We start from the raw sequence: 54,258 nt of genomic DNA, 5'->3' as shown, positions 1-54,258 counted from the left end.
CAACTCACCAACCTGCGATCGCTCCACCTCGGTAGTAATCAACTGAGCAGTCTGCCACCAGAAATTGTCCAACTCACCAACCTGCGATCGCTCCACCTCGGTAGTAATCAACTGAGCAGTCTGCCACCAGAAATTGTCCAACTCACCCACCTGCAAACCCTCGACCTTGACAATAATCAATTAAGTAGTCTGGCACCAGAAATTGTCCAACTCACCCACCTGCAAACGCTCTACCTCGACAACAATCAATTAAGTAGTCTGGCACCAGAAATTGTCCAACTCACCCACCTGCAAACGCTCTACCTCGACAACAATCAACTGAGCAGTCTGCCAGGGGAAATAAGACAACTGCCAAACCTGGAAAAATTGGATCTTCGTAGAAATCCAGTCCCCATTCCACCTGAGATTTTAGGGCCGAAGGATTCAAGCTTATTACCAGGCGATTTGAATGAAATTCTCGATTTCTATTTCCGGGTGCAAGACCCAGCTGAAACAGAACCTATTTACGAAGTTAAGTTCTTAATTGTTGGTGAAGGGGGAGCAGGTAAAACCTCTTTAGCCAAGAAAATCAAAGATGAATCGTACCAACTTCAATCGGATGAAAAATCAACCGAGGGTATTGAGGTTATCCGTTGGCACTTTACACAACCTAATGGCGAAGACTTTCGTGTGAATATCTGGGATTTCGGCGGACAGGAAATCTATCATCAAACCCATCAATTTTTTCTGAGTAAGCGTTCCCTTTATGTCTTGGTCGCTGATACCCGCAAAGAAAACACTGATTTTTACTGGTGGCTGAATGTTGTTGGACTCCTCAGTGATAATAGCCCGGTGATCATCATCAAAAATGAAAAACAAGACCGTCAGTGTGAAGTCAATGAACGCCAGTTGCGCGGCGAGTTTACCAATCTCAAAGAAGTTCTGGCTACTAACTTAGACACCAATCGCGGTTTAGCAGAAATTAAAGACGCGATTCAACTTTACATTAGTAATCTTCCTCACGTTGGCACACCGCTACCAAAACTCTGGGTGAGAGTCAGAGCCGCATTAGAAAACTATTCCCGCAATTACATCAGCCTAGATGAATATTGCCATCTTTGCCGAGTGAATAATTTAACAGACCGCACAGATATGCTGCGTTTAAGTAGTTATTTACACGACCTCGGTGTTTTTCTTCACTTCCAAGATGATGCCACACTCAAACACTACGTCATCCTCAAACCCGAATGGGGAACTACTGCGGTTTACAAAGTTTTAGATAATGATACTGTCAAGCAAAACCTTGGTTGTTTTACACGGGATGACCTCGAAAATATTTGGCAAGATGGCGAATATGCCCAAATGCGAGATGAACTGCTGCAATTAATGATGCGGTTCAAATTATGCTACGAAATTCCTAGTCGTCCTGGTACTTACATCGCGCCGCAATTGCTTTCCATTGAACAACCTGATTATAACTGGGACGATACCAACAATCTGATTTTGCGCTACAGCTATGACTTCATGCCTAAAGGTATCCTCACCCGTTTTATTGTTGAAACACACCCTTGGATTGAACAGCAAAAACTCGTTTGGAAAACAGGTGTTATTCTCCACAAAAACCAAACCCGTGCTGAAGTTATAGAAAACTACAATCAACGAGAAATCAAAATTCGTGTTACTGGTAGCCGTAAAAAAGAACTAATGGCAGTCGTTACCCATGAGCTAGAGAAAATTCACAGTTCTTATGAACGTTTGCAATATCAAACTTTTGTTCCTTGTAACTGCGATATTTGTAAAAACTTGCTGATTCCTCATTTTTATTCTCTGGAATCACTCAACAGACGCTTCAATGCTCGTCGTTATCAAATTGAATGTGAAAACAGCTATGAAATGGTAGATGTCCGCAGATTAATTGATGATGTTTTGTATTCATCTGAGCGAGAATATAGAGAAGATAGCCCTCAAGTAACAAAGTTACAAAGCGAATTAGAACAAGAGAGAAATAAATCTTTTTCACCTCAGCAAAAAGATAACCATCAAAAAGAGGTTTTCATCTCCTATACCCTACGGGATAATCATAGCGAAACCGTGGTAGAACAAATAGAGAAAGCATTTAAAGTACAAAATATTAAAATTATTCGTGATAAAAACGTTGTTGGTTACAAAGAAAAATTTAAAGCATTTATGCAGCGATTAAGCCAGGGTAAATGCGTGATTATAGTCATCAGCGATCAGTATTTAAAATCAGAAAATTGTATGTATGAATTAGTCGAAATTGCCAAGAATGGTAATTTCTATGACCGCATTTTTCCGATTGTGTTATCTGATGCAAAAATTTATGTTGGGGAAGAAAGAGTTGAATATATTAAGTATTGGGAAAAACGAAGAGACAAATTAGATGCAGCCATGAAAGAAGTGAGTGCAGCTAATATGCAAGGATTTCGAGAAGAAATAGATTTATATACTGAAATTCGCAACGCGATCGCAGAACTTACAAACCTGTTAAAAGACATGAATACCTTGACTCCAGAAATTCACAGCGAATCAGAATTTGAGGTATTGGTGCAGGCGATCGCCCAGCGTTTAGCTGACTGAAATTAACTGAAAATTAAACTTAATCGTAGGTTGGTGTTGAGGAACGAAACCCAACATTATGGTTTGTTTCGTTGGGTTGCGCTGCGCTTAACCCAACCTACGAGTAATAGTACAAGGTGTGTAGCAGTTTTGCAGATGGCATTAAGCCAATTGATTTACTTATTCATTCTCAGGAAAGGTTTGGACTTTACCATCGGGACTGAGAACAACTCGAATACGCATATTTTGTCCAGATTTATTGGCAGAGACAAAAGATTGACCAATTGTTGGCATTCCGGCACTCTCGATATATTCTCTTGCTGCCCGATTCAGGGGTAAAATCCGTTCGACTGTACCATCAACACCCACCAGCACACTGTATTCTAATGTTTGGGCAAATCCATTAGGTGGCTGCCAACGTTTGGTGAGTTGTTCTCTAGCTTCTGCTACTTGAACTGTGTCAAATAAGGTACCATCAGGAACGGCTTCTGGAGATGGGGGAGTTATGGGTTGACTATTCAATCTATCGAATGAATTAGTATCAACTGCCGCAGTAGGAGTATTTATAGATGAATTAATTGCCTCTTCTAGTTGCTGTGGGTTGACTGGTGAGGCTGATGGGGTAAGGGTATTGTTAGAACCATTATCGGTGACATTGGGCAGAGATGGGGGAATTGCAACGACACTGGGTGATGTATTTCTGTCAGGAGATAGACTAGGTGGTAAACTTCGTCTTTGGGGAATTGTAGTTTCAACTTGAGAATTTGGCTGTGTAATGTCTGGTATTAGATTTGGTTGAATCGCCGCACTTTGCTGATCGGGAATTGTTTTAGATGCTGCACGTGGGGAATTGCTAGCTCTACCCTCAAAGATAGATAGTTGATCTTGTGCAGATGGTAGAGAAGAGGTTGGAGAAAAACCAGAACTAAAAGATGGTGAGGAAGGTGCTATTGGTTGTGAAGGTAAACTAGCTGTGGGCAATGGTGCGTCTGCGCCAAACAGCGGTGGCGATGCCAAATCATCGGGAATTTTGATGTCAGATGATGTTGGGGGAATGTCGAGTGAAGGGGAGGATTCCAGGGCAATTTCCGTTTCTTGGGGATTTCCTGATTGTGCTATTTGTGGCTGTTTTTGCCGATTGTTATTAGCATATTGCAAAGTCATCGGTAGTAAACCTACGCCCAGTACCATGACGGCGGCGATAGGTGCCCAGGCTGGCAATCGCAAAGTTAATGTATTGTTATTGAGATTTGGTAACGCCATGACATCAGCAGAGTATTCGTCTAAGGCAGTTGCTAAATCAAATATTTGCAGCAGACTCAGTTGAATTACAGAACCAGATGACTGGTTGGCGAGGGAACCAAGATACAGATTATGAGTTAAATAGTTGCCTGGTTCTAAGTAGATTCTGCCTCCTGGTATTTGGGAGGTCAAAGATGGAAATGTTTTAGTAATTGGTAATGGAGTTTGGCGAAAATCTGTAAACTCCGAGTCCTGAGAAACTTTACTAGAATCTTGGGGTTCAGAAAGACTCAACCAAAAGCTATCGGGAGGTTGCTGTAAAAATCCTTGTACGTAATTAGTAACAGCGTCACACAAAATTTCTAGTTGGTCACGATCGCCTCGAATGGGGATTCGGCGTTCTTCTGGTAGTTGCGGATCATCAAAGTGCAGCTCGAAGGTTAGCTGCTTAATTACAGTTTTCCCCATCCAACGGGACAAAGGCGAACTTTGCGCCAGGATTTCTAGGGTGCAAGTCGGGGGTGTGTAGCGACGAATGACAGAATTTGATGGTGGCATGGCAGGAACGGCGAGGAAGACTATTATCTAAAGTTTTGCAGAACGGTCTATGAGTGCTAACCAAAGACGGCGGTGACCACCAGGCGCACTGTAAAACAGTAAATCTACAAGCAGTTTGAGCGCCAAGTTGGTCAGTAGATCCGTGGATATTTGGTCGTCCTCTTCCATCCGTTCTTGGTAGGTGTTGCAGAAAGCATCGATGTAATCTCCAAGTAAGGCAGCCTGATGAGGTTCCCGTTTGTTTTCCGCCATTTGTTCTAGTAGACCAACAGCACGGCGAATTAATTCTTGGTGCTGTTTGGCGAGGTAGCAGATGATCAAAACAAGCGATCGCGCTTCTTCTACATCTAGCTTTTTTCGCCCACCTTGACCTTTACGTAGGGGATTGGACTGACGCAATCGCCATAAAGCTACCCGGTCTGGCACTCTCGACTCTAAATTCAGATTGATTGCCGCAGAGAGCATAGCCTCGGAACCAATACCAGTTAAAGTTTCTAGCGCCAACAGCACCAAGTCTAACTGGGTTTTGATATTGTCCCATTGAACTGTGTTTGGGGCTGGAAGCTTAATTAAATCCTCCCACTGGGGATTTGGTGTGGCTGAATCGGCGGCCGAGTGCATAACTTTTAGCATAGGTGATCAGGCTGTAGGGGCTTGTGCTGTTACCCATTTTGAAACCAGACTCTGAAAGTTCAAGGTTGGTTTCCCATCGCTATTAGCTATTAGCTGCTGCTAGCTTTGCTCAATTTGGTAAACAGCAGTAGTCTTTGTCTTACTCTACTAGATGAAAATTTATTTTCAACAAATTTTATCGATCAAACCGATGAAACTCTTTCTAGCCGCACCTACTAGCTCAGTGTCAATGTATAAATAAACATTACTTAACCTAGTTAATATCTAATTGCTAATAGCTAATAATAGAGAGGATATTATTAATTAGCAATTAAAAATTATTAACTTATATAAGTGATTTTTGTTGCCAGTTTATTTAACATAAGCAATGGTGACACCACTACCGCCATCTGCCTGTTCGGCTGGTTCAAAATTACTAACCCTGGGGTGCTGTTGCAAAAATATGTGAACTCCTTGCCGCAATTTTCCCGTACCGTGTCCGTGAATAATCCATATCTGGCCAGAAGCTTCCGAAATTGCCTTGTCTAAAATAATTTCTGCATCACTGACTCGTTTACCGCGCAAATCCACTGTATTTTGAGAAGTACGAATTGCTGGGGCTGCTGGAGGTGGTGGAGTCACTACTTCTGGCGCTGGTTTCTTTTTCGCCACTGGTTCGGCTTTTTGACCATCCAAAGACTCGATATCTTCTAGCTTGACGGTCATCTTCATAATGCCAAAACGGACACTAAATTCGCCATCCTCATCGGGAGTGGTTAACACTTCTGCTGTTTGCCCAAATTGCGAAATTCGCACGCGATCGCCTACTTTGGGCATAAACCCAACTTTCGGTTTTGGTGGTACTTTCGGCTGATATTTTTGGGAAATTTGATTTAACGCATCGGTAGCTTGCTGGGCATCTTGGGCTTTGGGTGTACCTTTTTGCAAGCGGCGAATCACTTGGGCAATTTCACCTTTGGCTTGGGCGATCGCTTGTTGTACCGCGACTTCTTGATCAGCCCGCAAAGCTTTTTCCCGCTCCTGTAAAGTTTCGGCTTTGGCGGATACTTCTTTGTATAAACGTTCCGCTTGCTGCAATAACTTCTGCGCTTCCTCGGCTTTAGTTTCTTGACGGCGGCGTTGTGCTTCTAACCCAGCAATTACTTGGTTAACTTCGTCTGTCGCCTCGCCTACTTGATTTTTGGCTTGTGCCACAACTTCGGGTTTTAACCCTAAACGTTGGGCAATTGTCAAGGCATTAGAACGCCCAGGAATCCCCCAAAGTAGACGATATGTGGGTGAAAGTGTACTTTCATCAAATTCCACCGAAGCATTTTCAAACCGCGCATCTTCGTATTTCAGCGCTTTTAATTCACCAAAGTGGGTTGTGGCAATAGTTAGCTGGGCATGATTAGCCAGATATTGCAGCAAGGCGATTGCTAAAGCACTACCTTCTACGGGATCAGTTCCCGCGCCCACTTCATCTAGGAGGACGAGGGATGAGGAAGAATAAAACTCACCGTCCCCTGCTTCCCCTGCTCCCTGCTCCCCTGCTTCCCCATTCCCCAAAGCATCTAAAATGCGGCTAATGCGACGAATATGTCCAGAAAATGTCGATAAACTTTGTTGTAGGGATTGTTCATCACCGATATCAGCTAACACTTGGTCGAACCACGGCATTTCTACTGGTTCACGGGCGGGGACAAATAAACCTACTTTGGCCATTAATGCGGCTAAAGCTAGGGTTTTTAAGGTGACTGTTTTACCCCCTGTATTGGGTCCGGTAATTGTCACGACTCGAATATGCGGACTAATAAGTAAATCTACGGGAACTACAGCTTGTCCATGTTCGTGCTGCTGCTGCCACACTAGTAGAGGATGCCGTAATTGTCGCAGGGTAGTAATTTCTTGTTCCTCACGGTTAATAAATCTGGGGGGATTGGCTCCTAACCAAAAACTATACCTGGCTCTGGCGGTGGCTAAATCCAAGGTGGTGACAATTGCTAGCAACCGTTCTAAATCGGGTTTAACTGCGGCGACTTGCTCTGTTAAGGTGCGACGAATTGCTTCTTCTTCGGCTTGTTCTCTTCTAATGATCTGCCGTAGTTGGTTACCCAAAGGCACTACGGAATTAGGTTCTACGTAGAGCGTGGCACCACTGGTAGAAGTATCATGCACAATGCCGGGGATCGCGTCCTTTTGGGGCGCTTTTACGGGGATCACAAAGCGATCGCTTCGTTGGGTAATTAGTTGTTCTTGGACTGCTCCAGATTTAGCTTGTAAAATATTTTGCAGTTTTTGCGTGATTTGAGTGCGTGTTTTCCGCAAATCTGTGCGAATTTCTCCCAGTTTTAAGCTAGCCCGATCAGTTACTTGGCCGCGTTCATCAATACAACGGTGAATTTCCTGTTCTAGTTCAGGATAAGTCCGCAAATCGGCTACCAATGCGGCTAAAATAGGCACGTCTTCTTGGTTGTCAATGACACGCCGTAAGTTTCTCGCCCCCGCCAAGGTAGTAGCGATAGCTAGCAGTTCATCTCCGGCCAAAATCCCACTGCGTTCGGCTCGTTCTAGGGAATCGTCAATATCTTGGATACCCTCAAACGACAATCCCGTGGTTAAACGAGTTTCTAGTTGATAAATTTCTTTAGTTTGTTTTAATAACTGCTCACTTGCTGACTGAGACGCAGGTATTGTTAAATGCAGTGATGCGATCGCCCCGAGTTTAGTAGCCGCAAATGTGGAAAGATGCTGGCAAAGGCGATGCCATTCTAGTAGTTCTAAGGTTTCCGATTGGATCAAGGCTTCACTATCTAATCTGAAAGTATGGTAGCAATTCTCGCCCCTATAAGGTTAAAACCTAAAAGCAGAAAATTTGGCTTGTTCTCTATCTCCAGAGTCACCTCTGTTTCTACCCAGGGATGAAACCTACTTCATCACTGAATATTGCTGTTAATATCTTAAGGCAAATTTAAGATTTTCGGGAATCTGGGAAAATTTCAATTTTATTTGCTGCAAATATTTTGTATTTATTTAACTTTTACTATTTTTCACTACAAATTTTAAATAAATATATTTTTTTCATTTTGTTATTAACAACAGATTTGAGTTTGTGGGGTATTTTGGGCTGGATGTTAAATTTCTTCTTGGGCTTTACAGGAAATTTCACTAATTTTTTCGGCAGTATTATATTATTTAGCTCACTGATTATCAGCTTATTGCTGGGAAGATTAATAACGCCACCAATTGGCAAAAATTTTGCAGAATTTGGTGAAGATACAAGTAGCGATCGCTTGGTTGGTTGTGTGGGTACTGTTACTTCTTTTGACGTTCCCATTGAAAATCAGGAAAAAATTGGCTAAGTAGATGTGCTAGATCCCAAACGTAATCTTTTAACCATTAGTGCAGTTTTACCAGCATGGGCAACTGTAGCACCCCAACGTGGTGAAAAAGTCATCAATATTGAATGCCAACCTCAAAAATATATCGTAATTGCTAAAGATAGTTCTGATGAAGAACGTTGGTTAGCCAACTCGACTTTGAAAAATGCTTTAGAAAAACGTGCAGATGATGCTATTAGGGGGCCACAAGTTCTCCAATCCCCAAAAAAAATCGCTCCAAATTCCCCCACAATTTGATACCCTAGCTTAAACAGATTTGAGAAAAGTTAAAGCGTGGAAATTCAACTTGGGCGGGGAAAAACAGCTCGTAGAGCATATGGAATTGATGAAATTGCTCTAGTTCCCGGTAACAGAACACTAGATCCGAGTTTGGCAGATACTAAGTGGCGGATTGGCAATCTTGAGCGAGAAATCCCCATTATTGCCAGCGCTATGGATGGCGTAGTAGATGTAGAAATGGCTGTACGTTTGTCACAGTTAGGAGCCTTAGGCGTTATTAACTTAGAGGGTATCCAAACTCGCTATGCTGACCCAGAACCGATTTTAGATCGCATTGCCTCTGTCGGTAAACATGAATTTGTTGCCCTCATGCAAGAACTGTATGCTGAACCCATCAAGCCGGAATTAATTGAACAACGTATTCAGGAAATTAAACAACAAGGTGGTGTAGCAGCCGTCAGTGCTACCCCAGCCGCAGCTAGTAAATACGGTGAGGTGGTGGCAAAAGCTGGGGCAGATTTATTTTTTGTGCAAGCTACAGTAGTCTCTACAGCACATCTATCTCCTGAATCCATAGTTCCCCTCGATTTGGCAGAATTTTGCCGTTCCATGCCTATTCCTGTAGCCTTAGGGAACTGTGTGACATACGAAGTCACATTGAATTTATTGAAAGCTGGGGCGGCGGCTGTCATGGTAGGAATTGGCCCTGGTGCAGCTTGTACCTCTCGTGGTGTATTAGGTGTAGGTATCCCCCAAGCTACTGCGATCGCCGATTGTGCCGCAGCCAGAGAAGATTATTACCAGGAAACTGGTAACTATATTCCCATCATTGCCGATGGCGGTTTAATTACTGGCGGTGATATTTGTAAATGCATCGCTTGTGGTGCTGATGCTGTCATGATTGGTTCACCCTTTGCTAGAGCCGCTGAAGCCCCAGGAAGAGGCTATCACTGGGGAATGGCAACTCCTAGCCCAGTATTGCCCCGTGGTACCCGCATTAGTGTAGGCACAACTGGTAGCCTAGAGCAAATTCTCATTGGCCCGGCGGGATTAGATGACGGTACTCATAATCTTGTGGGAGCCTTAAAGACGAGCATGGGGACATTAGGAGCTAAAAACATTAAAGAAATGCAGCAAGTTGAAGTAGTGATTGCTCCTTCTCTGTTAACCGAAGGTAAAGTCTACCAAAAAGCGCAACAATTAGGGATGGGTAAATAATAGCGAGTAGGGATGAGGAAATAATTAATAATAAATAAATTTTTTCCCATACCCCATGTTCCATGCTCTATACCCCATGCCCTAATTTAAATTCTTAAGAAAATTTTTCCAGACTCTCAAAACAATCTCTGGAAAAATCACATATGTCGCCTACAATAGAGATAGCGGAGACGCATGTTTCCGTTCACTCCTCACACCACACTCCGCCCGGACTACTGTTCGGGCGGTTCCTTATGTATATACATATTTTCTTTAGTTTCGTTGCAAATGTACATTCTTCACTTCGTAGCTCCTGTTTTTGCTATGGTAGAATTTTCACGAAACTCAGAAATATAATCGGCAAAGGTTTTTAGGCATGTCAGCAGCCGCACAAGTTACGGATTCTAGTTTTAAGCAAGAAGTACTCGATAGCGATGTACCCGTTTTAGTTGACTTTTGGGCCCCCTGGTGTGGCCCTTGTCGGATGGTAGCTCCTGTTGTTGAGGAAATAGCTTCTCAGTATGAAGGTCAAATCAAAGTTGTTAAAGTCAACACTGATGAGAATCCTAATGTTGCCAGTCAGTACGGTATCCGCAGCATCCCCACTTTGATGATTTTTAAAGATGGGCAAAAAGTTGATATGGTGGTCGGTGCCGTGCCTAAAACTACATTAGCTAACACGTTGGAAAAATATCTTTGAAACTCAATTGGCCACAAAATCCTGTTGAGTTCTTCCTGGTTTTTAGGTTTAGGTAAACATTTGTTAACAAGTTTGCGAGACGCGAAACTTCGCGTCTCAATACAACTTTCTCCTGTGGTCAACAGTATGAGATTGTCACTGCTAAATTAATACGTTATGGGCTAGTACCGCAAGACGGAAGTCAAAAGTCAAAATGTTCTCTTTTACCACTAGCACCTTGGTTAATTTTTTCCTGAAGGTGCTTTTTAGTGTCAACGAGCATCAACAGTCCTGACTCAAGACTGGATACAGAGGTTGTAAATTACAGCCCAAAATTAGGTAGAATGTAATGCCATTGTAGCCAAAGTTCTCATGACCTCATCTGCGTCGTTTGACACATTAGAGACTCTCCAGGCGGATATCGCTGAACTATTTGATCGCTTACCGACGTTAAAAAATCGGCAACTAATTCAGCAGGCACTGGCTACTATAGTGCGTCTAGCTGAGAGCGAGATTGAACGTCTTGACTGGAAAATTTTATCGGCTGCTTTAGCAGATATGGAGCTGGGTTTCCAGCTATTTTATGACTACCGACACGTCCGCAAAGTAACTATCTTTGGTTCGGCTCGTCTATCGCCAGAAACGCCAGAGTATAATATGGCTTTGGAATTTGCCCGCTGTGTTTGTCAAATGGGATTCATGGTGATGACAGGCGGCGGTGGTGGCATTATGCAAGCGGGCCACGAAGGTGCTGGTCGGGAAAATTCCTTTGGACTCAATATTCAGTTGCCATTTGAGCAGCAAGCGAACCCATTTATTGAAGGTGATCCCAAGCTGATTCACTTCAAGTATTTTTTCACCCGGAAGCTATTCCTCCTGAAAGAAAGTGATGCTGTGGCTTTGTTTCCTGGCGGTTTTGGCACTCAAGATGAAGCATTTGAGTGTATGACCTTAAGCCAAACAGGTAAATTTGGCCCTGTTCCCTTAGTCTTAATTGATCATCCTGGTGGAGATTACTGGCGGTCTTGGAGCGAATATGTTGACCAACAATTAGTCCAAAAAGGTCTTGTGAGTCCTGAAGACCCTAGCCTTTACACAGTTACAGATAACTTGGAAGTAGCTTGTAATGCCATTACGGGTTTTTACCAGGTTTATCATTCTAGCCGCTATGTCGGTGACCAGTTGGTAATCCGCTTGAAAACAGATTTATCTGATGTTGAAGTGGAGAAATTAAATGCTAACTTCAGCGACATTCTAGTTAAAGGAAAAATTGAAAAGAGTCAAGCATTGCCTCAAGAAAACCAAGACGAAACAGCAGATTTGCCCCGGATTGTGTTGTATTTTAATCAACGTGACTTGGGTCGTCTGTATCAGATGATTGCGGCAATTAACCAGATGGGTACACCTTCAATAGAAGATAAAAAACATCCAGAAAGGAAGTAAATTTAATTACCGCTACCTGCGGTAACAACTGTGGGTAAAGCGGAAATATAACTGGGCGATCGCTTATACTAAATTAGACAAATAATCACAATTGCATTGCCATTTTTTTAATTTATTTACCTTAATTTAATCAAAAAATAAACCTGCGTGTGCAACCCAGTCCACAAGAGGTATTGTATACCAAGATGGCAGATTATTTAGGGTTGCGGTATGAGTAATTTCAGCACTAAAGTGCTGACTACGAATTAATGATTTCCCGAAAGCTTCTATCGTCGGCAATTTCATCAAAATCAATGTCTGATGCGGCATCTTCTTTATATCGGGGATTCAGTTGAATTGCTTGCTGGAGACTTGCTAAGGCTAATTTTAGTTGTCTTTGTAGAGCATAACAGGCGGCTTTATTGTAGTAGGCACTAGCATAATCGGGATTAATTGCCAGTGCTTTGTTAAAACTCACTATCGCTTCATCATCTTCTCCCAGTCTCACCAAAGCATAACCGCGTTTATCCCAGACTTTGGGAGAATTGGGGTTAATATTTATGGCTTGATCAAAACTAGCGATCGCATCTTCATATTGTTCTAACTCTATCAAGGACAGACCGCGATTTAACCAGACCACAGGATCATCTGGTTTAACTTGGGTTGCTTTATCGAAAGAGGCAAAAGCTTGTTGATGCTGTCGTAGTTTACCAAAAGCCACACCGCGATCGCACCAAGCTTGGTGATAATCTGGCTGAATTTCGATAGCTTTTTCATAAGAAGCGATCGCATCTTGGTAGCGTTGTAGTCTACCTAAGGTTAAACCACGTTTTAACCAAGTTACCGGGTCATTGGGCTGAATTTCTACGGCTTGATTATAAACTGCGATCGCATCTACATACTGTTTTTCAGCAAAAAGTTTATCTGCTTCTTGAATATAATTTTCGGCTGATAATTCTAGTTGTGGTGGCTGTATTTGTTCTGTTTCAGCCACAGTTGGTGGCTCCATGTCAGCCAATTCTTGTAATATCAGATCCTTACGTTGTTGCGCGTCTACTTGTAACTCTGAAAGTTGAGAGACAAAATCTGTTTCTAACTTTTCTAATTTTTCTAAAATCAGCAGTTTTTGTTGTTGAGCATTGGATTGTAATTCAGAAAATTGTGAAACAAACTCTGAGCCTGATTTTTCTAAATTTTCTAAAATTTGCTGTTTGCGGTTTTGTGCGTCTATTTGTAATTCTGATAATTGAGATTGAAACTCTGATTGTAATTGTGTCAAACTCTCTAGAATGTTTTCTTTTTGTTGTTGGGCATTAGACTGTAATAAAGCTATTTCCGCCTTAAATAAACTTTCTAATTCCTTGATGTTTTCAATAGTGATATCTTTTTGTTGATTAGCATCTGTTTGTAAACTGCCTAAGCTTTCAAATATTGTATTTTTTTGCTGCTCAGTCTCAGACTTCAACGAACTTTCTAATTCCTTGATATTTTCAATAGTGATATCTTTTTGTTGATTAGCATCTGTTTGTAAATTACCTAAACTTTCAAATATTGTATTTTTTTGCTCCTGAATTTCCGACTGTAAATTAGATACTTCTGATTTCAATAAATTTTCTAATTCCCTGAGATTATTTAAAACGCTATATTTTTCTTGTTGAGCATCTATTTGTAAGCTTGATAAACTTTCTACAATGTTATTTTTGTGTTGTTCAGTTTCAGAATGTAAGCCTGAAAGTTGAACTATAAATTCATGTCGAGATGTTGCTAAATCTTCTAGATTTATATTCTTTTGTTGTGTGACTTCTCCCTGTAACTCAGATAATCTTTCAGCAGTCTCATCTGCTAATTTGGCTAAATTTGCCAACGTTGTCTCTTTTCTTTGTTGCGCCTCTAATTGCAACTCAGATAGCTGGACACCAAATTCAGATTCTAAGCTTTCTTGAATTTGTTTAACTTTTATTTCTAATTCTGCCAATATATTATTTTTTGACTGCAATAACTCCGATGATAAATTAGCTAAATTTTCTTGCTCTCTGGTGATATTCTGTTGTAGCGTATCAACTTCTTTTTCTAATTGTCGATTAACTTTTTTAGATTCTTGAATCAAATTTTCGGCATCTTGTTTAACAATATTTAGCTGATTTTGTAAATTTTCCATTCCCTGTAGCTGCGCCATTGCTCTAGCCACAATTTCTCGAATAGCTACTCGTCGTAATAGCCAAAATAAAGCAATCACGGCTACAGGAAACAAACTCAAGATGACTAACCAGACATTGAACAGGATAGTTGTGCTAGTAACCGGACGCTCCAATTCAGTTTGAACTTGTGCTTGAGTGGGAACTTGCGCTAACTCTACCCGTTGCTGATGCGATTTAATCTCAGCCGTATTCGTCTCTGTAGAAACGGATGTTCTAGTTTGTCCGCTAACAATATCAGCAGACAGCAACAACGGCGAAAAGATAATGGCACTTTTCAACGCTAAGGTGAGGATAACTTGGTTTTTGCGCTTCATGAAAATTATCCTGATGTTCTGGTCAGTTTGGGAAGTGGCAAGCCTATCTCCAATCTATACCAAAATCCCATTTTGACAGGTAGCGACAAGAAAATGATCATTACCTGGCGGTCAAGTTGGTTTTTTTCCGTAATTCGTAGTTCATCAATTGTGGTCAGGATAACTCTATTGCTAAGGAATGTGGATTTAATAAACCTCACCCCCAACCCCTCTCCTTGGTAAGGAGAAGGGAGACTTTGACGCAAGTCAAAGGCGGGGTGAGGTCAAAAACTAGACTTGCATGTTATTTAATTTATATTCCTCAGGGAACAACAAAAATCACTCTATGTCTAAATAGTTATCTTTGCTTCCCCGTAAAAACACCCCTTAGTATTGTGATAGAGATTAGATAATTTATTGCTCGGCAAACCCTAAGTATACCTATCCCAGGAGGGTTATGATATTTGATAATTTTCGTCGCCAATTGCGTAAAGAAGCGCAACTATGGCAAGAGGAAGGACTTATTGATAACAATTTATACCAACAACTTGCCCAAAAGTATCAATTTAATAGTTTAGAAACTGCTGCACGCGATCGCTTCGTATTTATTTTGATCGCAGTGGGTGCCATATTACTAGGATTGGGTGTAATTACTTTCGTTGCTGCCAACTGGCAAGCTTGGAGCCGAGAAGTTAAAGCAACACTATTGTTAAGTATATTCTTGGGCACTAATATTACAGGTTTTACCCTGTGGAACTCATCCAGCAATCTCCCCTCTAGAGATAGAAAACGCCGCCGACGTGTCTTAGGAGAAGGTTTGTTACTATTAGGTGCGTTAAGCATAGGGGCAAATATGGCACTGTTAGCGCAGATGTTCCATATTGGCGGTTCTAGTTATCAACTTTACTTAGGCTGGGGGTTGGCTGTGTTATTCATGGCCTACGGTTTGCGCTTAACTTCCTTAAGCATTCTTTCCCTAATTTTGTTCCTCATTGGGTATTGGGTGGGAATATTTGATGGGAATATTTCTCGCAGCGAGTGGTCATGGGGGCGACTCATCATCGAACATATGCCCCTAGTAATCACTGGGTTATTTGTTCCTCTAGCTTACTGGTGTCGTTCTTTAGGAATTTTTAGAGTTACAGCGATCGCCTTTGTGATAGCCTGGCAATTTCATCTCCGGTCATTGCAAGTTCTCACCTACATTAATGTGTCACCTTGGTTTGCTATAGCTGCCTTTGTCCTGCCACCAGCATTATTGTGGAGTTATAATGACCGACTATTTAGACCAATCAATTCTCTAAAATTTCAGCCTTTTGCACAGGCGCTTGGCTTAGTCTTTTTGAGCGTCATGTTTTACATGCTTTCCTTCCGGTGGGTGTGGGAAGCACGTACAGTTGCTTCCGCAAACGACCTCATAAATACACTTTTAAGTAATTGGCTACCCTTAATAGATGTGGCGATTTTTACATTAATAGCATTATGGCAATGGTGGGAATTACTCCGTCCCAACAACCGCGATTGCGCGGAGCGCAGCACCAGAGGCGATACGCGTAGCGTCAAGCCTTTGGCTTATCGCCAACAAACAGATATTAAGACTATAGTCATTGGTGGCTTACTTATCGTTACCGCTTCAATTATTTTCATACATCAAGCCATCAACCCCATTCCTGTACTTGCCATCTTTGCTTTTAACGTCCTCTTAGCAGTCTTTGCGTGTGGACTCATTCGGGATGGACTGGAATTAGGACAAAGACGCGCCTTTTGGGGTGGCATAGTCTTACTAGCACTGCAAATCATCAGCCGGATGTTAGAGTACGAAACCGCCTTACTTTTCAAATCTCTAGTCTTTCTTGTGTGCGGTGCAGCAGTAATTATCGCCGGACTGTGGTTTGAACGCTATTTATCTTCTCTCCCAGATGCATCTTCTGAAACTCATCACTCATAAAACCTTTGCGTTTAAATTCAACCTATGACAACATTACCTTCCCCAACCCCAGAAAAGCCCTTGCTTTGGCGGTTTGTAATTCCTTTGTTAATTCAAGCAGGGTTCATCTTAGCAGTACCAGCCCAAGCCGTTTACACCCTCATGACTGGGAGAACAGCCGTTTTACAAACAGTACCAGTAGATCCTTATGATTTGCTGCGTGGTTACTCAGTTATCCTTAATTATGAAATTTCCCTTACCAGCAATTTAAAACAACTTCCCGGCTGGACAGAACTAGTCAAACAACATCCGAGTTCTCATCAACAATTTGACTTAGAATCAGGAACTAATTTATACGTGATTCTGGAAGAGCAAAAATCTACTGGTGAAGTTCCCCAGGCTTGGAAACCTGTAAGAGTAAGTGGAGAATTACCAACTTCTCTCAATGACAATCAAATCGCCTTGAAAGGTATTAGTGGCTATAACTCAATTTCCTACGGCTTGGAAACTTACTACATCCCAGAAGACCAACGCAACGACATTAATAATGATATCTCCACAGCTAGACCCCTCAAACCAGGACAACCGCAACCCATAGTCGTAGAGGTAAAAATTAATCCTCAAGGTAACGCTGTGCCTTTAAGTATGTGGGTACGCGATCGCAGATATAATTTTTAGCTTGCTAAAAATTGGAACACTGTTCGGACATCATCTCAGCCCCTATACCCTTCCCAACTCTTGGAACATGGGCGTACTGAGGTAACGTTCGCCAAAAGAAGGCTGAATCATCACGATTAACTTACCGACATTTTCTGGACGTTTACCTACCTGAAGCGCAGCACATAAAGCAGCACCGGAGGAGATTCCAGATAATAAGCCTTCTTCTTTTGCTAAACGCCGTCCATAGGTCATGGCTTGTTCATCGCTGACTCTAATTACTTCGTCAATCAATTCCAGACGTAATACATCTGGGACAAAACCAGCACCGATACCTTGAATTTTATGAGGCCCGGCTTCACCACCTGAGAGGATAGGACTATTGCTGGGTTCTACTGCTACAACTTGTACACTAGGCTTACGTTGTTTGAGGATCTCTGCAATACCAGTAATTGTCCCACCAGTACCTACTCCGGCAATGATAATATCTACTTCCCCGTCGGTATCTGCCCAAATTTCCTCGGCGGTGGTTTCTCGGTGAACTTTGGGGTTAGCTGGGTTACGGAATTGTTGCAGCATCAAAGCATTGGGAGTATTAGCCACGATTTTTTCCGCTTGACGAATAGCTCCCCGCATTCCTTCTGCACCTGGTGTTAATTCTAAATTTGCACCGTAGGCTTTGAGCATCGAGCGTCGTTCTTGGCTCATTGTCTCTGGCATAGTTAAAATCAACCGATAGCCACGGGCTGCTGCTACCATCGCTAAAGCAATACCTGTATTCCCAGAAGTGGGTTCTACTAAAATTGTTTTTCCTGGCTCAATTAAACCTTCGGCTTCTGCGGCCAGAACCATGCTGATTCCTATCCGGTCTTTCACGGAAGCTGCTGGGTTCATACCTTCGAGTTTGACAACTATTCGAGCCGCTACTTCTTCAGATTGAGGGATTTTATTTAGCTGAACTAAAGGAGTTCTACCAATAAGTTCTGTGACATCTTTAGCAATTTTCATAAATTAACTCCTACAATTTTTCATCTATTGCCAATTCTTTACCGATAACAATCAACTTGTATGTATTTAATTTATATTCGCGCCTAAATGTAGGTTTAGTCTATCTACTCAAAAAACAAAATTTATGATCTCAACAATCAATTTGCTGCAATTCTCTCATTCATTCTGCTCACATTATGTTTTTTAGTTACTATATTGCCCTTGAATAAGTTTAAATTGATAATTTTTGCTACTTTTGGCTAGACTGGATTTTTTGATTTTTCGCTTACCCTGTAAGCATTTGAGAGAAAATGTCCTTATTTATGAAACAGTGCGATTTTGATTTTTATAAATTATATTTAGTATAGTAAGCTGCATTTTATTAAAATAATTAATGGTTTTTTTAGTAGTTTAGTGTACACTCACCACATAATCTATTTGCTTGAGTACAAGTTTAAAAAGCCAAAAATTAGCATAAAACCTGTCATTAACTACCGCCCCATATAGCTTTGAGCTTGAGTGCATAAACGCCAGAACCCCACCTCATCAATACTAGTACCCCACCTCAAAAATACTAGTACCCATACCCCTAATAATTTGTTGAAGCCTGATGAAATAACAGTTGTAGGCTTTGAGTACAACTTTAATGAATTTAATAATCTTAATCTAGCTAGGCTAAACTCTGATAGAGAGAGGCGGCTGATATAAATTTTGTAGGATTTACGCAGAGATTCCCCTCTACCCCCCGAAATTCACTGGGTTTTACCCAAAGAATGAGGGGGGACTTCTTAACTCCTCTTTTCCTCTTTTTATCAGGTTCCCAAAATTGCCGAGTTAGAAGGTGTTATTCCTAAGTTGATAATTATAGCGTTTGTGGAAAATTGAGTAATTTTCTAGTAATCAGTGAATATGCTAGTAACTGATAGATGTTTAGTATCAAAACTGTTTGAGCAGTGGAAATAAAAATCTGCTTAGGTAAACAGCAACAGAGATTTTTCTGGGTGCATAGTACCTAAAGAGGGAGAGCAAATATGAAATTAAAACTTCTAAATGTTCTCACAGTTTGCCTAATTACTTTAGTAGTATTTTCTCCAGGACTAGTAGTATTTAGCATTGTTTGGGGACGACACGTAGAGTTTGTTAGGATGCAGAGTTTAGCCTGTAATCTCAACAAAAAAACTACAGGTGATACTGACTTCGTTTCTCCAACAACAGGCAAAGATTTATCTCAATGTCAGACTAATATTACAATTTCTGACCGCAACGTCGTGAACCCAATATCAGCTGCTGCCGAGCAATATAAACTGGTTACCATCCTGCAATGGTTTGTCTTAATTACCCCTATTTTTGTGGGATTAGGAATTATTGTTTACGACAGGTATCTTGTTTATCGTGCTGCTATCTTAAAAGAACAAGTTGAAATGTTGGAAAGGCTTTGGCAGCAAAGTATCGAGTAATCATCAATTCTTAGTTTGTTTCTGAAAAAAATCAAAACATCATGACAGAAGAACGCCAAATCCAATATTTCGATTTGATTGACCAGTTGCTCAAATGTCCCAACGGTCAAGAACCAGAAATTTTAGAAGCTCAACCGGAATTGATTGATGCTGGCTTTGTGGAGACAATGCTGCAAGTAGCGAGTACATTTGCACATCAAGGTAATCAAGATGGTGCCCAGTTTTTATTTTTTGTTGCTCGTGAATTAGCTAAACAACTGGGTTTATATCCTGAAGCGCCAAATTCTGAAGTGACAAATAAGGAGTAAAAATGCTATTGACTGAAACCGACGCTGGACAAATTGCGTTAGAGTTCCTCATGGCAGACTGGAACATCTCAGAAGATCATAGAGAGTGGTTTACATTCTTTAGCTCTCGGCTTGTGGGTGAGAGTTGGTATATTGTGGAATTGGGTGTAGAAGGATTCCCAGATAGGTGGTTTATTCAAGTTTACGATACGGGAATGTGTGACCCGAACTATACATTTATTTCCCCTGTATCTGGTTCAGATGGGTTTATCGACTTTGTAGATGTGCCAGATATGGTAGCTGAAGTTTTGGTTGCAGAGCGTAAAGCTCGATAAATATAATTCGTAATTCGTAATTATGAAAAAATAATATTGTACCTGAGGTGATTCTAATAGGAATTAAACCTCATTTTTTTTGATGATTTGATTAACAAAATGGAATAAAATCTGTTATTTGTCATGCTTAATTGACAAAAATATGTTATATTAAATAGCGTGATGAGCGCTACAGAAATATGAAGTAAAATGATTGCTGAACATATCCTAGCGAAAGAATTCACAAGAGTCGTCAGTCACTATTATCCAAAACTTGGGGAAATACTGGACGGGTGTCATGTGAAAGTCATAACCTGTTTTTGGGGACGACCAGCTAGACGTTTGCAATATATAGGGATTTACTGTAATGAAGAAATGCTTCCCTATGTGCAAGCCCACGTAAATATACTCCGAGAACTAGCAGATAATATGGGGCTAGTTCAAGTAGTCTGTATGAATGCGAAACGATTACTACGCGATCCGATGTCGAAGTTGAAGCATACCAATCCTCGCTTATGGTTGGAGCTGCAATGGCTGGCAACTGAAAACAACAATTGCCAACAATGAAAACTGGACTTTTCTGCAATTACGAAAATCATCATCAAGATACCCGGCGCACGATCTTTGAACAAGTGGCGTTGGTGCAACAGGCGGAAAGCTTAGGTTTTGAAGAAGCCTGGGTGAGTGAGCATCATTTTAATGAATTCAATCTTAGCTCTTCGATGTTGCTGTTAATGTCACACTTAGCGGGACTTACCTCAACTATTAAACTAGGTACGGCGGCGGTGTTATTGGCATTTCACAACCCCATTCGGGTAGCGGAAGATATTGCTACTCTGGATAATTTGTGCAATGGCAGATTGTTATTTGGGGTTGCGAAAGGTGGCCCTTTTCCCCAACATCACAAGCATTTTGCTACCCCAATGGGCGAATCTCGTAGCAAAATGCTAGAGGCCACGAAATTGATTCAGCAGCTGTTATATGAAACTGACGTGTCATTTAACGGACAGTATTATCAATGCGATCGCCTGACAATTTATCCCCAACCATTGCAGTCACAAATTCCAGTTTATGTTGCCACTGGTGATGATCAAGGCATAGAATTTGCTGCCAAAAATTCTTTTGGTTTAATGGGAGGGCCACCCTTCTCTTTAGAGAGATTAAAAAATACTGTGGCTAAATATAGAGCTTTCAATACTAGTGGTTCCGAAAAACTGGTATTGGCACGCTTTTTTTATGTAGGTAAAACCTACGATGAAGCAGTAAGTGAGGCGTTACCATTCATTCGCAAATTCAGCCAAAAAATGCAAGCCAACTCGGCTGAAGTAATGCAGAAAAGTGCAAATCCCAACCAAAAACCATTTGACCGCACCAACATTTGTTTCGATGAAGACTATTTGATTGAAAACTCAATTATTGGTGATGTGAGGACTTGTCGAGACAAAATCAAGAAATTTCAAGACGAGTTAAATCTCGGTACATTAGCACTCAAACCCGCCTCTATTGTTTTGTCAAAAAACTTAGAGAGTTTGCAGCGCTACAGTCAAGAGGTTCAGAATTATGTCTAAATTACATTTGCTTCCTCCCGATGATTTGCCACCTACCCAGGTGACAAAACAGGATGGAATGCTGCATCTGGAACTAGAAAGATCCACTGGTAGATGCTTTTTTCAGGCTTGCGATCGCATCACGCAAGTCCTATTGTCTAATTGTCAGTGGTATCTCACTAAAAATGGCACAATCTTGATGTTGATTGTTGATTGCCCTGACTTGGTATCTTACTGGCACATAGTCAGCAATATACCCCAATTAGGCAATAGATTAGAAAGGTTTACCCATAACGCCAAAATCCGCGTTTATCCTCCATTTGGTAAAGGGGCGCCATTTGAAATCAGCGTCAATGAAATTTCAGCTTATCGAGATTGGCTGTAAGATTACCCCTTCCCCGCCGTCGGGGAGTGGGGATGAACCTCTAGCCTCTAGCCTCTATTTCCATTCCCAAATTGGCGCGAATTTCACTAATTTGTACATCCCAATATTGATCCCATTTTTGAGCAATAAACTTACCTGAAGTTTGGGAACCTAGATTGTATCCTCGGATAATTTCAGACATTAAGTATTGGAAATTATTTGGTTGATAAAGACTAATCATTACCAGACCAAAACTGATAATCATTACACTAATAGGAATAGGATTTTGACCTGCAAAAAAAGCTTGTAATCCAATTTCTCCAATTTCATCAGTATCAAATCCTGCAACTATGTGATAGATATCATGGGTGCTTCTCCAAAGCATCTTGAGATACGAGATATCATCAACAACAGGAACTTTTTTATAAAAGTAAGGATTAAACCCTGTTGAGCGAATTTTATGAGCATATACATGACCCAAGGTTCCCTCTGGTAGCTGGCTTAACTTATCTAGATTGTAAGGTTCTGGTAGCCAGCGTTCTTGAAACAGGATCTTGACTTCAGGATTTTTTTTCAATTCATTAACGGCTAGCTGTGCCATTTCTGTTTGATCAAGTGCGTCTTCAAAATCAAACACGGGGTCAGCATTGCCATCATCAGTTTTCAGGGTGCTAGATGCCAGAAATTTAATAATGTAGGTAAGGAGTCCTTTATTTGGGTTGCAAGTAATTACATTGACCATAGTTATTCTCTGCATTGAAATATAGCTTGATTTAATGAACCCTGAAGTGCATTAATTAAAACTTATGCGTTGTCGGTAAAAGAAGAATATGCATTATTTATTTTTGATTAAAAAAAATTAATTTTCATTGAACTTCAGGGGGATTGCATAAATCTAGAAATTATTGTTTATTAAAAGATTACAGATAAACACTAAATTTGACTTGATGTGCGAATTAGATCTCAACTATTCAGTTAAAAATTAAATAGTTATAACCTAATTATTGTTTGCCAAAATGGCAATTGAGTAAAATTTATTTTCAGTAATGATGATTATTAGTAGCTAATATACAGACTTTAAATTGATGAATTTTCAAGTATATGGTATAAAATAACCTAAATTTAACTATTAATTAAACTGCTATTAACAATAAAGTTCAGGCGCAACCATAGACTTTTTTTATACTTCAAAAAAAAGTTATGTTAGACCCCGTACAAACTATTACTATCTTTCAAAAACAACCAGACCCTAAGATATTCACCGCCAATCAAGTGATTTTTGACGAAGGACAAACTGGTGATTATATGTACGGGGTGCTAGACGGAAAAGTTGATTTATCAGTTAATGGTAAGGTTGTAGAGATAATTCAACCAGGAGATGTGTTTGGTACTGGTGTATTGGTGGGAATAAAAAACAGAACTTACACCGCCACAGCGCAAACTGATTGTAAACTAGCTTTCTTGGATGAACATCGGTTTTTATTTGCTGTCCAGGAAACACCAATGTTTGCACTCTTAGTTATCAGAAGTTATTCTGAACGTCTGAGTCGTTTAAACCATCACGTGTAAATTTTATACTATTAAATTAGGCAAAATATTGAGGTGATAAATCAGCTACTTTTTTCCTCAGCCAAGCATACCAATTATCTAAACCCTCTCCAGTTGTGGCAGAAACTTGGAAAATCTGCATTTGCGGATTGACCTGTCGTGCATATTCTAGACATTTTTGGACATCAAATTGCACATAAGGCAGCAAATCAATCTTTGTGAGAACCATGATTTCACTAGCACGGAACATATGAGGGTATTTAATTGGTTTATCTTCTCCTTCTGTCACGGAGAGAATGACTACCTTTGCTTGTTCTCCTAAATCAAATAAGGCGGGACAAACTAAATTACCCACATTTTCAATCATTACTATCGAATCTAGCGGTGGGTTTAATTGTTGTAAACCCCTATCAATCATCGATGCATCTAAATGACAACCTGTACCAGTATTGATTTGAACGACTTTACAACCAGTTTCTTGAATTTTTTTAGCATCATTAACAGTTTCTTGGTCGCCTTCAATCACACTCATAGATAACTGACTTTTTAAATCATTGATAGTGCGAATTAAAAGTGTTGTTTTACCTGCGCCAGGAGAACTCATTAAATTTAATGCTAAAATATTTCGACCTTTAAACCATCCCCGATTTTGGGCTGCTATCAAGTTATTTTTAGCTAATATATCTTCTTCTAAAGATATGGTTGTATTATGTATTTTGGCATGAACTTGAGGTGCTTCATGGTGAGTTTGATGATGATGGGAGTGAGTGATTACAGTACCATCAGGTAAAGTATGAGTATGATGATGGTGATTGTGTTCCACCGCATCAGTTTCTAGATTGGTAATTTTGCCTTCAGCATCATCAGAACAACCGCAGGTTACACACATAATTCCTCAATTTCTATTTCCTTAATTTTCAGTTCTTCACCAGCTATTAAATCTAATTGTGTGCTACCACAATTACATATACCAAAAGGCTTATCTAAAACGAATTCTGCACCACATTGACGACACTTAGCTAAACCAGGAATTTCTCTAATTTCTAATGTTGCGCCTGTTAAAACAGTACCTTGAGTACAAATATCAAAACAAAATTGGATCGACTCAGGCAAAATAGCTGAAAGTTGACCAATTTCTAATACCACGCGTTGAACTTTTGCACCTTTAGCGTGTTCACTGACAATTGCCACAATATTTTGTGTAATTCCTAATTCGTGCATAAAATTCTCTTCTTTCTTCTTTTAACAAATACGTGGTAGTTGGTCACCCACCAACATATCAACAACTCTTTCAGTACCAAACACTGTTTTTAACAACACAACTCCTGCAGGTGCAGCAATAACTTCACCAATCATACAGGCATCTTTTCCAGCTGAATGTAACTTCATAGCTGATAAAACAACTTCTGCATGTTCACGTTTTACCACTACCACTAATTTACCTTCATTCGCCAAATACAAAGGATCTAAACCTAAAATTTCACAAACACCTTTGACTTCTTCTCGAATAGAAATACTTGTTTCATTCAGTCTAATTCCTACCTGAGAACTGAGAGCAAATTCATTTAAAACTGTAGCCAAACCGCCGCGTGTTGCATCTCGCATTGCGTGAACTTCAGGACAAACATTAAGAATAGTTTCTACTAAACTATGCAACGGTTGACAGTCACTTTCTATATTCGTTTCTAAAGCTAATTCACCACGGGCTATTAAAATTGCTGTGCCATGATTGCCCAATTCCCCATTAGTAATTATGACATCTCCAACTTGAATATTATGGGCTGAAATATTCACTCCGGCGGGAATTACCCCAATACCAGTAGTATTAATAAACAGTTTATCGGCTGCACCACGATGTACAACTTTGGTGTCACCTGTGACGATTTGCACGTTAGCTTTTTGGGCGGCTAGTTTCATGCTAACAGCGACACGTCGTAAAGTTTCTATGGGTAGTCCTTCTTCTATGATGACACTACAAGTGAGATATAACGGTTTTGCACCACTAACTGCTAAGTCATTAATAGTGCCATTAACGGCTAATTCACCGATGTCGCTTCCGGGGAAAAATAACGGGTCTACTACATAAGAATCTGTAGTAAATGCGAGTCTATCACCTTGTTGGGTGAGATGGGCTAAATTTAGGCTGGCTTGGTCTTCTAATTGGGAAAGAATGGGATTATCAAAGTTATTGATGAAGATATCTTCTATTAAGTCCCGCATGGCTTTACCACCGCTACCGTGAGCGAGGGTGATATGGGTGTCTCGCACTTTGGATGGGCGTTGGCGGGATTTTTGTATGTTTTGAAAGAGGGGGTTTGGGGAGGGAAAAGTCATTTTTTATAACGAACCGCAAAGTACGCAAAGTACACGAAGTAAGAGGGAAAAAATAATTTAAATGCCTTTTTCTTTATGTCTGCCGCTATGTTTGTCAATGTGTAATTGACCGCCTACAGCCCAGTTTTCTCGTTCAAATTCGTCGATGTGGATGGTAATCCATTCTGGTTTGGAACCTAATGTTTCAATGAGTGTGTCAGTAAGTGCTTTTACTAGTTGGCGTTTTTTTTCGACTGAGTGACCTTTGGCAATTTGTACGGTAATAAATGGCATATTATTTTCTCCGTGAATTTAGATGAAGGTTAGGGCTTAACGCAAAATTATTTTTATACTTTGACTGCTTCGTGTTTTTTGCGGTTCGTTTTCCCATATTTGTAATAAGCTGCACAAGCACCTTCCGAAGAAACCATACAAGTTCCAATAGGATTTTCAGGCGTGCAAGCCGTACCAAACACTTTACATTGCCAGGGTTTTAAAACTCCTTTGAGAATTTGTCCACATTGACAGGCTTTGTGATCGGCTACTTTTAAATTAGGCAGTGTAAATTTAATTTCGGCATCAAATTGGGCATATTCGGAACGAATTTTGAAACCAGAATTGGGTATGTCGCCTAAGCCGCGCCATTCAAAATTTTCTCTGACTGTAAAAACTTGATTTATTGCTTGGAGTGCAATTAAGTTTCCGGCTGGTTCTACTAATCTGTTATATTGATTTTCAACTTCGCAACGATTGGCGATAATTTGCTGTAGTACCATCCAAATTGATTGGAGAATATCTATAGGTTCAAAGCCGGAAACAACGATGGGTTTATGATATTTTTGGGCAATGAATTGATAGGGTTCTGTGCCAATTACCATGCTGACATGACCAGGGCCGACAAATCCATCTAGTTGTAAGTCGGGGTTATCTAGTAAGGCTTCCAGGGCGGGAATTACTAGGACGTGGTTGCAAAACATACTAAAGTTAGTGATGTTTTCGGCGGCTGCTTGGAGAATGGTGAGGGCGGTACTGGGGGCGGTGGTTTCAAAGCCTAGGGCGAAGAATACTATTTGTTTCTTTGGGTTATCTCTGGCGAGTTGCAGGCTATCTAATGGGGAGTAGACCATGCGGATATCTGCGCCTGTGGCTCTGGCTTGCAGTAAACTGGTGGTGGAACCGGGAACGCGCATGGTGTCGCCAAATGTGGCCAGGATGACGTTATGATTTTGGGAGATAGCGATCGCATCGTCTAATCTCCCTTTGGGCATGACGCAAACTGGACAGCCAGGCCCGTGTATAAGTTCTATGTTGAGGGGAAGGATTTCTTCTATACCGTATTTAAATATGGAGTGGGTATGTCCACCGCATACTTCCATGATTTTAATGGGTTTTTTTAGTTGTTGGCTGAATTGGGTGATTTGTTTTTGTAGGGCTAGGGCTTTTTCGGGTTCTCGAAATTCGTCTATGTATTTCATGGGGTTATTGGTTGGTGGTGGAGGGTTTTTTTTACGTTCGCGTAGCGTGCGCCGCATACCGCCAAGTCGCCAAGGTCGCCAAGAGAAGATAGGTTTAGTTAGGTATTGTTGCTTGGGCGATGGCTAGTTCTTCTAGTAGTTGTAGGGTTTCGGCTGCTTGTTGTTCGTTGATGCGGTTCATGGCGAAGCCTACGTGTACTAATACCCAGTCTCCTATACAGGTTTCGGGGGGGTGTTGTTCGTCTACTATGCAGGCTATGTTTATTTGGCGTTTGACTCCCGCTATGTTGACTATGGCTAGTTTGTTTTTAATGTCGCTAATTTCAATGATTTGACCGGGGATTCCTAAACACATTTTTTGTTTTCCTGAAAAGGCAGAAGGGGTATTAAGAATCTATAATTTGGGCGGCGGTAATAATGGCTTGTCCCAGTGAGATATTGCCGTCGTTGGGTGGAACTATGCTATGAGTTAAAACTTCTATTTCTAGGTTTTGGAGTTGTTTGGTGATTTGGGTTAATAAAATACAATTTTGAAATACTCCTCCGGTTAAAATTACTTGTTTAATTAGGTTTTCTTGACACAAATGTTTGACTAAATTAACAATGATATGAGCTAAACTTTGATGAAATTTTGTAGCTATGACTGATGGGGGTATCTGCTGTTGCAAGTCATGCAGTAAGGCTTGCCACATAGGTTTGGGGTCTATACAATAAATGCTATCGGAAAAGTTAAGCTGAAAAGGGTAAATTAGCTTTTCTTCATGATTATTTAAGTTGCTGGGATCTGCTAAGGCTTCCATTGCGATCGCAGCTTCTCCTTCATAGCTACATGCTTCTGGATAAATACCGATGGCGGCGGCTACGGCATCAAATAATCTGCCTACGGATGAGGCTACAGGTGAGTTTATTTTTTTGTCTATTAGTTGATTTAGTAGTTTAATAGGTTGTTGTTGGAGAAATTTGATAATCTCTAAATTACTATATTGTTGTTGGCAATCATCCCAAAGATTTGCACTCACTAAGTGGGCATATGTATTTCGCCAAGGTTGATAAGTGGCTTTTTCTCCACCAATCATAGCCACTGGTTTAAATGTTGCTAGTCGCTTAAATTGCCGGTAGTCTGCTAAGAGAAATTCGCCACCCCAAAATGTGTTATCTGTTCCATACCCTAAGCCATCTAAGGCGATGCCTAAAACTGGGGGCGAATCTAAAGGTAAATTATTTTCTGCCATACACGCGGCGATGTGGGCATGATGATGTTGGATATGATGCAGCTTGATTTTATTAGTAAATGCTAATTCTTTACCTAGTTTAGTTGAGAGATATTCAGGGTGTTTGTCAACTGCGATCGCTTGCGGTTGATGGTCAAATAAATTTAAATATAAGTTGAGAGTATCTTGATAAGAATTAAAAGCCGCAGCGTTTTCTAAGTCACCTAAATGTTGAGAAAGAATTGCTTCATTTCCCCGCAACAAACAAAAGGTATTTTTTAACTCACTCCCCATTGCTAAAACTTGCGGAACTTTATCAAATCCTGGTGGTAATTTAATTGGTGCAGGTGCGTATCCTCTCGCACGCCGAAGTATTTGCACTTTATCGTCAATTACCCGCACAACTGAATCATCAACTCGATTGACAATATCCCGATTATGTAAAATAAAATAATCAGCTATAGCACGTAAGTTTTCCCTAGCATCTTGATTATCAATACATTGGGGTTCGTCTGCAATATTTCCACTTGTTAACACAATCGGTCGATTCATGCGCCTTAAAATCAGATGATGCAAAGGCGTATAAGGCAACATAAAACCCAGATAATTTAGTTCTGGTGCGACACTAGGCGCAATAGAAAACTGAGCTTTTTTCTCTTTGTCTCCTTTCCCTACTCCCCACTCCCTACTCTCTACTCCCTTTTTTTGTAATAAAACAATAGGCGCAACTGGACTATTTAATAATTTTTCTTCTTTAGCATTCACAAAACAATATTCTGTAATTACCGCCAAATCTCGCGCCATTAAAGCAAAAGGCTTATGATATCTTCTTTTACGCTGACGCAATTTTTGTACAGCCACCTCTTGAGTTGCATCACAAGCCAAATGAATCCCACCCAAACCCTTAATCGCAACAATTTCACCTCTTTGCAACAAAGTACAAACAGCATCCACATCATCCATCATTGAAAACATAGAAGCCGTCACAGGCTTACCATCAGCACGTTCTAACCAAGCCATAGGGCCGCAAGTATGACAAGCTACAGGCTGGGCGTGAAACCGACGATTTTCCACATCTGCATATTCCCCCTCACACACAGGACACATAGCAAACGCAGACATACTGGTATTGCATCTGTCATAGGGAATCCTCCGAATAATACTCAAACGCGGGCCACAATGAGTACAGTTAGTAAAAGGGTAACGATAAAACCGACTAAAAGGGTCAAAAATTTCTTGTTGACACTGAGGACAAATCGCCGCATCCGGCGCAATTTCTGTACTTATCGAACCACTCACACTTTTTACAATCACAAAATCATCAAACCTCGCCTCCCCTTCATAACGACTTCTAACTATCTCCTCAATCTTCCCCAACCGAGGACATTCTACATATAACCGCCGCACAAATTCCTCAATCGCCCCCTCACTCCCACAAACCCGAATCAAAACACCCTCACCATCATTCCCCACCTCCCCCAACAACCCAAAAGCCCTCGCTAACCGATAAACAGTCGGACGAAAACCCACACCTTGAACAGTCCCCCGAACCCTAACTTCCTCAGTTACCATAAACTATCTTGCCTTCCTTTCTCCGCGCCTTTGCGCCTTTGCGTGAAACACTCTTACCTCATTCCCCACAACAAAACCCGATTATTCCCAGAATCAGCAATCACCGCCGTATCACCACAAACCTGTACCCCATAACACCAATTCAAACTATCCCGCTTCGGCAAACCAAAATCACGATTTTCACCCTTACTTTGAAAATCCCTTTGCCCCACCACCACATCCGCCGCAACACCATTTAATAACAGTAACTCCCGCCTTCTCCATCCTAACAACCGAGAATTAGCAGTATCAGCCACCACCAACAAATCATCAGCCACACCCACACCATAAGGCATACTCAAACTACTAGCATGAGGAAAATAAACCCCCTGATTCATCTCCACACAATTAAAGTTTTTTTGTCCCAATACCACCGCACAAGGAGTATTATTTTCTCTTGGTATCCCCTCCCAAATCATCACCCGATTATTACCAGCATCAGCGACAACCAAATCATCGCCCCACACAGCAATATGATGACACCAACGCATACTCGCAGCCGTCGCCGAACCACCACCATTTTCATTGCGAGATGTCATATTTGGTTGTCCCAAAACTAAATCCGCAGGTTGACCATTTTCTGTAGGTAATTGCTGCCAAATTAACACCCGACGATTACCAGTATCCGCTACAAATAACTGTCCTTGATGATAGAAAACCCCATAAGGCCAGTGCATAGTATTAGCAGCCGCTTCTTGACTTCCCCGATTTGGTTCATTATCAATAAAATTAACTTGCCCTAATACCAAATCCGCCGGTACATGACTATCTACTGGGACATTATGCCAAATCAAAACCCGATGATTCCAAGCATCAGCCACAGCTAAACCTGCACCACAAGCACATATCCCCGTAGGTACACTAAAACTTGCCCTTCCCGGCGTACCCTTAGCATTTTGTCCCTCATGGTAAAAATCTGGCTGTCCAATTACCCAATCAGCCGGTTGACTATCTGCGGTGGGTAAATTTTGCCATCCCAATAAGCGATGATGTCCTGTATCTGATACCCATAAAGGTCCAGTTGGAGATAATAAACAAGCACCACGAGGCCCAAACATATTAATGGGACTAGGTGCTATAGGTATCGCTAATATTTCTGGATCAATAATATTACCTAAAACCACCTCTGCACCCTGAGATGATAAATTTAAAACATGGGAATGTGACGCAGCATTAATACTATTGGGAATATCCATTAACCGCAGATGAACACTGATAACCATTTAAATTCATCGGCGTTATGACGCGTGTATCAGCGGTTGCAGTTTTGCCATCAAATTGAATATTTTGGCAATTTTACAAACACCTTTTCACCTTTAATTTGTACTGGATATGACTGAAGCGAAATTCCCGGAGTAGTTAAACATTCACCTGTGGATAATTTGTATTGAAACCCATGTGATAGACAAGTGATGATACCATTATCTAACTTGCCTCTATCTAAAGGAGTTGCCAGGTGAATACAAGCATTCACATAACAGTTAACTTCTCCACCTTGGCGATATAAAATTAGGGAATTTTTCCCAATTTCACCTGTTAATATCCCAAATTCAGGAATTTGATCAATCGTTGTCACTTTTACCCAAGTAGCCGCCTGGGAAGTTGACGGAATATTTACATCAGCATCAGTAGGAGGATGATTTACTGCAACCACCTGAGTAATTTCCGGGCAATGATTTTTAATTGCTTGTTCCACACTTTGAGTTAAAGTCAAAGTTGAAGTAGGACAATTACTGCAATTGCCAATTAACTTAACTTCCACTGTATCTGGTGGTTTAATTGCTACAAATTCCACATCCCCATCATGGCTTTTTAAGCCTGGGCGAACTTCTGCTAGGGCTGCTTGCACACGTTCTATCAGTGGTGGTTGTGGTGGCTTGACTAATTCATGATAAAGCAGAACTGCATACACAACTTCATCATCAACAGCCTGACGCAATGCTGACATTGATTCTTGTTTTAAGTCTTTAATCAAACGCGTCAATGCTTCTTTATGCAAAGCTTCAATCGCCCTTTTTAACCCCACAGCCACACACCTTTGGCTTTCATCCCACTCAGAGATAATTGCTTCAAAGCGATTGATTTCTTGCACTAATTCTTCAAGTTCTGTCATTAATTATATTAGAAAAAACAACTATGTCAAGCAATGTAAAATAATTGTAATTTAGTTCGTAGTCAGTGGCTCTAGCCCTTATTTGAGGACTAAAGTCCTCACTACAAACCTTTAATTATTTACGACATCATACTTACTTCATTTTGAAGTCTTTTAAGAGGAATGGCATTACTAAACCTGTAGCTAAACTAGCTGTGACTATTGATGACCATAAAGGACAGTTAAATTGCGACAACAATAGCAGAATGATAGAACCAATACTGGATGCGATCGCAATTTTGACAACAAAATCTAAAGGGTCACGAATTAGCTTACCTTTGAAAAATAATTTGGCGGAAAACCAACCTATTTCTATCATTGTTCCTCCTAATAATTTGGTAGTAAATTCAAGACAGTAAAACCTAAAATCATCGCGGGAATCACACCTGCTGGGCCAAATAATGCCCCCAGGGTTGCGGAAAATTGATACCCTATATCTTTACCTCCTAATATCATTCCGCCAATAGCACCCCCAACCATAGATAAGGCTGTTGCTATGACTATCCACGCAAATTCTGTAGCTATGTTTAAGTCGCCAGCTATTAAGCTTGTGAGAAAATCTCTCACGGTAGGATTGTTGAAAATATCTGTCATAATCTATGTTTCTCCTTCAGTAATTATTAGCCCCTAACCGCATTTCTTCTTCCAAATCTTGTATTGCTTGGGCGACTGCTTGGGCTTGTTCTGTTTGTTGATTTTGGGTGAAAATTTGCCAAGCTTCTTGATAGTAAGCACGCGCTTGTAAGAGATTTTGCGGATTACCTGCTTCGGGTTTTTCGGGGTTGTCGGGTAAGTTGAATAAGGCGTTGGCTTTGTTGGAAATTGTGTTAGCGTACTCTAAAGGTGTATCTCTGGGGTTACGCACTTTTAAGGCTTCGTCGTAAGCTGCGATCGCTCGTAAGTTATTATCTAGAGGATGGGAACTCACTAGGTATTGCAAGGCGTTACCCAGGTTGTTTTGCAGCATTGCATATTCTCTAGGATGATCAATCAGGTTAATATGCTTCAATGCAACTTCAAATGACTGTACAGCTAACCCCTGACGCAAGTATTCTCGTTCTGATGCCATCGGCATAGAAAGATAGGCGATCGCAATATTGTTGTATAAAATGGCGTATTCTTGTGGGTAATTTTCCCAGGTAAAGACCCGCAAAGCTTCATTATATGCTTGAATGCTATCTGTAATCCGTGCCAAATTTAACGGTACTAAGGACTGCAACACCAATCCAAAATTCATCTGTGCCTCTGCCACTTCTTCCGGTGAGGCTAATTCCTGTAAAATCGGCAAGGCTTCTTCATAACCTGCTTTTGCTTGCAGTAGTAGTTCCGTCCCCGCATCAGGGATTGCTTGTAAAGTCCCTGACATTCCTACTTGGGTGCGGGCTTTTAACAAAGGATATTCCTCGCCACACATCTCATGGGCGCGGTAATACAAAGAAACCGCATTCCGCAAATCTTGGGCAGTTTTCGGCTGCTTTTGAAAACCTTGTGCAATCTCGATCAGCATTTGGATTTTTTCTGCTGTCGTGGCTGACTCGGATGCAATAGCTGCGATCGCCGCCTTTACTGCTGAATCTGTAATGCTAGGGGTCATAACTGCCGTACTCTAACCAATTTGGGAATTGAGAATGTCAACGCCCACCAAAGATAGAGACACGCGATCGCGTCTAATCAGGGGCTATACCGATTTACGCAGGTTGTGAGTAGTTCAGGCGTTCCCCTCTGTTGCCTGAAAGTAGGGGGCTAGGGGCTAGAGGCTAAAGGTTAGAGGCTAGAGACTAGAAAAATTTATCTAATACTTAATACCTGATACCTAGTACCTAATACCCAATAGTTATTCCCTACCATTGAGTGAATCAATTTTTTTACTATAGGATAATCTACTGACAAAATTCTAGGGGGGAATTGCTAATATTAATGTCAGCTTTAAATACTTAAAGTTTTGATGAATTTATTTCCTCTAAAAATTTAACAATTTTGCTCATAAAATCATGAAAAATGTTTTTTATTTGACATACTTATTTTTCATTTTATGTATTCATCAACTCTTTTATGGACTAGCCCCTAGCCCCTAGTCTCTAGAACCCCACGAATAATTAATTTTTATTTAATGAAAGATAATTATCCAAAAAACCATTTTATATTAAAAAATAAATACTAATAAACAGGTGATACTCCACAAGCTTTATCACTCAGATCATGCATGGTAAACAATCGAAAAAATATGTAGCTAATGACTAATGTACTATGGCTGCAAGGTGGTGCTTGTTCTGGTAACACCATGTCTTTTCTGAATGCCGAAGAACCGACAGTCTGCGATTTAATTGCTGATTTTGGTATTAAGGTACTTTGGCATCCATCTCTAGGATTGGAACTAGGCAACAACTTACAAACACTCCTATGGGATTGCATCTTGGGCAAAATTCCCCTCGATATTTTGGTATTTGAAGGCAGTGTAGTTAATGCCCCCAATGGTACCGGCGAATGGAATCGTTTTGCCGATCGCCCGATGAAAGATTGGTTAACTGACCTTTCCCAAGTAGCCAACTTCATCGTTGCCGTGGGAGACTGTGCTACATGGGGCGGAATCCCAGGCATGTCACCCAACCCCAGCGAATCACAAGGTTTACAGTTTCTCAAGCGTCAAGAAGGTGGTTTTTTAGGCAAAGATTTTGTTTCCAAAGCCGGATTACCTGTCATCAATATTCCCGGATGTCCCGCCCATCCTGATTGGATTACGCAGATATTAGTGGCGATCGCCACCGGACGCATAGCTGATATCGCCCTAGACGAACTACATCGTCCTCAAACTTTCTTCAATACATACACCCAAACAGGCTGTACCCGTAACGTTCACTTTGCCTATAAAGCATCCACAGGTGAATTTGGTCAACGTAAAGGCTGTCTGTTTTACGACTTGGGTTGTCGTGGCCCCATGACTCACTCATCCTGCAACCGCATTTTATGGAACCGCGTTTCCTCCAAAACCCGCGCGGGGATGCCCTGTTTAGGTTGTACAGAACCAGAATTTCCCTTCTTTGACCTCCAGCCAGGAACCGTCTTTAAAACCCAAACAGTTATGGGGGTTCCCAAAGAATTACCGCCAGGAGTCAAAAAGAAAGATTACGCCGTCCTGACAATGGTCGCCAAAGATACAGCCCCACCTTGGGCAGAAGAAGACTTTTTTACAGTTTAGGAGAGGCTAGGGGCTAGAGGCTAGGGACTAGAGAAAAAACCCCTACTCCCCACTCCCTATTCCCTACTCCCTTACAAATTAGGAGAGGAGAATGACAATTCAAACACTAGATATTTCGCCTGTTGGTAGAGTCGAGGGCGATTTAGATGTCCGAGTAGATATTGAAGATGGGCGGGTAGTTAACGCCTGGACACATGCGGAACTGTTTCGGGGATTTGAAATTATCTTACGCGGTAAAGACCCCCAAGCCGGCTTAATTGTGACGCCGCGTATCTGCGGTATTTGTGGCGGTTCCCATCTGACTAGCGCATCCTGGGCGTTAGATACAGCTTGGGGGACGCAAGTTCCTCGCAATGCGATTTTGGCGAGAAATTTGGGTCAAATTGTGGAAACCATCCAAAGTATACCCCGCTATTTTTATGGTTTGTTTGCTATCGACTTGACTAATAAAAATTACCGTAGTAGTCGTTTTTATGAAGAGGCTTGTCGCAGGTTTGCGGCTTACACTGGCACATCTTACGAAATCGGTGTGACTATTTCCGCTAAACCAGTAGAAATTTATGCACTGTTGGGCGGACAATGGCCTCACAGCAGTTATATGGTGATAAATTGCGGAAGTGCTTATATAGCCAGGATTTGTAAGGATAGGTGCAATGATTCCCTGATTTTTCCTTAAATCAGGCGATTCTGAGATGGTATCTAGCAGCCAATCTATTGATTTTTCTCTGCTAAAAGTTATTTATTTGGTTTTCTCAGACATTACCTAATTCTTCCCTACATTACCGCCCCCAACCCTAAAATCGTCTAAACTCAAAGTGTCCGCCAACTGCCAAAATCCCATGCCTCGCTGGTTCAATATCGCAGGTCCATGTAACCCTGAAAAGCACTACACCCTCTCAGCCACAAATCGTCTCTCTGACTTATCAATGCTGATTGAACAAGAAAGCTATTTTGTCCTTCATGCACCGCGACAAACGGGGAAAACCACGGCAATGTTAGCCCTAGCACAGCAACTTACCGATACAGGACGCTATGCAGCAGTAATGGTATCGGTAGAGGTGGGAAGTGCATTTAATCATGACCCAGGTGCGGCAGAATTGGCGATTTTGGGAACTTGGTATGATACGATTTCTATCCGCTTATCTAATGAATTGCAACCACCTGTTAAGCAATGGCAAAAGGAAGAACCAGGAAACAGAATTAAGGCTTTTTTGCAAGGTTGGGCAAAAGCTTTACCTCGACCTTTGGTAGTATTTATTGATGAAATTGATTCTTTACAAGACCAAACACTAATTTCAATTTTACGACAGTTAAGAGATGGTTTTCCTAATCGTCCAGAAAATTTTCCCTCATCTGTAGGATTAATTGGTTTAAGGGATGTGCGAGATTATAAAGTAGCATCCGGTGGTAGTGACAGATTAAATACATCCAGTCCTTTTAATATTAAAGTCACTTCCATTACCCTGAGAAATTTCAACGCCGAAGAAGTTGCAGAACTATATCAACAACACACAGCAGCAACAGGACAAATTTTCACACCAGAAGCCACAGCAACAGCCTTTGATTTAACTCAAGGACAACCTTGGTTAGTGAATGCCCTTGCTAAAGAAGTTGTGGAAAAAATGGTTAAAGATAGAAGTATTGCTATTACTAAAGAACACATTTTACAGGCAAAAGAAATATTAATTGCCCGTCAAGATACTCATCTTGATAGTTTAGCTGAACGCTTACGAGAACCAAGGATAAAAGCGATTATTGAACCAATGTTAGCAGGTTTAGAATTGGGGGATATACCCAACGATGATATTCAATTTGTGATTGATTTGGGTTTGTGTAAAATGCACCCCCAAGGTGGATTAACTATTGCTAATCCCATTTATCGGGAAGTTTTACCCAGGGTGTTAACGGTGACACCAATGGCTTCTCTACCAAGGATTGCACCAACTTGGTTAACCCCGGAAGGGGAGTTAAATATAGATGCGTTACTTGCAGCATTTCTCAAGTTTTGGCGACAGCATGGGGAACCGTTATTAGGTAGCACTGGCTATCATGAAATTGCCCCCCACATTGTATTAATGGCGTTTTTGCATCGTGTGGTTAATGGTGGTGGCATTTTAGAGAGGGAATATGCAATTGGTAGTGACAGAATGGATTTATGTCTGCGTTACAAAGGTGTGACGTTAGGTATTGAGTTAAAGGTATGGCGGGAGAAAAAGCGCGACCCCCAAACTGAGGGTATTGAGCAGTTAGAATCCTATTTAGGGCGTTTGGGGTTGGATTTTGGTTGGTTATTTGTGTTTGATAGGCGTAAAAATGCCCTCCCAATGGAGGAACGTTTATCAACTCAGGTTGTGTTGACACAAAATCAACGCAGGATTACTGTGATTCGGGCTTGAGTATTTTGCTAGGAAGCAGCTAGGTGAATTTTCATATTTCAGAAATCTTCTATGTCTGTCAAAAAGTCTGCCTCTTCTTCATGAGTTTTTTCATTAGATTGCTCCTTTGCTTTCAACTCTCGATCAATTTGGTCAACAAGATTTACCACCCTAACAATAGCTTCATTAACTTTTGCCGTATCAATATCGATTTCTTTACCTTTTTTTGTTTTGCCATTTCTATGCACTAAATCATGTCTAATTCCTATATCACTTTGAACTTCCGAAAAGTCTGGAAATGAAATAGCTAGAGTCGATTCATACATTTTTTTAACTTTGGCAAGGTTATGATAAATCACCCCTAGCATTGCTTTTTTTGCTATTTCCTCGGCTTGATCAGCACGTTCTAATAGCTCATTCATTCCTAGCTTTTGTTCCTTAAAGTCCTTAAACGAAGCAAAAAAAGATCTAAGATACGATTTCTTTGACAAAACAGTATTTATGAATGCGTCAGATAAATAAGTCTCAAGGCAAGCTATCGTGCCAATATGAATTTGCCTTTTTAGCATTTTCTGTGCATTTAAATCATCAATAGCAAGGCTATTTAGAACTCGAAGACTGGCAATCTCATCAGAAAAAGTACGATAAAACTCAGTGTTAGAAAGAATTGCATCTAGCTGATCTTCGTAGGGATCATAGTCCTCATCAAGGCTGGTTGACCAAATATCATCAAAATCTTGGAGTAATTCTCCGCCTTTTACTTCAACCTCTGTACTCTGGATAGATCCAATCGGGTACTCCCAAACATCCCACTCAACCTCAACACAATTTCCTTGCTCACTTTCTAAATAAACGGATGAATAATAATGAACTTCCGCACCCATCGATCTTTCTTCAGCGTCATCACCAATTTCCCATTCCAAGTCGTCGCCACTGACTTCAAGGACTTCACCTGTATCTGGTATCAGTATTTTTGCTTTTCCACTACACCGGATAGTCGTTGCTACAAACAATCCAATTTCAGGGACTAACAGTTAATCTTAAAACAACCACCACCTATAGCCTAAGCGGTCAACTATATTATTTAGACGGAAAGATTCCGTCTATCACACCAAATCAATCCATTCAAATGAAGCATTACAGCTAATTTAGTCATAATATTAAGAACTTTTATGGATATCGTCAATATCCACAAATTATACAGAAAATTTACAGACAAATACCTAAATCTGAGTGAATGGCAATCAAATTTCTGGCTATTATCTTTTTCCGAGTAATAGAAGGAATGATTCGGTACATCTACCCGATGTTTAAACAAACAAAAATCCCTAATTAGTTCTTCCTGCCATCCCCAACCTTAAAATCGTCTAAACTCAAAGTATCCGCCAACTGCCAAAATCCCATGTCTCGCTGGTTTAATATTGCAGGCCCTTGTAACCCTGAAAAGCACTATACCATCTCAGCCACAAGTCGTCTCCCTGACTTGTCACTGCTGATTGAACAAGAAAGTTATTTTGTCGTTCATGCACCACGACAAACAGGGAAAACTACAGCAATGTTAGCCCTAGCACAGCAACTTACCGATACAGGACGTTATGCAGCAGTAATGGTATCGGTAGAGGTAGGAAGTGCATTTAATCATGACCCCAGTGCAGCAGAATTAGCAATTTTGGGAACTTGGCAAAATACAATTGAGGATAACTTACCCCCAGAACTACAACCCCCAAATTGGGTTTATAATGCGCCTGGGCAGAGAATTGGCGAAAATTTAAGAGCTTGGTCACGAGCTATAAATCGTCCGTTAGTATTATTTATAGATGAAATTGATTCCCTACAAGACCAAACACTAATTTCAGTTTTACGACAGTTACGTGAAGGTTATCGCAGTCGTCCAGAAAATTTTCCCTCATCGGTGGGATTAATTGGTTTAAGAGATGTGCGAGATTATAAAGTAGCATCTGGTGGTAGTGATAGGTTAAATACATCTAGTCCTTTTAATATTAAAGTCACTTCCATTACCCTGAGAAATTTTCATGCCGAGGAAGTTGCAGAACTATATCAACAACATACAGAAGAAACCGGACAAATTTTCACACCAGAAGCCACAGCAACAGCCTTTGATTTAACCCAAGGACAACCTTGGTTAGTAAATGCCCTTGCTAAAGAAGTTGTGGAAAAAATGGTTAAAGACAGAAGTATTGCTATTACTAAAGAACATATTTTACAGGCAAAAGAAATATTAATTGCCCGTCAAGATACTCATCTTGATAGTTTAGCTGAACGCTTACGAGAACCAAGGATAAAAGCGATTATTGAACCAATGTTAGCAGGTTTAGAATTGGGGGATATACCCAACGATGATATTCAATTTGTGATTGATTTGGGTTTGTGTAAAATGCACCCCCAAGGTGGATTAACTATTGCTAATCCCATTTATCGGGAAGTTTTACCCAGGGTGTTAACGGTGACACCAATGGCTTCTCTACCAAGGATTGCACCAACTTGGTTAACCCCGGAAGGGGAGTTAAATATAGATGCGTTACTTGCAGCATTTCTCAAGTTTTGGCGACAGCATGGGGAACCGTTATTAGGTAGCACTGGCTATCATGAAATTGCCCCCCACATTGTATTAATGGCGTTTTTGCATCGTGTGGTTAATGGTGGTGGCATTTTAGAGAGGGAATATGCAATTGGTAGTGACAGAATGGATTTATGTCTGCGTTACAAAGGTGTGACGTTAGGTATTGAGTTAAAGGTATGGCGGGAGAAAAAGCGCGACCCCCAAACTGAGGGTATTGAGCAGTTAGAATCCTATTTAGGGCGTTTGGGGTTGGATTTTGGTTGGTTATTTGTGTTTGATAGGCGTAAAAATGCCCTCCCAATGGAAGAACGTTTATCAACTCAGGTTGTGCTAACGGAAAATCAGCGTCGGATTACTGTAATTCGGGCGTGAGTATGCAGATGTAGGAGTAGGTTGGCGATACGCCTTTGGGGTAAAGCTTCGCTTATCGCAATCAGGGGAAGTACAAGGCAAGTGGTTAAGTATAATTATTTTATTACCATTGGAATATAAACCCGGCTTTTTCTCAATATAAATACGTAAATAGCAATATAACAGTTAAAATAGTTACGATTGAGATTGAGTATAGAAGTATTGATTTATTTGGATAGTGAGCGTTTTTCTCAAAGATGTTTAACGGTGAAGTTAGACGGCTGATATTTATAACTTAGTTCGAGTGCATTACAAAAGCTATTTAGTTGATTAAGCAAAGCATTATAGTAAACGTAAGCATCGTCTCGTTGATCTTGGAGAAGGGCATATAAAGTTAACTCTGGCTCTGGCGCTAAGTGATCTTTAGGGATATCTAAACCGGCTTCAGTTAAGCGTGTTGACGCGATCGCAGCTAACAATGCTCCAATTGTATTGGACTCGCCTCTGTGAAGATCACTGAGTCCAGGCAAGATTATCTCAGATCCCGGCAACTCATTGAGATTCATGATTGATCATCCTCCAGGTTATCTTCACTTCACAATGACTTGTTAGCTGGCTGGCAACAACCAAGTTATTGATCATCAATCCAATCGCTGCAAAGTTCACAGAACGAATCAGCTTCATTATCTACTGAATTTACCCAATCAGGATAGCTAGAAAGATTCATCTCTTTTTCCCACTCTTGTAGAAAGGAAACGTATGGCTCACCACATTTGAGGCAGTAATGCACGGTATATTGAGCTATGCAGTTAAAACAGTGAGCCACTCTAGGGTGATTTGCTGTCGGATCTGGAACAGCTATTGCTTCCTCTTCACACATTTCACAAGTGAAATAGTGATAATCAATCCATTTTTCTTTTGGGTCTGAAATTGGTATGCCTTCCGTCCTCATGTGCTGAATGTAGAACAAATAAGCCATTGACAGAGTTCGATAAGTGCTTTGACTTTCTAGATCATCAATCTCTATTCCATTTTCAGAAAGTTCGTCTTCACGAGCTTCATCAAGCTTATCTAGTTCAGCTTTGAGACTTAAGCCTAATTCTTTAGACACAAAGCTATCCAGGAAAACAAAAGCAGCAGCTAAAAAATCTTTAACTTCATCTGGATTGAGAGCAACTTCTTTATGTTCAATTGAATTTCTGGCTTTTCGCAAAGCATCTAATGCTCCACCTAGCTTGTATTTTCCCGATTCCTGTAGTTCTGCATACTGGAACAGTAGTAGTTTGGCTTCTTTAACTAAAAGATCGATCGCCTCATCAGAGCCTACTGTGTTACCACTTTTTCGATAGATTAATGTCTCATCGTGTTTCGCCAGCCTCGCTTTCAGAAAGAGTTCAACGGCATGAAAAATGTGCAGAATTACATATTTCCAATCTGTATTTCTCTTACCGTAAAGATGATGCTCTACACCATGTACAAGAGAATCCATTGCGTTTTCTTCAAGCTTTACGACTAATTTCTGCTGGTTTGAGGTCGCCTTGTTTGTCATTTCTATTTCGTTACTGCCTAAAATCACCGACTCATCCTAGTTTAGCAAGTTGCTCAAATCATTTAACTCAGCGATCACGAGGAACGCATTTAACTCAGCAGACCAAGAAACCATCTGCTGTTTTAATTGGTATTCCCTGATGATTTTCCCGATCTAACGCGAGAAGATTTAAAAGCTTGTATTGCTTATGCGGCTGACCGTAAACGTCGGCTTATGATTTATCCATTATCAGCATGAAATTACTGTTTGATGAAAACGTAATAAGGTGCGTTACATTGCATTAACGCACCCTACAGGATCGGCGATCGCAGCGATCGCAGTTAAGAAAGTACAAGGCAAGTAGTTAAGTATAATTATTTTCTTTGTATTGAAGTATAAAGCGGGCTTTTTGTCAATATAAATACGCAAATAACAATATCTAAGTTTAAATAATTACAGGTCAGCTTATGTATAGAAGTATTGATTTATTTGGATATTGAGCGATCGCTTTTCTCAAAGATGTTTAACGACCCCATTCACCCGCCGGTAGATCAGCAAAGCAACCAACTGGGATTGTTGGGCTGATAGGCTTTGCTCTAACGATTTCTTTTGCGCCTATAGTATGGAGCTACCCATTTTCCGCTTCGACTGTTAGGATAACCACTTACATATTCATACTCATTTTGATTAGTAATTCTTTGATATTCTGCTTCTGAAATTTTTTCTTGAGTTGCAGTTGTCCTGGTAGTTGGTTGTGGTGTAGATTTTTTAGATATCACTGTGTTAGCGCTAGAAAGCTCTTCTAGCCTCTGATTTAGGCTAGATATTTCACCTTGCTGATGCTGATAATGTTGGTATAAAACTTGATTTTGTCTCTGTAGTTCTAGCTTTTGAGAATTGAGTTGAGATATTTCATTCTGCAAATTCTCAACTTCGGATTCTTTGTTTTGAGCATAAGTAGAGATATCTTCAATTCTTTTTTGCAAGCTTGATTTTTTCTGATTTAACTGAGATATTTGGTTCTCTAATTGATCAATCTGATCTTGCTTCTTATGATTAAAATCGGCTGATTTTTGAATGTCTTTTTTCAAGTTGCGAATTGAATTTTGGAGATCATTTATCTGGATTTGTTTTTCTTGAACTGATTCCGTAATATTTTGAATATTGCTTCGCAAAGCGGCTATATCTGCATCACGGTTTGATATATCTTTATGAAGATCAGAAATATTTTTTGTGAGGTTTAAAATCTCTTTTGTACGTCTATTTAATTCATTTTTATCTTCTTGCTTAACTCTAAGTAAATTGTTAAATTCTTGAGACAAGAGATTAATGCGGGAATGTAGCTCATTAACAAGCGATTGATAATTCCCGTTAGTCATAGGGTTATTAGAATTTAAAACTAATTTTGCTGATAAAACTTTTAATAATTCATCGATTCTATAAGCAAGACGAAGACGATAAGGACTGATTTGATTACTACTTTGTGCTATTTCCGAAGCTAATTTCGTAATTGCTTCAGAAAGGATAATTTGCGACGGTTGCCTGCTTCTAATAAAAAGAATCAGATTAGTCACAACCTTCTGAATTTGCTCATAATCTTTCTCTGCTTGACTAGCCAGAAAATTACGAACAGAATCCTGTATTTCTACTAAAACACGATAACTTCGAGGTCTTCGAGGCTCAAGTTCTTGTAGGATTTCGCTTCTTTTATACTCCAATGCTTCAAGCGTCTTAGCGATTTTTTCATGATTTGCAGAAGGGTCTGTACCAAGGCGTTCTAATACACCTTTATACAACCATACTTGAGACTCAAGTTTATTCAGCTTTTGAACTTGCTGTGCATTGTCGGGCTGAGAAATTACATCTGTTCTCTGTAATTGCTGCTGTAAACTATTGATCTTCGCTGCAACAGTACCCGTGAAACACGAAAGAAATAGTTCTAATGATTGACCAAATGGGAATGAATAGTCAGCTAACCAGCCAAATAAAATCCAAAATAAAACTGAACATAGCAAAAATGCAGCTACCTTAATGTAATTAAAGAGCTTCTTCAGTAGATTCCTATTAGATTCTAAATCGGAACTTTTGAGATCAAAAAACTGGTTAACGAAAAAATTGCTGCCCTACGACTGTTCCTGGATTCTTATCAACATTGATGTTGACCCCTGATTCAGTACTTTGAGAAACATGGGAAGAATTTTGAATTTGTTGATAATGAGTTACTAACCTTTCGAGATCCTCTTGAAACTTACTGTCCCATTCGGCTTCACTGAGAATTGCGGCTTCTAAGAGTTTTGACTCAGACTTATCGATTTGGAGTTTGCCTTGAAATCTTTTTGCTAAGAAGCCTAAAACATCTGCCCCAGCTTTTTCCAAAGCACCGCCTGAAACTTTGTCGATCGCCCACAGCGAAATGTTTACCGCTTGTAAAGCTAGTACAGATAATTCCATCTTGATAGTGACCTCATTAATTCTGAATCTTTACCAATTTATAGCACATACACCTACAGATAACCTTAAAATGGCTTTTCTCCACACCCCGATAATCTACAAAAACACCCTTCACCATGTCAAAACCACTATGATTGATACCCACGTTCTTAACTGTGGTGGTAAAGCTGTTTGCAGTCCTCTGGATTTTTAGATATTTTCCGAGAATTTCAACTTTTCAGCTTCCAACTTTAACCTTTCATTCTCTATCCTGAGCGCCAATATTTCATTTTTCTGCAATTCAATTAATGACTTTTGACTAATTACCTCACCAAAGGCTTTCTTACGGTTTTCAATACCAAACCATCTTTGATAGGTTTTTGTATGTTCATCAACAGTATGACCTAAATTATCTGCTGCGGCTTTAATCGGTATTCCCTGAAGATGCGCTCGAATCGCGCAAGCATGACGCAAATCGTAGGGTTGAAACTCAATTCCCACCTTTCTAAACCATCTGGATATATCTCTCCGCATCCAATTAATATTTTGCACAGATGCAATTTTTGCCACCTTTTGTTCTAAAATTTTTAATGGTTTGGGATTATGTAAATCAAATAATTCTATCCATTCAGGTACAAAGGGGATAACTTCTCGATATCCAGTTTTGGTATTTTTATTCACTTTCCAAGTATGGTCAATATTTTGGGAAGACATCCACCAATTAATATCGGGTTTTACAAATAATTCCCTTGGTCTTAAACCAAAAGTCGCCAACATTCCATATACCCAACGCCACATTTCCCAAGTGTCGATTTCATCACTAATATTTGTATTTTTGCGGTTGAGGGCGAATTTTTCAAATAGGTCAAAAGAAGATATTATCTGATCATCTTCAGGAATTTCTCTATGGGCTGGGGTGACATTATCTCGTGTGACATCGAGTTTAAATCCTAAATTAAATGTTTTTATGAAAACAGAAGTTACAGCAATTAATTCATTTTTTTTATTACCTTGAAATGAATTAATAATTTCCTCAAAATTATCTTTTGTGGCTAAATGAGTGAGAGTCAAGTTTCTTTTAATTACAGATATATAGTTAGCAAAAGTATTTTGACTAGTTATAGTTCTCTGACGGGTTTGATAATATTTGTCGTCAAATGTATCTAATAATTCTCCAATGGTTTTTATTTCTTGCTTTTCTCTAGATTTAATTCCTAAATATTTCTCATTCCACTGGAAAGTATGACGAGCGATTAATTTACCCAACTCGTAACTTTCTTCAATTGCAGTTTTCAGTCCCTCTAAATTTGCAGGTATCCCCAGAGACAAATCATACTGCTTTTTCTCTTTACCTAAGTTGCGATCGCCTCGGCGAAGCGGAGCTTTATCGCCTGGTTTTAACGGTAGGGTAGCTCGTAACTGGAGAGAATTGCCAGTTTGTTTAATGCTAACTCTTATTCTCTCCCTTTTTAAATTAGTATTAGCTTCGACTAACTTTTGCTCAAAAACTGCTTGATACTGTAATTCCGTCGCTTTAATTTTCGCCATTGTTCCCCTATAGCTGCCGTCTGTGGTGTTCTGCGGCTCAAAATCTGCAAAAATATCGGCGAATAAGTCGGTTGAGTCTGCGTTTGCATATTCATCTGTAGATGTGGCATAAGTCCCCTCACAATTACCCTGATTTTGATTTTGTCCGCTCATTCCCTAAATATTCCCTTATTTATAAACTAAACTGGTGAAAATAAAATGTTATCGCATAGCAGAAAAGCTTTATAAAACAAGTTCTTCAGTAACATTATGAGGATTGCACTAGTTGCCACAGCAGTTATATGGTGCCTGGTGGAGTGATGTGCGCCCCCACTTTGACAGATATTACCCGCGCTTGGGCGATTCTGGAATACTTCCGCACTAATTGGTTAGAACCAGTGTGGTTGGGTTGTTCTTTGGAACGTTACGAACAAATCCAAAGCTACGATGATTTCATGTCATGGTTGGATGAAGACCGCAAGCATCGTGAATCGGATTTGGGTTTATATTGGCGCATGGGTTTAGATATCGGTCTGGATAGATATGGCGCTGGTGTGGGTAAATATGTGACTTGGGGATATTTAGCCCATGAAGATAAATACCAAAAGCCTACAATTGAAGGGCGCAATGCTGCCACGATTATGAAAGGTGGCGTGTACGACAGCTTCAGCGACACTCATACTTTAATTGATCAGTCCTTGATCCGCGAGAATACAACTCGTTCTTGGTACGATGAGGGAACAGCAGATATTCACCCAAGCGATCGCACTACTAAACCCACAGCAAATAACAGCAAGGACTTTGATAATGCCTATTCTTGGGCAAGTGCTGTCCTGCACAAAGACTTTGGGCGCTTAGAGGCTGGCCCCTTAGCGCGTCAATTAGTGGCGGGTGGTAATCATGGCGAGTCTTGGCAACACCATGATGGGTTTATTCTAGATGTGTTCAAAAAGATGGGTGGTGCTAACACTCATGTCCGTCAGTTAGCACGAGTTCACGAACTTGTCAAGTTATATCGCCAAGCCGAACATTGCCTACGCGAGTTCAAATTAAACGACCCCTGGTATATTAAACCTACAGAAAAAGACGGTCAGGGTTGGGGTGCAACGGAAGCTGCGCGGGGTGCGTTATGTCACTGGGTAAATATAGAAGGCGGTAAGATTAAAAATTACCAAGTGATTGCCCCTGGTACTTGGAATATTGGCCCCCGTGATGGTGAGGGTAAACGCGGCCCCATTGAAGAAGCTTTGATAGGAACACCTATTGAGGATTCTACAGACCCGGTAGAAGTTGGTCACGTCGCGCGATCGTTTGATTCTTGTTTGGTGTGTACTGTTCACGCCCATGATGCGAAGACAGGCGAGGAGTTGGCGCGTTTTCGCACTGCGTAGTTGAGGGGGAGTTTAAACGCAAAGGTACGCTAAGGTTAGCTAATGGCTAGTTATTATCTAGGTAGTCATTAGCTGATCAAGTATCTTTATTTAGAAGTGCGTTTGATAAACAGTTTCATATTTTTGATGACTAGCAATTTATTCATAAAAACTTGGTAGAAATGAGCAGCAGAAATTAACCAAATCCACCAAAATCTGAGTAGTAAAATATCATAAGTTAGTCTGGGTGTTCTTAAATTATTATATGTATATTGCAAATTAGTAATCAATAAAATATGGATTGCAAAAATCCCAACAATTGGCAAAATTGATAACACAAGTATTCCAAAATCCCGAATAACCAATAAGCGAAATTTTGGCAATTTCAGCCATTGCGGTGGATTTGACCACATAATCTTAAGTAAAAGTCTATATATTCCCGCCAAAATTAAAAACCAAATAAGACCTAATAATAATGCAATAACAGAAACAATAAGAAAGAAAATTGAACTATCGATATCTGTAATAGCTAAGAAACTTCCGACTAAAGAGTAGCGCCAGAATTCAAATCCAAAAACTACAGTTGCACCAAAGTAGGCTGGTATTGCTAACCTTATAGCCATCATCCATGACAGGGGACAAGGTAGCCAACTAGGAAACCAACTTGTTTTATTCATAAACTCAATGGTGGTTATTGATTTTGAATGAGATATTTACACTCACGATTATAAAAAACTCATATTACATTGTCTCTACGAATATACTCTTAGATAAAAGTAAGGTTTATGAGAGCTTTACTACTAATTAATTAGGATAATTTTCTATCAAAGTCCCATAAGGAATAATTGCTGCTAGTATAAATTAGTACGTTTTTAGCGACATGAGCTGACTTCTACTGTAGCCAATGCACACAAAAACTATCACAAGCTATTTGAGTTACTGTAGAACGACGGGAAGCAGAAATATTGGTTGAGTTAGCAGAATTTTTATCTTGGCTGCAATTGCGATCGCAGCGTGTAATCAAGCATGAATGAAAAGCGATCGCTTAAAAAACCACCACAGGCGATCGCATTTGCCAGTAAATATCTAAACCAACTAATTATTGACGATTTTTCCAATATCCTGGCTCTCGACTACAGTGCATGACTGCCAAAATCAGAATATAGTCTTGTTCAATTGTATAAAGGATTCCATACGGAAACTTCCGTGTCAAACATCGCCGAACGTCTTCATCAACTAAGTTCCAACGATTAGGTGACTCTCTGATCTGATAAACTGCATTCTCAACAGCATTAATAAATGCTTGTGCTATCTCAGCACGTTGTTGTGCATAATATTGAACAGCTTCTGTATATTCATTCAGGGCTTCAGGATGAAACACATACTTCATTGCTCAATTATTCGCCTGACTTGAGCTAAAGCCTCATCCCCTGATATGGGTTGTATTGAATTACTTCTAATCTCATCTCGCCGCCTCTTGGCTTCACTAGTCCAAGCTGCTTGAATGGCGGGATCTATATCCAATTCCAAACTTTCAATGATTTTTTCTGCCAAAAGCACCCTCGATGCACTAGGCAAGGATAAAATTTCTTCTGTTAGCTGCTCGATTGACCGCATAGCTTGTGGCAAGAAGCTGAGGTTTGCTTAAAGTCTAACATGACGGCAAATGAAACTTAGCAGACTTTTTATGTTTACGGCAATTGCGATCGCAGCGTGTAATCAAGGATGAATGAAGAGGCGATCGCACCTAATAATCAGCGTAAGTATAGCTCTATCCATAGCTGTGAGAACTATAAATATATCAGAACCTCAGGAAATAGGACAAATAATCGCTCAAAAAAGATGAGAAATCCTTCTTCATAGGAGTCTAAAAAATCAGCCCAGTACCAGAGGCGATCGCTTTGCGGAAAATACTTGGCTATTTGTAGAAAAAATCTCAGGATTTGGCAAGTCACAACTCCAGTTATTACGTAGAAGAGTGTGATATTTACAAAGATTGATGTGTAAAGCCCCGTACTTCATTTGGGGGATACATGTAACTTTAAATATTTCATTTTTCCCGCGCTATTTTGTCAATTTATTAGCTAACTATTTCTTTCCTAGTCGTAGCGTAACACACTAAAATTAATAGAAATAATGCGTTAGTCTAGCTTTGATGCACTTCATCAAAACAGAAATTTACACGGTAAGCTTGTGTCTGATATAGCGCTACATAAATATCTTCCCCGTCTTCCTGAAGCAGCACTACAAGAGTTTATAGAATGGTGCGTTTTAGAGCAGGCAAAAGCAGCAGAATGTAACTTTACTCCAGAGCAAAATAAGTTAAATAACTTGCCACCAGCGGAATATATTCCTAAGCTTGTTGACCAGTTTATGAAAGTTAAACCAGACCCAATTAAAGCAGGTTTAGTAGCTGCGATCGCCGGGAAGGAAGCTGACAAACATGGTTTATCTGGTTTGGCAGTTGTCGCCGATTTTATAGCGCTTTATGTCAAGTATTTAATCCCTAAAGATGGCAATACTCCAGAACAAGCGGAAATGATCATAGCTCTCGCATCACAACAGCAATGTGAAAAATTCACGGAAATTGCTAGTAAATATGGTGTAACGTTCTAGTTTCTTGTTCATCACTTATTTTCCAGAGGTTTTGGCTGTTTTATCAGTTGAGGCCTCTAACTCATCCCATGCTAACTATCATCGGTTGCGGAAATCTTAATCGTAGTGACGACGCGGTAGGCGTGATTATTGCCCAACGCCTACAAAAATATCTAGCCGAAAATCCCCATCCTGATGTCCGAGTGTATGACTGTGGTACAGCCGGGATGGAGGTAATGTTTCAAGCTAGAGGTAGCAAACAATTAGTAATTATTGATGCAAGTTCCACAGGTTCTGAACCTGGTGCTGTATTTAAAGTCCCAGGAAAAGAACTCGAAGCTTTACCAGAATCTAGTTATAACTTGCATGATTTTCGCTGGGATAATGCTTTAGCAGCCGGACGGAAAATCTTTCAAAATGACTTTCCTCAAGACGTAACAGTTTACCTAATTGAAGCTGCAAATCTGGATTTAGGACTAGAATTAACTTCCATAGTCAAACAATCTGCCGATTTAGTTTTGGCAGAACTAACCAAACTCATCAGCCAATATTTAGCAGCTTAATATTATCTCCTCATCCTGCCCAATCACGATAAACAGAAAGTTCATCTACCCTCATTTCAAAAGGTATACCTTGACTATCAGGAGGACAAACCCGGATTTTAGCACTGCTGATAATTGAGTACAGCAATGTCCCCATTGGTACAATTTGTTGCAAAACCCGCCAGTTAGTAACTTGATCAGGACATTCAATCACTAATGTCATGGCATTAGCACGGGTTGTAACATACCAGCGACAATTAGAGAGAAGATTTTGAATCGTGCGATCGCAGCCTTCGTAAAAGTATTTACTAATAGAATACTCTAGCTGTTGTCGCAAAATAATATCCGCCGATGTCGGCTGCATCGGATGGGAATCTTCATTATCAAAGTAAAACTGATTATTAGCCATCTCTGTGTCTGATCCTATTTATTTTCCAATTGCCATTCCATAGAGAACATCTTTAGTAGTTTCTAAAAATTCTTGAGTTTCATCATCGTAGTAAGCACCAATTCCACTACAATCAATGTTCCGATAATTGCTAACTAAATAAATTTTTTGCCCTAAAAAGCCAGCTAATTGCATGGCGGTTTGATAATTTATATAGTCAGATACAAAAAAGAAAGTTACAGCACAATCTCTTGCTATAGCCTGATTCACGCATAAGTAACCTGTCTTTTCTGAGAAATTCCCAGACTTAAGCCGATGCATACCTTTATATAATCCAGGTGACATCCCCTCTACCCGATGCACAACAGAGAAAATTTCAATGTTCTCAAAATTTTCTGTCGGTATTGGCTGCTCAAGTTGCTGCAAGATATATAAATAATCTTCTTGAGAAATCCACTGTTTCCGGAAACGTCTAATTGAACGTCGATTCCACACAGTTTGCTGAAATTCATCCTTGTCAAAGTTAAACTGTGGCTGTGCTAGCGGCTGTAGTTTATTCCTCTGCACAGCTGTTACTTGATAGCCATCTTCAATGAATTGATTAGCTTCAAAATAATCTGTACCACAGACAAAAGGAACCTTCAGCCTTAAGCGTCTAACTTCCTTTTCTTGCACTTCACCTGAGATTACAGCAGCAGTGATAAACTCTTTATTCTCAAAACCTAAAATTTGATTAAGGGCAAGTTTATCAAAGTCAAAAACTAATTGTATATCTTTGCTATGAAGATAAGCTGATGCAGCAACAGCACCTAAATGGTGTCCGCTATCTAAAAAGCAATATCTCAGGCTTCTGTCTTGATATTTCCAACTAGACCTATAATAAACACAACTAATTAAAAAAATGCATCCCTTAATACTTTTGCTCGGTATAATATAACTCTCTAAGCCATCATCAATTAATTCATAAATCAGCGTTAGACAATTATTCTCAACTTCTAGATGATATATACCATCTACTATTCCCGACATTCCTCGAATCTGTACATAAACCTCTGTGGGATATAGCGCGCCTGCTGACGGATTTACCCGGAGTTTATCAGGGATACCTTTATATACTTTCTCAAAAGTAACAGCACTAGTTAACCAAATAAACGAATGCACAGGATTATTGAGATTTAATTGCACCCGCCGATAAAACTGGGGATAAACTTTAAATGCAACTGGTTGAGTTGATGCATCTACATAATTTGGATCAATTTGTACAGACAAGTAGGAATGCTTAGTTTCATGATGATAAGCCTTCCCTGATTTATCTCTTTCTAGCATCTTTGAGTAACCTTAAAACTTCTACATTACTCGCAAAATCTATTGCTTTATAATCGTCTAAATTTTGCAATTCCAAATTAGGTTTATGTTGCAAAAGTAACTTTGCCACTCCTGTCTTTCCTGCTGAGGCTGCATACATTAAAACAGTTGCACCGTTATCATTTTGGTTGTTAATATTAATTTTGGCAGCCAGGAGTAAATTAATTAATTCGTAATGGTTGCCAAAACAAGCAAACCATAAAGCATTATTTCCATCGTTATTTCTAGTGTTGATATTTACACCAATATCAATTAAATCTTTAACAACAGCATAGACACCTTCTCTGGTCGCTTTCATCAAAGCTGTATCACCATTTTCTCCTGGCTGATTTAAATCTACTGGATTGTAGCCTTTAGCAATTAGCCATTGACAAGTTATTTCACTCAATCTTTGCTTTTTGACTTGATTCATAACGATTCCTTGAACATCCTAAATTTACTCAGCAAAGGGAATGGCAGGTATTCCCCACCATTCCTCAACAAAAAGCCATGAAAATACTATGCTTAGAGTTACGAATAACTCACAATTAATTTATTCCTTCCACTAGCTAATAGCTACAGTTTCTCGCTGCTCAGAGAATATCTCTCTGGCTGATTTTTCAGGTGTTGGTGCGCCATAAAAACCTGCTTCGGCTTCGAGTTCATCGACTAAATCCCAAGCTTCAACTGCTCTTTTAGAATCCACACCATAGTTAGCAGAAATTGAACGAGCATTGGAGATCGCTTTTAAGAGTTCTTTTCGCAAGAATGTTAACTTTGGTTTTTGTACAAAGTCACTCTTGGTGAGAATATCAGTTACAGAAATAATGCCAAGCAGTTCACCTTGAATCACCGGCGCCCGCCATACACCCGTATCAGCAAATAATCGCGCCACATATTCCACATCAAGATCAGGATTGACCACAATGCAAGGTTTACTCATAATATCGTAGACACGCACCTGTTGGGGGTCTTTTCCATAAGCAACGACTTTACTTACAATATCCATTTCGGTAACAATACCGTAAGCATCACCACTGTTACGAGGTTCTACAATTAACGCCCGCAATTCTTTGAGCCTTAATAGTTTGACTGCTTCTGCTACAGTGGCGGCACCACGAATAGTAGCTACATCTTGAGTCATAATTTGTTTAGCTCTCATAACTCTTGCTCCTTAAATTTTTGCAAGTAGGGCAATTAGTTCTAAACTGCTGCAATTATTCCCAAACTGCATTTGCTTAGTCTGCGCGAAACGCATAATGCGCCTGACTCAAATTCAAGTTGAATTGTGAGGAATTAGATTCGCCGCTGGAAAAAGCGCTTAAGGAAATTAGACACCCTTGGAAAACAGCACGGCAATTATTCTTGAATAAATCTGGTTAATTCTGGCAGAAGATTTACACAATTTCCCTTGATTTTCACTTGAAGCTATTTTAATTTCTGCCCATGAGAAACTGAACCAGAATTAAGGGAGGAATGTCTGAGATTACCCTGTAATCGCTTTTGCTGAAGTTTAGGTTCACTAGCAACAATTTAGCTTACTTATATATTATCACTCTGATAAGTTTAAATTATGAATCATTTATAAAGATACCCAGAGACATAGTTAAAAAAAACTAAAATCCCTCTAAAAAAGCAGTGATATTGACAATTTTATTTTTTAAAATATGGTGATGAAAACTATATTTTTCCAATTATTGCCAGGATCAAGTAAGCTTGGCAAATTTGTCAATAGTTTGATAGTGATAATTATTGACACTCTCACCGCTAATTGCTTTCCTTCGGAACGCTCCGCGAACGCAAT

At 40.2% G+C, this 54,258-nt stretch carries 51 protein-coding genes and 4 pseudogenes; 23 read left to right on the top strand and 32 right to left on the bottom strand.

The genetic code is table 11. From position 1 onward, the window contains the following. Window positions 1–2,577 (top strand): COR domain-containing protein (locus tag ACM0OT_RS22270; protein ID WP_414566566.1); only part of this gene is annotated, 2,577 nt, incomplete at its 5' end. Between the two features lie 159 nt (window positions 2,578–2,736). On the opposite strand, the gene ACM0OT_RS22265 is transcribed toward ACM0OT_RS22270, so the two are convergent. The 3 genes from ACM0OT_RS22265 to ACM0OT_RS22255 form a co-directional block, all read right to left on the bottom strand. Continuing rightward, on the bottom strand, window positions 2,737–4,356 hold the full coding sequence (locus tag ACM0OT_RS22265) for a DUF4335 domain-containing protein (protein WP_414566565.1): 1,620 nt from the start codon (window positions 4,354–4,356) through the stop codon (window positions 2,737–2,739). Between the two features lie 27 nt (window positions 4,357–4,383). Further along, complete coding sequence (locus ACM0OT_RS22260) at window positions 4,384–4,989, bottom strand: DUF3038 domain-containing protein (RefSeq protein ID WP_414566564.1); 606 nt, start codon at window positions 4,987–4,989, stop codon at window positions 4,384–4,386. Window positions 4,990–5,340: 351 nt separating this feature from the next. Further along, window positions 5,341–7,770, bottom strand: a complete 2,430-nt coding sequence (locus ACM0OT_RS22255; protein ID WP_414566563.1) for an endonuclease MutS2 — start codon at window positions 7,768–7,770, stop codon at window positions 5,341–5,343. Window positions 7,771–8,054: 284 nt separating this feature from the next. On the opposite strand from ACM0OT_RS22255, the gene ACM0OT_RS22250 reads away from it, so the two are divergent. The 5 genes and pseudogenes from ACM0OT_RS22250 to ACM0OT_RS22230 all read left to right on the top strand — a co-directional run bounded on the left by ACM0OT_RS22250 (window position 8,055) and on the right by ACM0OT_RS22230 (window position 11,907). After that, window positions 8,055–8,330, top strand: coding sequence for a hypothetical protein (locus tag ACM0OT_RS22250; protein ID WP_414566562.1), 276 nt, complete (start codon window positions 8,055–8,057; stop codon window positions 8,328–8,330). Window positions 8,331–8,336: 6 nt separating this feature from the next. Beyond that, the gene (locus ACM0OT_RS22245; RefSeq protein ID WP_414566561.1) at window positions 8,337–8,606 is read left to right on the top strand and encodes a hypothetical protein; all 270 of its coding nucleotides are present in this window, start codon (window positions 8,337–8,339) and stop codon (window positions 8,604–8,606) included. A 36-nt stretch (window positions 8,607–8,642) separates the two neighbouring features. Beyond that, window positions 8,643–9,806: a GuaB3 family IMP dehydrogenase-related protein gene (locus ACM0OT_RS22240; protein WP_414566560.1), complete on the top strand. Its 1,164-nt coding sequence runs from the start codon at window positions 8,643–8,645 to the stop codon at window positions 9,804–9,806. A gap of 331 nt (window positions 9,807–10,137) precedes the next feature. After that, window positions 10,138–10,485: pseudogene (gene trxA / locus ACM0OT_RS22235) on the top strand (thioredoxin); the annotation flags it as partial. Between the two features lie 351 nt (window positions 10,486–10,836). After that, complete coding sequence (locus ACM0OT_RS22230) at window positions 10,837–11,907, top strand: LOG family protein (protein ID WP_414566559.1); 1,071 nt, start codon at window positions 10,837–10,839, stop codon at window positions 11,905–11,907. 238 nt (window positions 11,908–12,145) lie between these two features. On the opposite strand, the gene ACM0OT_RS22225 is transcribed toward ACM0OT_RS22230, so the two are convergent. Then, on the bottom strand, window positions 12,146–14,398 hold the full coding sequence (locus ACM0OT_RS22225) for a tetratricopeptide repeat protein (RefSeq protein ID WP_414566558.1): 2,253 nt from the start codon (window positions 14,396–14,398) through the stop codon (window positions 12,146–12,148). Between the two features lie 436 nt (window positions 14,399–14,834). On the opposite strand from ACM0OT_RS22225, the gene ACM0OT_RS22220 reads away from it, so the two are divergent. Then, window positions 14,835–16,325: a DUF2157 domain-containing protein gene (locus tag ACM0OT_RS22220; protein ID WP_414566557.1), complete on the top strand. Its 1,491-nt coding sequence runs from the start codon at window positions 14,835–14,837 to the stop codon at window positions 16,323–16,325. A gap of 24 nt (window positions 16,326–16,349) precedes the next feature. After that, window positions 16,350–16,982 (top strand): GDYXXLXY domain-containing protein, encoded by a 633-nt coding sequence (locus ACM0OT_RS22215; RefSeq protein ID WP_414566556.1) that lies wholly within the window; start codon window positions 16,350–16,352, stop codon window positions 16,980–16,982. A 42-nt stretch (window positions 16,983–17,024) separates the two neighbouring features. Here the strand turns inward: ACM0OT_RS22215 and cysK are convergent, their stop codons facing one another. After that, window positions 17,025–17,969 (bottom strand): cysteine synthase A, encoded by a 945-nt coding sequence (gene cysK / locus ACM0OT_RS22210; protein ID WP_414566555.1) that lies wholly within the window; start codon window positions 17,967–17,969, stop codon window positions 17,025–17,027. A 1,010-nt stretch (window positions 17,970–18,979) separates the two neighbouring features. Between cysK and ACM0OT_RS22205 the strand changes: the two genes are divergently transcribed. From ACM0OT_RS22205 to ACM0OT_RS22180, 6 genes are all read left to right on the top strand, one after another. Then, window positions 18,980–19,405 carry a hypothetical protein gene (locus tag ACM0OT_RS22205; protein ID WP_414566554.1) on the top strand — a complete coding sequence of 142 codons (426 nt, stop codon included), beginning with the start codon at window positions 18,980–18,982 and terminating at the stop codon, window positions 19,403–19,405. A gap of 41 nt (window positions 19,406–19,446) precedes the next feature. After that, window positions 19,447–19,713: a hypothetical protein gene (locus tag ACM0OT_RS22200; protein WP_414543610.1), complete on the top strand. Its 267-nt coding sequence runs from the start codon at window positions 19,447–19,449 to the stop codon at window positions 19,711–19,713. Window positions 19,714–19,715: 2 nt separating this feature from the next. Beyond that, on the top strand, window positions 19,716–20,027 hold the full coding sequence (locus tag ACM0OT_RS22195) for a hypothetical protein (RefSeq protein WP_414566553.1): 312 nt from the start codon (window positions 19,716–19,718) through the stop codon (window positions 20,025–20,027). 189 nt (window positions 20,028–20,216) lie between these two features. Then, window positions 20,217–20,573 (top strand): hypothetical protein, encoded by a 357-nt coding sequence (locus ACM0OT_RS22190; RefSeq protein ID WP_414566552.1) that lies wholly within the window; start codon window positions 20,217–20,219, stop codon window positions 20,571–20,573. Then, window positions 20,570–21,574 (top strand): LLM class flavin-dependent oxidoreductase, encoded by a 1,005-nt coding sequence (locus ACM0OT_RS22185; RefSeq protein WP_414566551.1) that lies wholly within the window; start codon window positions 20,570–20,572, stop codon window positions 21,572–21,574. The genes ACM0OT_RS22190 and ACM0OT_RS22185 overlap by 4 nt, the downstream gene beginning before the upstream one ends. Beyond that, window positions 21,567–21,938: a hypothetical protein gene (locus ACM0OT_RS22180; RefSeq protein WP_414566550.1), complete on the top strand. Its 372-nt coding sequence runs from the start codon at window positions 21,567–21,569 to the stop codon at window positions 21,936–21,938. Before ACM0OT_RS22185 ends, ACM0OT_RS22180 begins: the two co-directional genes overlap by 8 nt. Window positions 21,939–21,978: 40 nt before the next feature. On the opposite strand, the gene ACM0OT_RS22175 is transcribed toward ACM0OT_RS22180, so the two are convergent. Continuing rightward, a complete protein-coding gene (locus ACM0OT_RS22175) occupies window positions 21,979–22,659 on the bottom strand; it encodes a Coq4 family protein (protein ID WP_414566549.1) in 681 nt (226 codons plus the stop codon). A 458-nt stretch (window positions 22,660–23,117) separates the two neighbouring features. Between ACM0OT_RS22175 and ACM0OT_RS22170 the strand changes: the two genes are divergently transcribed. Beyond that, a complete protein-coding gene (locus tag ACM0OT_RS22170) occupies window positions 23,118–23,486 on the top strand; it encodes a Crp/Fnr family transcriptional regulator (protein WP_414566548.1) in 369 nt (122 codons plus the stop codon). Between the two features lie 16 nt (window positions 23,487–23,502). On the opposite strand, the gene hypB is transcribed toward ACM0OT_RS22170, so the two are convergent. The 12 genes from hypB to ACM0OT_RS22110 all read right to left on the bottom strand — a co-directional run bounded on the left by hypB (window position 23,503) and on the right by ACM0OT_RS22110 (window position 33,821). Beyond that, window positions 23,503–24,354: a hydrogenase nickel incorporation protein HypB gene (gene hypB / locus ACM0OT_RS22165; RefSeq protein ID WP_414566547.1), complete on the bottom strand. Its 852-nt coding sequence runs from the start codon at window positions 24,352–24,354 to the stop codon at window positions 23,503–23,505. Continuing rightward, the gene (gene hypA / locus ACM0OT_RS22160; protein WP_414566546.1) at window positions 24,345–24,686 is read right to left on the bottom strand and encodes a hydrogenase maturation nickel metallochaperone HypA; all 342 of its coding nucleotides are present in this window, start codon (window positions 24,684–24,686) and stop codon (window positions 24,345–24,347) included. Before hypA ends, hypB begins: the two co-directional genes overlap by 10 nt. A gap of 21 nt (window positions 24,687–24,707) precedes the next feature. Further along, a complete protein-coding gene (gene hypE, locus ACM0OT_RS22155) occupies window positions 24,708–25,799 on the bottom strand; it encodes a hydrogenase expression/formation protein HypE (RefSeq protein ID WP_414566545.1) in 1,092 nt (363 codons plus the stop codon). 57 nt (window positions 25,800–25,856) lie between these two features. After that, window positions 25,857–26,072, bottom strand: a complete 216-nt coding sequence (locus ACM0OT_RS22150; protein ID WP_414566544.1) for a tautomerase family protein — start codon at window positions 26,070–26,072, stop codon at window positions 25,857–25,859. 53 nt (window positions 26,073–26,125) lie between these two features. Then, the gene (gene hypD / locus ACM0OT_RS22145; protein ID WP_414566568.1) at window positions 26,126–27,253 is read right to left on the bottom strand and encodes a hydrogenase formation protein HypD; all 1,128 of its coding nucleotides are present in this window, start codon (window positions 27,251–27,253) and stop codon (window positions 26,126–26,128) included. Window positions 27,254–27,347: 94 nt separating this feature from the next. After that, complete coding sequence (locus ACM0OT_RS22140) at window positions 27,348–27,608, bottom strand: HypC/HybG/HupF family hydrogenase formation chaperone (protein WP_414566543.1); 261 nt, start codon at window positions 27,606–27,608, stop codon at window positions 27,348–27,350. A 31-nt stretch (window positions 27,609–27,639) separates the two neighbouring features. Beyond that, window positions 27,640–30,036 carry a carbamoyltransferase HypF gene (hypF, locus tag ACM0OT_RS22135; RefSeq protein ID WP_414566542.1) on the bottom strand — a complete coding sequence of 799 codons (2,397 nt, stop codon included), beginning with the start codon at window positions 30,034–30,036 and terminating at the stop codon, window positions 27,640–27,642. Window positions 30,037–30,089: 53 nt separating this feature from the next. Further along, entirely contained in the window at window positions 30,090–31,271 is a 1,182-nt protein-coding gene (locus ACM0OT_RS22130) for a hypothetical protein (protein WP_414566567.1), read from the bottom strand. Between the two features lie 77 nt (window positions 31,272–31,348). Further along, window positions 31,349–32,188: a NifU family protein gene (locus ACM0OT_RS22125; RefSeq protein WP_414566541.1), complete on the bottom strand. Its 840-nt coding sequence runs from the start codon at window positions 32,186–32,188 to the stop codon at window positions 31,349–31,351. A 133-nt stretch (window positions 32,189–32,321) separates the two neighbouring features. Further along, entirely contained in the window at window positions 32,322–32,546 is a 225-nt protein-coding gene (locus ACM0OT_RS22120) for a hypothetical protein (RefSeq protein WP_414566540.1), read from the bottom strand. An 8-nt stretch (window positions 32,547–32,554) separates the two neighbouring features. Further along, the gene (locus ACM0OT_RS22115) at window positions 32,555–32,821 is read right to left on the bottom strand and encodes a hypothetical protein (protein ID WP_414566539.1); all 267 of its coding nucleotides are present in this window, start codon (window positions 32,819–32,821) and stop codon (window positions 32,555–32,557) included. A 16-nt stretch (window positions 32,822–32,837) separates the two neighbouring features. Further along, the gene (locus ACM0OT_RS22110) at window positions 32,838–33,821 is read right to left on the bottom strand and encodes a hypothetical protein (RefSeq protein WP_414566538.1); all 984 of its coding nucleotides are present in this window, start codon (window positions 33,819–33,821) and stop codon (window positions 32,838–32,840) included. A 639-nt stretch (window positions 33,822–34,460) separates the two neighbouring features. Between ACM0OT_RS22110 and ACM0OT_RS22105 the strand changes: the two genes are divergently transcribed. The 3 genes and pseudogenes from ACM0OT_RS22105 to ACM0OT_RS22095 all read left to right on the top strand — a co-directional run bounded on the left by ACM0OT_RS22105 (window position 34,461) and on the right by ACM0OT_RS22095 (window position 37,819). Then, window positions 34,461–35,423, top strand: coding sequence for a hydrogenase (locus ACM0OT_RS22105; RefSeq protein ID WP_414566537.1), 963 nt, complete (start codon window positions 34,461–34,463; stop codon window positions 35,421–35,423). A gap of 91 nt (window positions 35,424–35,514) precedes the next feature. Then, window positions 35,515–36,027: pseudogene (locus ACM0OT_RS22100) on the top strand (nickel-dependent hydrogenase large subunit); the annotation flags it as partial. A 235-nt stretch (window positions 36,028–36,262) separates the two neighbouring features. Further along, entirely contained in the window at window positions 36,263–37,819 is a 1,557-nt protein-coding gene (locus tag ACM0OT_RS22095; protein WP_414566536.1) for an AAA-like domain-containing protein, read from the top strand. Between the two features lie 38 nt (window positions 37,820–37,857). Here ACM0OT_RS22095 and ACM0OT_RS22090 read toward each other — a convergent pair whose 3' ends face one another. Continuing rightward, window positions 37,858–38,811: a hypothetical protein gene (locus ACM0OT_RS22090; protein ID WP_414566535.1), complete on the bottom strand. Its 954-nt coding sequence runs from the start codon at window positions 38,809–38,811 to the stop codon at window positions 37,858–37,860. Window positions 38,812–39,200: 389 nt separating this feature from the next. On the opposite strand from ACM0OT_RS22090, the gene ACM0OT_RS22085 reads away from it, so the two are divergent. Beyond that, window positions 39,201–40,751 (top strand): AAA family ATPase, encoded by a 1,551-nt coding sequence (locus ACM0OT_RS22085; RefSeq protein WP_414566534.1) that lies wholly within the window; start codon window positions 39,201–39,203, stop codon window positions 40,749–40,751. A 230-nt stretch (window positions 40,752–40,981) separates the two neighbouring features. Here the strand turns inward: ACM0OT_RS22085 and ACM0OT_RS22080 are convergent, their stop codons facing one another. Together ACM0OT_RS22080 and ACM0OT_RS22075 are read right to left on the bottom strand one after the other, a co-directional pair. Next, complete coding sequence (locus ACM0OT_RS22080; protein WP_414566533.1) at window positions 40,982–41,296, bottom strand: hypothetical protein; 315 nt, start codon at window positions 41,294–41,296, stop codon at window positions 40,982–40,984. A gap of 65 nt (window positions 41,297–41,361) precedes the next feature. After that, entirely contained in the window at window positions 41,362–42,279 is a 918-nt protein-coding gene (locus ACM0OT_RS22075) for a hypothetical protein (RefSeq protein WP_414566532.1), read from the bottom strand. A 138-nt stretch (window positions 42,280–42,417) separates the two neighbouring features. On the opposite strand from ACM0OT_RS22075, the pseudogene ACM0OT_RS22070 reads away from it, so the two are divergent. After that, a pseudogene (locus ACM0OT_RS22070) lies at window positions 42,418–42,516 on the top strand (DUF433 domain-containing protein); the annotation flags it as partial. Window positions 42,517–42,854: 338 nt separating this feature from the next. Here the strand turns inward: ACM0OT_RS22070 and ACM0OT_RS22065 are convergent. The 3 genes from ACM0OT_RS22065 to ACM0OT_RS22055 all read right to left on the bottom strand — a co-directional run bounded on the left by ACM0OT_RS22065 (window position 42,855) and on the right by ACM0OT_RS22055 (window position 46,389). After that, window positions 42,855–44,273 carry a hypothetical protein gene (locus tag ACM0OT_RS22065; protein WP_414566531.1) on the bottom strand — a complete coding sequence of 473 codons (1,419 nt, stop codon included), beginning with the start codon at window positions 44,271–44,273 and terminating at the stop codon, window positions 42,855–42,857. Window positions 44,274–44,361: 88 nt separating this feature from the next. After that, complete coding sequence (locus ACM0OT_RS22060) at window positions 44,362–44,709, bottom strand: hypothetical protein (RefSeq protein WP_196508799.1); 348 nt, start codon at window positions 44,707–44,709, stop codon at window positions 44,362–44,364. 189 nt (window positions 44,710–44,898) lie between these two features. Next, window positions 44,899–46,389, bottom strand: coding sequence for a site-specific integrase (locus tag ACM0OT_RS22055; protein WP_414566530.1), 1,491 nt, complete (start codon window positions 46,387–46,389; stop codon window positions 44,899–44,901). A gap of 116 nt (window positions 46,390–46,505) precedes the next feature. Here ACM0OT_RS22055 and ACM0OT_RS22050 point away from each other — a divergent pair. Then, a pseudogene (locus tag ACM0OT_RS22050) lies at window positions 46,506–47,606 on the top strand (nickel-dependent hydrogenase large subunit); the annotation flags it as partial. A gap of 86 nt (window positions 47,607–47,692) precedes the next feature. Here ACM0OT_RS22050 and ACM0OT_RS22045 read toward each other — a convergent pair. From ACM0OT_RS22045 to ACM0OT_RS22030, 4 genes are all read right to left on the bottom strand, one after another. Next, a complete protein-coding gene (locus tag ACM0OT_RS22045) occupies window positions 47,693–48,262 on the bottom strand; it encodes a hypothetical protein (protein ID WP_414566529.1) in 570 nt (189 codons plus the stop codon). Between the two features lie 309 nt (window positions 48,263–48,571). Continuing rightward, complete coding sequence (locus tag ACM0OT_RS22040) at window positions 48,572–48,703, bottom strand: hypothetical protein (protein ID WP_414566528.1); 132 nt, start codon at window positions 48,701–48,703, stop codon at window positions 48,572–48,574. Continuing rightward, window positions 48,685–48,975, bottom strand: coding sequence for a type II toxin-antitoxin system RelE/ParE family toxin (locus ACM0OT_RS22035; RefSeq protein WP_414545118.1), 291 nt, complete (start codon window positions 48,973–48,975; stop codon window positions 48,685–48,687). Before ACM0OT_RS22035 ends, ACM0OT_RS22040 begins: the two co-directional genes overlap by 19 nt. Further along, window positions 48,972–49,202 (bottom strand): addiction module protein, encoded by a 231-nt coding sequence (locus tag ACM0OT_RS22030; protein WP_414566527.1) that lies wholly within the window; start codon window positions 49,200–49,202, stop codon window positions 48,972–48,974. Before ACM0OT_RS22030 ends, ACM0OT_RS22035 begins: the two co-directional genes overlap by 4 nt. 576 nt (window positions 49,203–49,778) lie before the next feature. Here ACM0OT_RS22030 and ACM0OT_RS22025 point away from each other — a divergent pair. Together ACM0OT_RS22025 and ACM0OT_RS22020 are read left to right on the top strand one after the other, a co-directional pair. Further along, a complete protein-coding gene (locus ACM0OT_RS22025; protein WP_414566526.1) occupies window positions 49,779–50,201 on the top strand; it encodes a hypothetical protein in 423 nt (140 codons plus the stop codon). Between the two features lie 68 nt (window positions 50,202–50,269). After that, window positions 50,270–50,743, top strand: coding sequence for a hydrogenase maturation protease (locus tag ACM0OT_RS22020; protein ID WP_414566525.1), 474 nt, complete (start codon window positions 50,270–50,272; stop codon window positions 50,741–50,743). 10 nt (window positions 50,744–50,753) lie between these two features. Here the strand turns inward: ACM0OT_RS22020 and ACM0OT_RS22015 are convergent, their stop codons facing one another. From ACM0OT_RS22015 to ACM0OT_RS22000, 4 genes are all read right to left on the bottom strand, one after another. Then, window positions 50,754–51,131: a hypothetical protein gene (locus tag ACM0OT_RS22015; protein ID WP_414545125.1), complete on the bottom strand. Its 378-nt coding sequence runs from the start codon at window positions 51,129–51,131 to the stop codon at window positions 50,754–50,756. Between the two features lie 18 nt (window positions 51,132–51,149). Beyond that, the gene (locus ACM0OT_RS22010) at window positions 51,150–52,436 is read right to left on the bottom strand and encodes a nitroreductase family protein (protein ID WP_414566524.1); all 1,287 of its coding nucleotides are present in this window, start codon (window positions 52,434–52,436) and stop codon (window positions 51,150–51,152) included. After that, window positions 52,420–52,887: an ankyrin repeat domain-containing protein gene (locus tag ACM0OT_RS22005; RefSeq protein ID WP_414566523.1), complete on the bottom strand. Its 468-nt coding sequence runs from the start codon at window positions 52,885–52,887 to the stop codon at window positions 52,420–52,422. Before ACM0OT_RS22005 ends, ACM0OT_RS22010 begins: the two co-directional genes overlap by 17 nt. 132 nt (window positions 52,888–53,019) lie before the next feature. Beyond that, window positions 53,020–53,616, bottom strand: coding sequence for a CBS domain-containing protein (locus ACM0OT_RS22000; RefSeq protein WP_414566522.1), 597 nt, complete (start codon window positions 53,614–53,616; stop codon window positions 53,020–53,022). Window positions 53,617–54,258 lie beyond the last annotated feature (642 nt).

It is taken from the genome of Anabaena sp. CCY 9613 (genome assembly GCF_963920895.1).
In the GTDB taxonomy this organism is placed as follows: domain Bacteria; phylum Cyanobacteriota; class Cyanobacteriia; order Cyanobacteriales; family Nostocaceae; genus Cyanocohniella.
The sequence above is the reverse complement of the archived record's forward strand: the minus strand, read 5'-3'. Positions and strand labels throughout refer to the sequence as shown.

Coding starts and splice junctions, on each gene's coding strand:
- ACM0OT_RS22265 (WP_414566565.1), bottom strand. CDS start 4,356: ATGCCACCATCAAATTCTGTCATTCGTCGCTACACACCCCCGACTTGC.
- ACM0OT_RS22260 (WP_414566564.1), bottom strand. CDS start 4,989: ATGCTAAAAGTTATGCACTCGGCCGCCGATTCAGCCACACCAAATCCC.
- ACM0OT_RS22230 (WP_414566559.1), top strand. CDS start 10,837: ATGACCTCATCTGCGTCGTTTGACACATTAGAGACTCTCCAGGCGGAT.
- ACM0OT_RS22225 (WP_414566558.1), bottom strand. CDS start 14,398: ATGAAGCGCAAAAACCAAGTTATCCTCACCTTAGCGTTGAAAAGTGCC.
- ACM0OT_RS22220 (WP_414566557.1), top strand. CDS start 14,835: ATGATATTTGATAATTTTCGTCGCCAATTGCGTAAAGAAGCGCAACTA.
- ACM0OT_RS22215 (WP_414566556.1), top strand. CDS start 16,350: ATGACAACATTACCTTCCCCAACCCCAGAAAAGCCCTTGCTTTGGCGG.
- cysK (WP_414566555.1), bottom strand. CDS start 17,969: ATGAAAATTGCTAAAGATGTCACAGAACTTATTGGTAGAACTCCTTTA.
- ACM0OT_RS22205 (WP_414566554.1), top strand. CDS start 18,980: ATGAAATTAAAACTTCTAAATGTTCTCACAGTTTGCCTAATTACTTTA.
- ACM0OT_RS22200 (WP_414543610.1), top strand. CDS start 19,447: ATGACAGAAGAACGCCAAATCCAATATTTCGATTTGATTGACCAGTTG.
- ACM0OT_RS22195 (WP_414566553.1), top strand. CDS start 19,716: ATGCTATTGACTGAAACCGACGCTGGACAAATTGCGTTAGAGTTCCTC.
- ACM0OT_RS22190 (WP_414566552.1), top strand. CDS start 20,217: ATGATTGCTGAACATATCCTAGCGAAAGAATTCACAAGAGTCGTCAGT.
- ACM0OT_RS22185 (WP_414566551.1), top strand. CDS start 20,570: ATGAAAACTGGACTTTTCTGCAATTACGAAAATCATCATCAAGATACC.
- ACM0OT_RS22180 (WP_414566550.1), top strand. CDS start 21,567: ATGTCTAAATTACATTTGCTTCCTCCCGATGATTTGCCACCTACCCAG.
- ACM0OT_RS22175 (WP_414566549.1), bottom strand. CDS start 22,659: ATGGTCAATGTAATTACTTGCAACCCAAATAAAGGACTCCTTACCTAC.
- ACM0OT_RS22170 (WP_414566548.1), top strand. CDS start 23,118: ATGTTAGACCCCGTACAAACTATTACTATCTTTCAAAAACAACCAGAC.
- hypB (WP_414566547.1), bottom strand. CDS start 24,354: ATGTGTGTAACCTGCGGTTGTTCTGATGATGCTGAAGGCAAAATTACC.
- hypA (WP_414566546.1), bottom strand. CDS start 24,686: ATGCACGAATTAGGAATTACACAAAATATTGTGGCAATTGTCAGTGAA.
- hypE (WP_414566545.1), bottom strand. CDS start 25,799: ATGACTTTTCCCTCCCCAAACCCCCTCTTTCAAAACATACAAAAATCC.
- ACM0OT_RS22150 (WP_414566544.1), bottom strand. CDS start 26,072: ATGCCATTTATTACCGTACAAATTGCCAAAGGTCACTCAGTCGAAAAA.
- hypD (WP_414566568.1), bottom strand. CDS start 27,253: ATGAAATACATAGACGAATTTCGAGAACCCGAAAAAGCCCTAGCCCTA.
- ACM0OT_RS22140 (WP_414566543.1), bottom strand. CDS start 27,608: ATGTGTTTAGGAATCCCCGGTCAAATCATTGAAATTAGCGACATTAAA.
- hypF (WP_414566542.1), bottom strand. CDS start 30,036: ATGGTAACTGAGGAAGTTAGGGTTCGGGGGACTGTTCAAGGTGTGGGT.
- ACM0OT_RS22130 (WP_414566567.1), bottom strand. CDS start 31,271: ATGGATATTCCCAATAGTATTAATGCTGCGTCACATTCCCATGTTTTA.
- ACM0OT_RS22125 (WP_414566541.1), bottom strand. CDS start 32,188: ATGACAGAACTTGAAGAATTAGTGCAAGAAATCAATCGCTTTGAAGCA.
- ACM0OT_RS22120 (WP_414566540.1), bottom strand. CDS start 32,546: ATGATAGAAATAGGTTGGTTTTCCGCCAAATTATTTTTCAAAGGTAAG.
- ACM0OT_RS22115 (WP_414566539.1), bottom strand. CDS start 32,821: ATGACAGATATTTTCAACAATCCTACCGTGAGAGATTTTCTCACAAGC.
- ACM0OT_RS22110 (WP_414566538.1), bottom strand. CDS start 33,821: ATGACCCCTAGCATTACAGATTCAGCAGTAAAGGCGGCGATCGCAGCT.
- ACM0OT_RS22105 (WP_414566537.1), top strand. CDS start 34,461: ATGACTAATGTACTATGGCTGCAAGGTGGTGCTTGTTCTGGTAACACC.
- ACM0OT_RS22095 (WP_414566536.1), top strand. CDS start 36,263: ATGCCTCGCTGGTTCAATATCGCAGGTCCATGTAACCCTGAAAAGCAC.
- ACM0OT_RS22085 (WP_414566534.1), top strand. CDS start 39,201: ATGTCTCGCTGGTTTAATATTGCAGGCCCTTGTAACCCTGAAAAGCAC.
- ACM0OT_RS22080 (WP_414566533.1), bottom strand. CDS start 41,296: ATGAATCTCAATGAGTTGCCGGGATCTGAGATAATCTTGCCTGGACTC.
- ACM0OT_RS22075 (WP_414566532.1), bottom strand. CDS start 42,279: ATGACAAACAAGGCGACCTCAAACCAGCAGAAATTAGTCGTAAAGCTT.
- ACM0OT_RS22060 (WP_196508799.1), bottom strand. CDS start 44,709: ATGGAATTATCTGTACTAGCTTTACAAGCGGTAAACATTTCGCTGTGG.
- ACM0OT_RS22055 (WP_414566530.1), bottom strand. CDS start 46,389: ATGAGCGGACAAAATCAAAATCAGGGTAATTGTGAGGGGACTTATGCC.
- ACM0OT_RS22045 (WP_414566529.1), bottom strand. CDS start 48,262: ATGAATAAAACAAGTTGGTTTCCTAGTTGGCTACCTTGTCCCCTGTCA.
- ACM0OT_RS22035 (WP_414545118.1), bottom strand. CDS start 48,975: ATGAAGTATGTGTTTCATCCTGAAGCCCTGAATGAATATACAGAAGCT.
- ACM0OT_RS22030 (WP_414566527.1), bottom strand. CDS start 49,202: ATGCGGTCAATCGAGCAGCTAACAGAAGAAATTTTATCCTTGCCTAGT.
- ACM0OT_RS22020 (WP_414566525.1), top strand. CDS start 50,270: ATGCTAACTATCATCGGTTGCGGAAATCTTAATCGTAGTGACGACGCG.
- ACM0OT_RS22015 (WP_414545125.1), bottom strand. CDS start 51,131: ATGGCTAATAATCAGTTTTACTTTGATAATGAAGATTCCCATCCGATG.
- ACM0OT_RS22010 (WP_414566524.1), bottom strand. CDS start 52,436: ATGCTAGAAAGAGATAAATCAGGGAAGGCTTATCATCATGAAACTAAG.
- ACM0OT_RS22005 (WP_414566523.1), bottom strand. CDS start 52,887: ATGAATCAAGTCAAAAAGCAAAGATTGAGTGAAATAACTTGTCAATGG.
- ACM0OT_RS22000 (WP_414566522.1), bottom strand. CDS start 53,616: ATGAGAGCTAAACAAATTATGACTCAAGATGTAGCTACTATTCGTGGT.